Below are 57,671 nucleotides of genomic sequence, written 5' to 3' on the forward strand. Positions count from 1 at the left end.
ATTATTTTTGGAATTGTAATAATTGTTTCGATAATTTGTATTTATGCCTTTAATAAAAGGATTAATAAAATTGAAAATTAAAAAAAGCAGATCGACTGATCTGCTTTTTTGTCTGAATAATTAAAGTCCAAATGGAATCTTGTAAAGGAAAATTCCAATGATTGCACCTAAGATAGGGGCAACTACAGGAACCCAACCATAGCTCCAGTGAGCATCCTTTTTATTAGGAATTGGTAAGATTGAGTAAACAAGTCTTGGACCGAAGTCACGTGCTGGGTTAAGGGCTGGGCCAGTTGGACCACCAAGTGCCATAACCAAAGCAGTGATTAAGAATCCTACACCGATATTGGCAATGTCAACTGCTTGTTTGAAGAACATACCCTTGTATAAACCGATTGCAACAAACATCAAGACACCAGTACCGACAAGCTCAGAAATGAAACCATTCCATTTACTGTTAACACAGTCACTAGTAGCAAAACATGCAAAAACAATGTTAGAGTCGGTAGATTTTTTGATGTATGGCCAGTAAATAGTGATAATAAGAAGTTGACCACAAATTGCGCCAAGAACTTGTGAAATAATGTAAGGTGTTACTTGTGCCCAAGGGAAGACACCAGCAGTAGCTTGAGCAAGTGTAACGGCTGGATTAAGGTGATTACCAGAAATTGATCCAAAAAGCATTGCTGGAAGCATAACACCAAAACCAAAACTGAAGGCAATTAAAATCCAACCCCCATTGGCTTTGCCATCATGAGCATTACCAGTAGTTCCTTTTAAAAATGAGTTGGCAACGGCACCGTTACCAAACATAACCATGATTAGTGTACCGAAAAATTCGGCAAAATACTTGAGCATCCAACTATGTTCCATAAGATACTTTTTTCCTCTCTTGAAAAAATAAGTGAAAAATAAACACAGCTACTGATTATACCTAAGTTTACAAAAAAAGCATAGATATTTTTTAAAGAATCTTGCAATTTTAAGCAAAAAGTTTGCATAATAAGAAGATAAATGTCCAAGCTCTAATTACAAAATGTAATAAGGGCTCTTTTTGTTGTTGAGGGAAGTGCTTTAATGAATAAAAAACAGATTACGATGGTGACTGTAGCGTTGATGTTAGGGAACGTTATGGCAGGTTTAGATGGAACTATTACTAATACGGCTATTCCTGCCATCGTTTCAGCGCTACATGGGATCCAATTTATGGGATGGATTGTGGCGATCTATCTCTTAGGAATGTCTGTTTCAATACCAATTTGGACAAAAATTGGAGAAAAAATTACTAATAAATTAGCTTTTGAGATTGCACTAGTGCTGTTTGTTTTAGGTTCAACGCTTGAAGGACTAGCACCTAATATCTACTTTTTCTTAGTTGCCCGAATGATTATGGGAATTGGTGGTGGAGGAATGGGGTCCTTGCCTTATATTATTGCAGGATACGTCTTTCCAAATATTAAGAAAAGAACTCAAGTTTTAGGATATTTGACAGCTAGTTTCAATGGAGCAGCAATTTTAGGACCTTTAGTGGGAGGTTGGCTAATTGATGCTCTATCATGGCACTGGGTATTTTATATTAATATTCCAATTGGTTTAGTTGCTTTGTTAATTTCCTTGATCTACTACAAGCCAGTTACACCAAAAACTGCCCCAGTTTTTGATTTACAAGGGGCGTTTTTGTTAGTAAGTGGTTTAATTATGTTTTTAATGGGAATCCAACTCTTGGGATTAACAGCAACTTGGATTGTAGTAGGGTTGATCCTATTTAGCTTAGTTTTACTGATCTTTTTCTTTTTGCATGAAGCTAAAGCGGAGAATCCAATTATTCCTTTATCTATTTTTAGTAATCATGATCTAAATGGTGATTTGATTTTATTTGCGACTACGTGGGGAGCTTTTATTGCTGTAAATACATATTTGCCAATGTGGGCTCAAGCTCTTTTAGGAATGTCGGCTTTAATGGGTGGGATGACGTTAATTACTAACTCCATCGTTGAAATTATTGCTTCTCAAACAGTTGCCACAATTCAAGAGAAAATTAGAACTTTTACGCCAGTAATGATTGGAATTGTTACAATGATGATTTCATCTGGTGGTCTTTTCTTAGCTAATGATCAAACTCCTCTCTGGATATTAATTTTGATTGGGGCATTTTCCGGCATTGGAGTAGGATTTATTTTTGTTGCACTTCAAGTAAAAGTACAAATCGATGCTGGAATGGAAGATATGGCAACTGCGACCTCAACTTCTTATTTAATTAGAATTTTAGCTCAAACTGTTATGGCAGCCGTATACGGGGTCATCATGAATTTAGCGTTAGCGAGTGGCATTAATACCCATTCAAATATCACGATGCATATGATGAATGAACTAAGTGACGCAAAATCAGCTAAATTATTGCCACAATCCTTATTGCCAGAAATGCGGAAAATTTTTCACAGTGGTATTCATGAAATTATGGCAGTCTCTTTTATTTTGTTGATAATTGCTACTGTCTTTAATTTTTATTTCAATTTTAGGCAGCCAAATAAAAAACTTAATAGATCATCAAAATAAAGCTTGTGTTTAAGGAATTAAGCAAGTATATTTTAGATAAGATTATTATCCTTGATTATTGCAAAATAATTGGGGCTTTTTATTTCATAGAAAAGTAGGTGTACTGATGACAAAAAAGCAAGTAACGATGGTCACATTTGCTATGGTTTTGGCAAATGTAATGGCGGGATTAGATAGTACGATTATTAATACAGCGATTCCAGCTATTATTGCAGACTTACATGGAATTCAATTAATGGGATGGATAATTGCTATTATGCTCTTAGGAATGTCTGTTTCAACCCCAATTTGGACTAAAGTTGGGGAAAAGATTGGTAATAAGTCGGCTTTTGAATTATCGTTACTCTTTTTTGTATTAGGGTCACTTTTTCAGGGACTGGCAAATAATATGTATTTTTTCCTTTTAGCTCGAGCTTTAATGGGAGTAGGAGCTGGAGGAATGGGCTCGCTACCCTATATAATGGCTGGTTTTATCTTTGATAATATTAAAGCGAGAACAAAAATTTTAGGTTATTTAGGGGCTGCCTTTAGTGTGGCAGCTATTATCGGACCACTAGTTGGTGGTTATTTGGTTGATTCACTTTCTTGGCATTGGGTCTTTTATATCAATATTCCGATTGGACTTTTAGCAATTTTTCTTTCATTACTCTACTATCGTGAAGGTACAATTAAAGAGACTCCAAAGTTTGATGTATTGGGCTCTTTCCTAATTATTGTTGGTTTAACTTTACTTTTATTAGGAATCCAACTTCTTGGTTTAACTAGCAGCTGGATTGTGATCAGCTTAGTCGTTGCTGGCATAGTTTTACTAGTCTTATTTTTTATGCATGAAGAAAATCACCCCAATCCAGTTGTACCGATTAGCATGTTTAAAAATCGTGCTTTAGTTGGAGATTTTTTACTTTTTATTTTTAGCTGGGGAGCTTTTTTAGCTGTAAATACCTATTTGCCAATGTGGGCGCAAGGATTACTTGGAACCACTGCATTACTTGGCGGGATGACGCTAATTCCTAATTCTTTAGTTGATGTTGTAGGGACTTTAGTAGTTAACCCCTTAAAAGCACGCTTTAGTAATCGAACTCTGCTCTCAATGGGATTAATTTGTATTTTGATTTCGTCTTTAGGTTTAGCACTAGCGCCGCAAAGTACTAACATTTGGTGGTTAGCTGGTATCGGAACTTTTTCTGGCTTTGGTGTGGGTTTTATTTTTGTTTTACTTCAAATAAAAGTTCAGGTTGATGCTAGTGAAAAAAATATGGCCCCAGCAACTTCACTCTCGTATTTAATTCGTATTCTTGCTCAAACGATAATGGCAGCTGTTTATGGTGTAATTATGAATATGGAATTAGCGCGGGGTGTAAGAGAGAATCATGGAATAACAATGAGCATGCTTAATAAATTAAGTGATGCATCTTCCGCAAAAAGTTTGCCGCAGAATTTACTTCCAACAATGAGAAATATTTTTCATTTAGGACTTCAAGAAATTATGTGGTGTGCGACCGCCTTATTAGTAATTGCAATTGGTTTAAATTTAGTATTTAACAAAAAGAGTAAATAAAAAGGTTGATAGATAATCGTTAAAGAAAACGACTATCTATCAACCTTTTACTTTATTAATTATTATTTACTAATTACTCTTTTTAATTTTGCCGACAGCTATTGGTAAAGTAACATGTGGACCATAGTTTAAAACGCTGCCTTGAACCGTATCTGGAAGAGATAAGCTGTTAGGCACGCCGTGAATATAAACTACGCGTTTATCTAGAGCTAGATCAGTTGTATTAAAGATTTCTTTAAAATGCTTCTTTAATTCATTTAAAGGAACATCAGCTTCGTATAGATAGTGACCATATTCATCAGCATGTGGATAAGAATCAGTAGGAATATTAATAGTTTCTGGATCTGCATTGAATGGAACCATCGTTGTACCTGATACCGGTTCAGTTTCTGGTAAATCGACAAAACCATCTCCGTTTAAGTCATTGTCCATTGTTGCTACATGAGCATCTTTACCATCAGGGAAACCATGGAAGTGTTGCCAGTGTTCGATGTTTGCTGGAGTGTCAAACATTTCAATCATAATATGTAGCGTATCTTGTTTCTCATCTTCAGTAAAAGTAGCAGTTCCGTGAGGAGAGCAAGCTATTTTTTCGGCATTAAGTGGTCCAATTTTAGCAATATATTTCTTCATTTTAATTTCCTTCCTAAAAAATTAAACTTTCAACTGTATTATAGAAAGGAAATTAAAATGAAGAAAATATGATGCTTAGAAATTATTGTTAGATAATGATAGGAGAAGATTTAACTATTAATGACGATATGATTCTCAATTATTTGTAATGTAATTAAAGAGGAGGACAAATTATTAGACGACGAACTTTCACTTATCATTGATATGACAATTAAACCAATACCTTTTATTGAGACGGTGCCAGATGTAAAATTAAGTTTGTCAGCAGAACAAGTTAAGCAATTGTGGTAGTAACGGGAGTAGCAGCTATTCTTGTAGTATTTAGTATAGCTGGTTTTTCAATTGCATCTTTGGGAGGAATCATTTCAGGATTATTGGTTTGATAAATTAATGTAATGTTTGCTTTTTATTATTTGATTATTGTATAAATCATAGTGTGAAAGCAACTTCTGATTTTGTTTCTTAGATATTATGAACAGAACAAAATAATATTTAACTTTATAATTTTGTTTAATCTTTATTGGTCCTGATAAAATAAGAAATTTTTTCGTGCTAATAATAAAATTGTACTTTTATTTTTTTAGAGCAATTTTCCAGATTTTTATCTTCTTGAAGCTGTCATCTAAGTTGCTTCTGTTTTGTATAGGATAATTGAGAGGAATGGCAATATTAGATGGAAGAAGTTTTGCATATATTAAACCAAGGAATAAAGAAATTAAACATGGACTTAAAAGTATCAAAAGAATGTATAAATTAAATCTAAAAATAGGATAAAAAGTAAATATTAATAAACAGATTATATAACTTACCCAATACACTATATATGAAAAACAATGTATGAGACGCAATTTGTGAAAATTAGGAAAAAATAAGTTAAAAAAGGCTGCCAAACTGCTACACTTAAATACATCCCATTTAGTTAAATGGGAAACAAAAATAGGGTTATCTTGTGAATTCATGAAAAACACCTTTCGAAAGTTATAGATGTTATGTTTTTAAAAGATGAAAAGTTGAATGTCAAAATTAATTAGTTTAAAGAAAAGAGGAGAGGATTGAGTACAAAGGACTATATAGAATTAGTAGAGCTGACTTTATGGATTATTAGTATTATTAGTGTGACTGTATTAGGGTATGTTCATTTTAAGGAAAAACAACAAATATATTTTATCCAACTTGCTAGACAGCTAATGATTGATTATGTATATTTTTATGATAAAGAACTTATCTCAAATGAGAAAAAGTTAAATAATGTAGTAAGAGCAGTTGTGACCAGCTTAGAGAAAAAAGGATTCGTAGTTTCTGAAAATGATGTAAAAAATATCATTGCTGGTATTGAAAAGATAGTAACTGACTTACGATTGAAACAGATTAATAGTTAAAGCAATAGGGGCGAGCAGACAAGCTTGTCCCTATTTTATATAGCATTAGAAATTTGATTTTTAAAGAAAAGTATTTTTTAATTAAAGAAGTAAATTATAATTTAGAAAAGAGAAGGATTCTTATTTTAGACGAACAACCCGCCCGATGGGGCTCTAAGAATTATCATAAAGTTAAAGATTTATATTATAGTGCTTTTCCAGAATGGGAAAGGTTTTCTTGGTTCTCAATGGTATTAATGAGTTTTCGAAGAAAACTAAAGCTGAATGCTGTCTATGATGGAGAAACATTTTGTGGGATGATTTGTTACTACATTAGTGATTCTACTGTGTACTTAGCCTATTTGGCTGTCACTGCAGAATTGCGTGGCAATGGATATGGAAGCAAAATTTTACATATGCTTGAAGAAAAATATCCAGAGCAGCAAATTGTATTAGATATTGAACCACTTGATCCTGATGCAGAGAATTATCATCAACGTGTTAGCCGATTGCGGTTTTATCAAAAGAATGGTTGGCGTAGAACTCACCAGATGTTAATCGATGCAGATGGTGAATTTGAAGCATTAGTAGATCAAAACCATTTTGATAAAAAAGATTTTGCCAAAACATTGAAACAAATGAGTTTAGGTTTTTATCGTTTTAGAATTGAAAAATAATATCTTTAGTCACTCAATAGTTGAGTGACTATTTTTTTATGAAAAAGTATAAAATAGTATAAAAATAGATTTAAAGTATAAAATAGTATAAAATAGTATAAAAATAATAATAGGAGGTGAGATACATGAACCCATTTAATCCTACATTTGGTGATGTGCCTAAAATATTTTTGGATAGAACCAAGCAATTGGATACTGTGATCAAGGGGTTAGAACATGAAACAAGTCCGTATCATACTACTTTGGTTTACGGATTACGGGGATCGGGAAAGACAACTTTTCTAAGTGACATCAGCAATCAAATGTCTAAAAAAGATAATTGGATTGTAATTAACTTAGCTGTTGGAGAAGATTTATTAATTACATTAGTAAAATTAATCTATGAACGGATGAACAATAAATTTCATAAGATATTTGATCAGCTAGATTGGCATTTTGAACTTTGGGGTATTAGCTTTAATAAGGAATCACAGAAGCTGGAAAGTAACGATGCAAGAATAATCTTAGAAGGAATTCTTAAGCAACTAAAGGCTAAGGGAATAAAAGTTTTAGTAACTTTAGATGAAGCTCAGTCTACAGTAGAAGTAAAACAATTTGCAACAACTTATCAACTAATGAGACGGGAAAAGTATGATATTTTTTTGATTATGACTGGCTTACCCTCAGAAGTATCTGAATTACAAAATGATGATATACTAACATTTCTTCTAAGAAGTGGAAGAATAACTTTAACGCCGCTTGATGCTATAAGTATGAAATATAGCTATCTCTCTGCTTTTACAAAAGGTAGAAGAAAAATTGATGATGTCGTTTTAACTAAAATGGTTAGAATGACGGCTGGTTATGCATATGCATTTCAATTATTGGGATATCTGGTTTGGGATACGGAAGATAAATTAATTACTGATAACACTCTGCAAACTATATTGCCTGAATATAAGGAAATGCTTTTTAGAAATGTATATGTAAAAGTTTACAGCTCATTATCACCAAAGGATAAAGAATTTATACAAGCTATGATTGAGAGTGATGAAGATAAAGTTGCTATTAGTAAAATAATGGCGAAAATGGATAAGCCTAAAAATTATATTTCTATTTATCGCCGTAGATTAATTGATGACCAGGTAATCATTAGTAAAGAACGGGGAAGTGTTGAATTTACGTTGCCATATTTTGCTGATTTTGTTGAAGAATTTGGTGATATGTATTAAAAAGTAAAAAGGCATGAAACGGGGGATTGTTTCATGTCTTTTTACTAAAGAATATTATCTGTAATGTAAGTAAGGACACCTTGGTCATTATTTGATGTAGTTGTATGATTTGCAATCTGTAAAACGGCCGGATCTGCATTTGCCATAGCAACTCCATCTCCAACTTCCTTAATCATTTCTAGATCATTTCCACCATCACCAAAAGCAGTCATTTCAGATAAAGGAATATTAAGTAGCGTGCCGAGCTCCTGTAAGCCGTGAGCTTTATGGATTCCAGGCTGAATGATGTCGATATCACCATGACCGCTGCTTGTAACATCGCAATAATCAAATAGGTTTTCTTTTAAGAAATTTACATAATAATCAGTTTTATCATCGGGACAAGAAATAGCAAATTTAACAATGTGGTCCTTAATATCTGCTAGATCATTAATTTTTTTAAGATGATAATAGTAGTGAGTTGATACATCATAGTAGCGGACTGAATATCTAATTGGAAAATACGCACTTTCGACTCCAGAAACTAAAAATTCTAGTTCTGGTTGTTTTAATAAAAAGTTGTAGATTACTTTACTTGATTCATCTGAAAAATAACTTAGTTTTAAAATTTCTTTTTGATTTCTAACAATCGCACCATTTTCCGCAACATAGATTACATCAGGAAAATCTTTAAAGAAAGAAACAAGTTGGTAATATTGATTGCCACTAGCAACAGTAAATTTAATATTCTTTCTTTCTAATTCTTGATAAATTTTAGTGAATTTGTCTTTATCATAAGTTTTATTATCATTTAAGAAAGTACCGTCCATATCAACGGCAATTAGTTTTGTCATTTAATATTTCTCCTTTAATTAGGTGTTAGTAGGGTATAAGATCTCAAAATATGTATTGATAAATTGAACTCATTTTCTATAATTAGTTATTAAAGAGGGGAAAACTATGAATAAGAGCTCAAATGGTTGGTGCGTCTTTTTAAAGAGCGTCTGGTTTGGTATTATTGCGGGAATGATCTCTGGAATGGTTAAGATTGGTTGGGAGAAAATCTTACCACCGAGAACCTTAGCACGTGATGTTGTTAATCCACCACAACATATGTTACAACAAATGGGTGCATCTTATAAATTTACTCATGCTTACGTAATTTATAATACTGATCAAAAAGTTTTCTGGGTTGCCTTAATTTTACACTTTAGCTTCTCAATTTTCTTTGCATGGCTTTTGATTTATATGGTCCAATTCAAGAAAACTGCTTGGGCTGGCCTGTGGGAAGGTGCTTTGTATGGAATCATTATTTGGGTCGCATGGCATTTAATTATTATGCCAGTTCTTGGTACAACGCCAGCACCTTGGCAAATGCCATTTGCGGAACACTTCTCAGAATTCTTTGGCCATATTGTTTGGGGTTGGTCAATTGCCGCAGTAGGCTACTACTTAATTGCTAAACAAAAGGTTAAGACTTTAACAAATCAATATTGGTAAAAACATCAATCGATCTTTCATTAGGAAGGTCGATTTTTTGTTAAAAAACAAATTTATCTAATGCTTTAGCAATCCCATCATTATCATTTGACGAGGTAATGTAGTCCGCATGATCTTTTGCTTCTTGGCTTCCATTGCCCATAGCAACTGCAGTACCAACAATATCAAACATTGAAATATCGTTCTTTTCATCGCCAAAAGCAATCATTTCATCTGGAGTAATGCCTATCTTTTCACCCAACTCTTTTAAGCCATTTCCTTTATTAACATTGGGATGTAAACATTCTAGGAAATGATCATCAGCTCGAACAATATAAAGATTCTTGCTAAATTTTTCTCTTAGAGTAGGTTCAACTTGATCGAGGATTTCCTTTGAACCAACAAAACATCCCTTTGAAATTTCAAAATTGTCGGGCATTTCATCAGGGGTTCGAATGAACATAGGGGCTGTATTTTCCCAGGCCTGAAGCAATTCAAAATAGTCTACATCATGATCAGCAGTAATAATTCTTGAATCAGGATCGACAATATTGAAAGGGACTTTTTGTTCTTTGGCAAATTTAGTTAAAGCACGATAAAGCGCATTGTTAACTAAATCTTGAGTCATTATTTTGCCATCAGCAGTTCTGGTGATTGCACCATTTAAAGTAACTGCATATTGATCACTGCCTTCAATACCTAGTTCTTTTATGAAATGTGCTAAACCTGCAATTGGTCGACCCGAACAAAGTACAACTTTAATTCCTAGGTCTAAGGCTTTTTTTATAGCTCTCTTGGTTGAAGGTAAGATTTTATTTTTTGAGCTTAAGAGCGTACCGTCTGTGTCTAAGGCAATTAGTTTAATCAATTTAATTCCTCCTCGTGTTTTATATATGATTAAGATATCATTTATAAATAGAGACTAAGTGTCGTTTTTGTAACTAAGAAGTAATTATTTTGAAAGGGATTACAATGATTGAACATGAAGAGGTTCAAAATAATCAGCGACTACCATTTTATTTTTATTATGATAATAAAGTTATGCAGCCGGAACATTGGCATCAGGGAATTGAGCTGAACTATTTAATTAAGGGAAAAGATCTTCGTTTTGCTCTTGAAGGACAGACTTATCATTTCAATAGTGGAGATATTTGGTTAGTTAATCGGCGTCAAATTCATAGTGCATCAGGTGAAGCAGGCGAATGGGAATATGAGGGGTTAATTATTGATGATGATTTTTTATTAAGTCAGTATCCGTCAAGTATTAACTGGAATCTTAACTTATTAGGTCAGAAGAGTACAAAAAAGAATCGGGCATATAATGAATTGGTAAAAGAGGTAGCAGAACTTGGTCGGTTATGCCGAAAACCATTAACTGATGCTCGTCGTTTTATAGTATTAAGTCATCTGATGAAAATTATTGTTTTACTTGATCAAAACTTTAATAATAAAGAGCAAGTTGTTCAAAGTCCCAATCTAGCTTTAGGGGATGAGATAATTAAGTATATTAACGAACACTTTCAAGAGGATATTCAAGTTGGTGATATTGCAGAAAAGTTTAATATTTCTCATGTGACATTAAACCGTCAATTGAAGCAGACTAATAACTTAAGCATGGGAAAATATCTAAAATTGGTTCGTTTAATGCATGCTAGAGAACTACTTTTGAATACAAATAAATCAATTGAATTAGTCGCTTATGAAAGTGGCTTTTCTAACACTAGAGTTTTAAATAGAAATTTTAAGTCTTGGAAACATAAGACTCCTACAGAGTATCGTAATGAATTTAGCAAATATTTTAGCTAAGAGAACTTGAGTATTATTTGTCAACTACACAGCAATTAAACAATATTTTTAGTGAATTAAAAAACTAGAGCTACATTACTTGCAGCTCTAGTTTTTTGAAATATTCAATTAATTAAAATATTTTTGTTCAGATTTTTCTTTCTTTTCAGCTTCAAGTGCTTTTTCACTGGCTGCTTGTTTAGGTAAGATCCAGTTCATTAACATACCAAAGATGGTACATAAAGCAACTGAAGTTAATTGGAAGTTACCAAGTTGTAGGTAGGCCCCACCAATACCAATAACTAAGATGACAGAAGCGATTAACATATTACGTTTTTCGCCAAAGTCGATTCTATCATCAACTAAAATCTTTAGACCATTAGATGCAATGGTTCCAAATAGTAAGAATGAAATACCACCAATAACTGGCATTGGAATTGATTCGATGACTGCAGCAACTTTACCAACAAAACTAAAGATAATTGCAAATACTGCAGCTCCTGCTAATACCCAAACTGAATGAACTTTGGTCATAGCTAAAACACCGATATTTTCACCGTAAGAAGTAGTCGGAGGACCACCGATAAAACCAGCAATAATTGTTGAAAGACCGTCACCCATCATAGTACGGTGTAAACCTGGATTCTTAAAGAAGTTTCTCTTAGTTAGAGAGTTAAGAACCATAATGTGTCCCATGTGTTCAGTCATTGTAACAAAGGCGATTGGGGCCATTGTTAAGATGGCTGCTGGATACCATTTGAAGTGGTAGCTAATTCCAGGTACATCTAAATCGGGCATTGAGAACCAAGCAGCCTTTGCTACTCCTGAAAAATCAACTATTCCTAGAACGCAAGATAGGGCGTAACCACAAACGATTCCAAGCATAATTGAAACTAAACTAGTGAAGCCTTTAAAACACATTTGGAAAATTAAGGTCATCACTAAGGTAAAGATGGCAACACCGAAGTAAGTTAAGTTGTACTTGGTACCTTTCATCATGGCATCATTTGCAGCAGTAGTTGCAAGAGATAGTCCAATTACGATAATGATTGGTCCTACAACAATTGGTGGTAAGACTTTGTTTACCCAATTAGATCCAACCTTTGCGATAACTAAGGCAACGATAACATATACTAACCCAGCTGCAATTGCACCTTGAGCAATTGCTGGATAACCGTCTTGCTTCATTAAAGCTTGCATAGTTGCAACGAAAGCAAAACTTGATCCTAAGTATGCTGGAATCTTGAAACGGGTTAGTAGCATATGGACTAAAGTACCCACACCAGATGAAAGAAGAGCAATACTTGGATTAATTCCGACTAAGATTGGAACCAGAACCGTTGAACCAAACATGGCAAACAAGTGTTGCATGGAAAGTAGAATTCCTTGTCCTAATTCTGGCTTCTCATAAACGTCTAAGATCGCATCATCATTATGAAATGTGTCTTTAGGCATCTTTTTCATAATTTCCTCCTTGAAATTAAAATCTTGATGACCTAAAGAAAAAACGACTATCTAAAGAGGATTCCTTTAAGATAGTCGTTTCTGTTTAAAACTATGTCAAAAAATAGTTTACGCGCAGATTTCCTTGATAGCCTCACGGGACTATATTAAAGGTCATCACATTATTTCTTTCTTAATTTAACTAAGATATAAGAAAAAAGTCAAGCATAAAATTAGCTCTGTTCTAAGTTGTTGATTTTAAAGTTTGTAAACATAAAAAAATTTTTTGTGTAAGCGATATCCTTGCTATAATACGGCTAAGGAGGACTATTTGGCTTTTTAAACAAATAATGAACATAAATTAACTTTGACAAACATAAATGAACATATATAATAAAGATGTAATGAGTTAGTTAGCCAAATAGAATTAAGGTGAATAATGCTTAAAAGAGAACGATTAAGAAATATTTTAGAAATTGTAACTGATAGAAAGTTTGTAACCGTTGATGAATTGGCTAAAACATTGCAAGTTTCAGACATGACGATTAGACGGGACCTTAATGAATTAAATACTACTGGTAAAGTGATGAGAATTCATGGCGGGGCACAGGTAATTTCTCAACAAGATTCTGTTGAAAAAAATTATATCCAGAAACGAGAAATTAACATCTCTGAAAAACAAGCGGCAGCTGAAGTTGCAAGTAAAATTGTTCAAGATGATGAAACAATTTATGTTGGACCAGGAACAACTTTAGAATTTATGGTTGCAAAATTGAATCAAAAAAACTTGCGAATTGTTACTAATTCTTTACCTGTTTTTGAAGCTGCTAAAAAGAATGCGAATAATTATGAACTAATTTTAATTGGAGGTTCATATCGTAGAGTTAGTGGGGCTTTTATTGGAGCGTTAGCAAACAATCAGTTAAGAGGAATATCTTTTGATCGGGGCTTTGTTGGCGTAAACGGAATTAAAGACACCTCGATGATGACAGCTAATTTAGAAGAAGGACAGACGCAAGGACTAGGATTAAATCGCTCACGTAAAAAATATGTTGTAGCTGATTATCATAAAATTAACCGCAATGATTTTTATGAATTTTACCATTTGTATGATGTAGATGGGTTAATTACAAGTCCTGGGCTTGATCCTGATATCGTAAAACATTACAGCCAAATCACGACTTTATATCAGGGTAGTGAATAGTGAAAGGAGAACAACATGAAAGTTGTTATTGGTAGTGACAAGAATGGTTTTGAACTAAAAGAAAAAGTAAAAAAATACTTAGAAGATGGGGGCTACGAGGTGCTAGATGTAACGCCAGAACCTGCAGAAGATTTTGTGGAATCTAGCTTAAAAGTAACTCACGAAGTATTAGAGCACGGTATTAAAAAAGCTATTATGTTTGATGAATACGGTGTAGGGTCTGCTATGGCTTCAAATAAGGTTAAAGGTATGGTAACTGCAGACGTTAATGAAGAAAGAACCGGCCATATGACTGCTATGCATAACGGCGCAAAGGCATTAGCAATTGGTAGTGGTATTGTTGGTGAAAAGCTTGCTGAATCAATCATTGACTATTATCTACATACTGAGTATGCGGCTGGACGTCATCAAGTTCGTTTAGATATGCTTGAAAAAATGATTTAGAGGAGGTATTGGAATGTTTGATAATGATAGACCACAACCAGAATTTGTAGACCCAAAGATTGATAAACATACTGTTGTTGCTTTAGGAAATGACCATATTGTCACTCCAATTAAAATGGCACTATCTGATCACTTGAAAGAGGAAGGTTATCAAGTATTAGATTTCGGTACCTATGATAATACTAGAACACACTATCCAATGTATGGAAAACGTGTTGCCGAAGCTGTTGCCGATGGTAGAGCTGATGTTGGTATTGTAATGTGTGGTACTGGTATTGGTATTTCAACGGCGGCTGATAAGAATGAAGGAATTCGGGCAGCCATGGTTGGTGATGTTGTTCAAGCTAAATATGCTAAGCGTGAATTAAATGCTAACGTTTTAGGGATGGGTGGTATTGTCTTAGGAAGAGACTTTATTTTCTATATTGCGGATGCATTTTTGAATGAAAAGTATCAACCAACTGAAGAAAATAAGAAGCTAATTGAAAAAATTGATAATATTGCTAAACCAAATCCTGATCAAAAGGATAACGAACACTTCTTTGATGAAGAAAACAAGAAGTGGGCTGAAGGAGTATATCACGATTAGGTAGAATGATCATTATTTAGCTTAAGATATAGATTTATAAACCGCACGTAGAAAGGAGATTAATTAATGATTAGTCTCTTTTTATTTAAACTACCAATAATAAAATAGTTATAATAAAAACGTTTACATTAAAGAGATAACATGCTATTATACATACGTAAGCAAAAATAAATGTGGATTGTAACTAATACGATTAGGCAAAACCGCGAACTTTTGATACAGACAACTGCCTGTAAGTCTGTATTGAAATTTCGCGGTTTTTTATTTTCCTGGAGGAGTGAGACATGGAATATCGAATAGTCCAAATATTAAACAATAATGTTGCAATTGTTCATACCAGGGATAATAAACAAAATATTGTTATGGGAAGGGGTGTTGCTTTTCATAAGCAAAAAGGAGATTTAATTTAGGAAGAAAATGTTGATAAGGTATTCGAAATAAAAGATAAGAATACCGTTAATGATCTAACAACTTTATTAGCAAATGTGCCATTAGATTTTGTAACAACGAGCTATGATTTGATTGATCAAGTACAAGCTAAATATAAATTTGCTGTTGAGCCATATATTTATGTGACCTTAACGACGCACCTATTTGGAGCATATCAACGTTTGATTAAGAACGAAGAAGACGTCAATTATTTGCCAGATTTAAGTGATGCTTATCCTATTCCATATCAGATTGCAGATGATATTATTACTGGTTTTCGAAATAGCTTAGATATTTCTTTTCCGGAATCAGAACATAAGAGCATCGCTCTTCACTTCATTAATGCCCATACTAGTGACGGTATTAAAGATGATAAGAATCAAATAGAAAATGATGAGATTATCGAAGTTGTTCAAGATGAACTGAATAGAAATGGAATATACAGAAGGCAAACGAATGCTAATGATTATGACAGGCTATTAGTTCATCTAAAATATTTTATTAATCGACTTAATAATAATGAACCAGATAGCTTACCAATCTCAGAAGGAATGATTGGTGAAATAGAAACTAATTATTCACAAGCATGGCACATAGTTCAGCGCATTAAAGAATTAATGGAGGAAAAATTACAAATAAAGTTGTCACTAAGTGAACAAACGTATTTAACAATTCATATTCAAAGATTAATTTAAGGAGAATTAGAAATGGATGCAGAAAATCAAATTACTAAAGAAGAAATTTCAATGACAGGTTTTTCAATTGTTGCTTATTCAGGAGATGCAAGAACTTATTTAATGGAAGCCATGGATAAGGCTAGTGAAGGAAAGATCACAGAGGCAAAAGAACTTGTTAGGAAAGCCGAAGAATCTATTAACCTAGCTCATAATGAACAAACTAAGCTCTTAAGCAAGGAAGCTGGAGGAAATGACTTAGATGTAACCTTCATTATGGTTCATGGTCAAGATACCTTGATGACAACGATGCTTTTAAAGGACCAGATGAAGACAATTATTAACCTTTATGAACGAGTAAATAAACTCGAAGGAAAAAATATTGAATAAAGTAATACTGATATGAGTATTTAAAAATTTTGTGAAAGAGGAGGAAGAAAAATGAATGGTTTTACCAAAACAATGGATAAGATGAAACCAAAATTTGAAAAAATTGCTTCTAATCCATATGTTTCTGCGGTTCGTGACGGTTTTATTGCCGCGATGCCAATCATTTTGTTTTCGAGTTTGTTTACATTGATTGCCTATGTACCAAATGCGTGGGGATTTTATTGGCCAAAATCAGTCGAAAATGCACTGGTCTTACCTTACAACTATTCAATGGGACTACTTGCCTTATATGTAACTGCAACTTGTGCAAAGAATTTAACTGATTATAAGAACTTGAAGTTGCCTAAGACAAATCAAATCAATTCAATGAATGTTATCTTGGCTGCAGAAATCTCATTTATTATTATTGCGATTAAAGTTGGCAAAAATGGGTTAGACTTAACTTATTTAGGCACTCAAGGATTAATTGCATCATATATTGTTGGTTTAATTGTTCCAAATATTTATTACCAATGTGTTAAGCACAATGTAACTATTAAAATGCCAGATGTAGTACCACAAAATATTGCACAGACTTTTAAAGATATTTTTCCAATGACATTTTCAGTTACATTATTCTGGTTAGTACAAATTGTCTTGAATCAATTATTTGGGGCTAATTTATCTGAAGGTGTGGTAAAAGTTCTTTCTCCACTATTCCACGCAAGTGATACTTATGGTGGTTTAGCTTTAGTTGCTGGTGCGATGGCTTTCTTCTGGTTTGTTGGTGTACAAGGTCCTTCAATTGTTGCTCCAGCTGTAGCTGCAATTGAAACGACTAATGTAGGTTTGAACCAACAATTAGTTCATGCCGGAATACAAGCTAGTCATGCTTTAACTATTAACGCTCAAGATTACGTTATGAATATGGGTGGTACTGGGTCAACTTTTGTAGTTCCATTTATCTTCTTACTTTTGGCGAAATCAGCTCAAAACAAGGCAGCAGGTAAGGCAGCAGTTATTCCTGGATGTTTTGGAGTTAATGAGCCTATTTTGTTTGGTGCCCCAATCATCATGAACCCAGTCTTCTTCGTTCCATTCTTGATAACACCGATGTTCAATGTTTGTGCTTATAAATTCTTCGTTCAAGTTCTTCATATGAACGCCTTATACAACACTCTTCCTTGGACAGTACCTGCACCAATTGGTATTATCGTATCCTCTGGTTTTGCTGGCTTATCATTTGTTTATGTGATTTTGACCTTAGTTGTTGATACTTTAATTTGGCTTCCATTCTTTAAGTTTTATGACAACGATTTGTACAAGCAAGAGCAAGCTAAACTTGCTAAAGAAGAAGCTGCTGGTGTAACTACAGTTCCTACTACTGATTCAGAAGCAACTCTTGCAGCTACTGATAAAGAAGCTAAAGATGGCATAACTAAAGACACTAACGTTATGGTTATCTGTGCCGGCGGTGGTACTTCCGGAATTTTGGCTAAAGCATTAAACAAGATGGCAAAAGAACGTAATTTACCTCTTCATGCTGCAGCTCGTGCTTATGGACAGCATATGGATATTATTAATGACATGGACTTAATTATCTTAGCTCCACAAATGGATAGTATGAAAGGTAATTTGCAAGAAATTGCTGATCATGATGGCTCAAAATTAGTTACGACTACGGGACGTCAGTATATTGAATTAACTCAAAATTCTGATAAAGCATTTAAATTTGTAGTCGATAGCTTAGCTGGTAAAAATGATGAAAAGAAAGATGAAGATACGACAGGAAGTGTACCAAATGCAACAATTTAAATTTCCAAAAGATTTTTATTTCGGTGGAGCAACTGCTGCTTACCAATGTGAAGGCGCAACTAAAGAAGATGGTAAAGGTGAAGTGATTTGGGATAAGTACTTGCGTGAACAGGGGACCATTAATCCTGATCCGGCCTGTGATTTTTATCATCGTTACCCAGAAGATTTAGATCTATGTAAAAAATTCCATATTAATGCAATCAGAGTCTCAATTGACTGGGCAAGAATTTTCCCAGAAGGTGAAGGAAAAATGGAGCCAAGAGGCGTGGAATACTATCACAAGCTATTCAAAAAATGTCGTGAAGATGGTGTTGAACCTTTTGTAACCCTTCATCACTTTGATACTCCACAAGCTCTGCAAGATAAAGGTGGATGGTTATCACAAGAAATGCTGGATGCATTTGTTGAATATGCTAAGTTTTGCTTTAAAGAATATGCCGATGAGGTTAGATACTGGATTACAATTAATGAACCAACTTCAATGGCTGGTCAGCAATATGTTAGTGGAACTTTTCCTCCAGCATATAAAGATCAGTTTGATAAATGTTTTGAAGCAGAATATAACCAGAACTTAGTCCATGCACGAATCGTTAATGCCTATAAAGAAGCTGGATATACAGGCCAAATTGGTATTGTTCATGCTCTTCAAACTGTCTACCCAGCAACTGATAGTGAAGGTGACAAGCATGCTGCCGAATTAAAAGATGTGTTGGAAAATAAGTTTTACCTCGATGGAACTTTAGCCGGTAAATATTCTAAAGAAACTCTAGCTTTAGTTAGAGAAATAATTGAAGCTAATGATCAGAAGATGATTGATATTAAGCCAGAAGATGAAAAAGTTCTCTTAAAGGCCGCTAAGCAGTTAGACTTTGTGGGAGTTAACTATTACTTCTCGAAATTTATGAAGGAATATCATGGCGCCACAGAAATTGTTCATAATGGTACTGGTAAAAAAGGAACAGATGTCAATCGAATGAAGGGTGTTGGTGAGGAGATTCATCCAAAGGACTTGCCAGCAACTGACTGGGACTGGATTATTTATCCACAAGGGATGTATGATCAATTAAAACGTATTTATGATGATTATCCTTTAGTTCATTCAATGTATATTACTGAAAATGGTATGGGCTATAAGGATAAGTTTGAAGGTGAAGACAAGATAGTTGATGATACACCTAGAATTAAATATTTAAGAGATCATATGGAACAAGTAGCTAAGGCAATTGAAGCTGGTATTCCAGTTGATGGTTACTTTGTCTGGTCATTACAAGATATGTTCTCTTGGACTAATGGTTATTCAAAACGATATGGCTTATTCTATGTCGATTTTAAGACCCAGAAACGTTATGCAAAAAAGAGTGCATATTGGTATAAAGAACTAGCAGAAACTAGAGAGATTCCTCCGATTGATTAAGGCAAGTTAATGAAAAGTTACGTATTAAGTAGGTACGTAACTTTTTTAGTAATAATAAATGCAAATATTTCACCTAATCAATTGAATCGACTATGCTTAAAGTGAGAGTGTATTTTCATAGAAAAGAGATAGCTATGATTCAATTAGAAAAATTAGTTAAGAAGAATTTGCCTAAAGAAAAAGAAGGAAAAGTTGCTAGCTATATTCCAGCTTTAGCTGAAGTTAATCCTAAGCAACTCGGAATTGCCTTATACGATTTAGAAGATGGTGAAGTAGGTGAAGCAGGCCAAAGTGAAGTACGTTTTGCAATTGAAAGTATTTCTAAGGTAATTACCTTAATGCTTGCTATTAAAAAGATGGGCATACAAGAAGTATTTAAACATGTAGGCTCCCGTCAAACGGGCTTTGCCTTCAATTCAATTCTAAATATGGAAATTGAAAGAGCTAAGTATCCGTTGAATCCTTTTATTAACGCTGGAGCAATTGCTACAACTTCGATGGTAGTAAGTAAGACTGGTGACGATGCATTTGAAGAAATCTTAGATTTTGCTCGTGATATTTGTAATGACCCAGATCTTTACTTAGATCAAATAATTTATCATTCTGAAAGACGAACGGGTAATCTAGATCGGTCGTTAGCATATTATATGGAATCTAAAAACATGATGCTGGGGGATGTAGTGACTAGTCTTGATACTTACTTTAAGCAGTGTTCAATGATGGTGACTGCACGTTCTTTAGCAAATTTAGGGGCTGTTTTAGCTAATGGCGGTGTAAAACCATGGGACAACAAACGCATTATCCCTGATGAAGAAGCTCGTTGTATCAAGTCATTAATGATGACAACTGGCCTATATAATCAATCAGGCACCTATTCACGACTAATTGGTGTACCAACGAAGAGTGGTGTTGGTGGTGGTCTTATGTCCGCTGCACCTCACAAATATGGAATTGGGATCTTTAGTCCGGCCTTAGATAAAGATGGGAACAGTATCGCAGGTTTAGATTTGTTGAGAGATATTGTTGATGGATTAGAGCTAGATATATTTGATTAAGTAAGAATTGAAAAATTAATATTTTAGAAGCTAAGCATGCGGTAAGTGCTTAGCTTTTTTGTTAAATTATAACGGATTGTGTTGAGCTCTTTAGATAAGTGGTAAAATAAGAAAAAACATTATTGAAAACAGGAGTAAAAATGAAAAGATATTCAAAAGCGATATATTGGGGCTTACCCATTAGTTTGATTCTCGCCATTTCGATTATTTTACACTTAGGTTGGATTAATGCCTTTGATAATTTCTTTGAAGGATTAGTTCACATTGTTCCTAATTTAAAGGGATTGATGCTAAAGATTACATTTTTAGCAGATACCAAGGTTGACTTGATCTGGATGGTATTAATTGCAGTAATCTTATGGTTTAGAAAACAACGTCCTCTTGCGACTAACTTAGTTTTAACAATGATTACAGGGGATGCAGTTGGTTGGGTAATTAAGCATTTGATTCAAAGAGCTCGTCCTGTACAGCACTTAGCAGTTGATGATGGATTTAGTTTTCCTAGTGGTCATACTTTAGGTATGGGGATGATTGTTATTTGGATCATTATGGTGCTTTTACCAGTGGTATTGAAAGATAGAACTAAACGTTTTTGGATTGATTTTCTATTGATCGTTTGGCTAGTTATTGTAATGATTTCTAGAGTATATGTTTATGCTCACTATCCATCTGATGTTTGCGGTTCAGTTGCTATCGCTTTAACTTGGGTTGGAGTAATGCAATTTGTCTTTGAAAAGATTAAGCAAGTAGTAAATAAATAGTTAACAAAATAGGGTTAAGCATTATGCTTAACCCTATTTGTGTGAGTAGTTTTTATGATTTTGTTTTTGATTAAGTTAATTGAACTGATTTAGTCAAACAGTGTCCAAGGTTGACTTGGTCTATCATACAGATAACCTTTTTGCCAGTTCCATTCAGGATGTTGCTTCATAAAGTCTTTGGCGTCAAATGGTTCACCATCAGCTCTGCCAAAAATGCCCCACATATTCAAGTTTTCAATATCAGTGGCATCAGCACATTTACCATCACATGAACCACCTGGGAAGAAAGGTACATTCCAAACGCCATGTGGATCGTCAGCATAGTATTGTGGATCAACATCATAGTGAGCACAAATATCACGTGAAGAAGCACATTGATAGCCCAAATATGGATCATACTTATCTGCTAAGATTCTCTTAGCAACGCCATCATCAATTGTCCCAGATACCTCTGGTAATAATTCTTCAAAGCGTGCTCTACGGGCACCAGTTTGTTGACGAGTATCATTATAGCCGTTGTCAACACACTCAAGGTTACGAATCCGTGGATTGTGACAAGCATTACAGCCATAGTAGAAACCATCAGTTGATTCTAGCAATTCTTGGTGCTTTAATCCTTGTTCAAAGCGTGCGATTTCACCAGTATTAATGTTGCAAAGAAGCCAAATGTTAGCATAACCACCGTTGTTGCCTTCATTAACCAATTTTACCCATTGATCAATATTGTTTGCATATTGAGTAGCTTTCCGAGCACGAATAAATTCAGGCATTCCATGTACATCATAGCCAACAAAGCCAGCAATTGTTGTTTCAGTAATACCAAGACCAGCATCAGTAACGTAGAAGTCAGTCATTGAATCAATGTAACCAGGAACGGTTTGCATCTTAAATGCGTGACCATTAGTTGGATGAACTTCTTCACAAACATTAAAGTATTGACCACTCCAGAAGTCATCGAAACTTTCATGGGCAATAACTGGTTTACCGTCTCTTGTGGCAGATCCTGTAGCAACAAATCCGGAACAGTGAGAACCACGTGGGCCTTGAGGAGGATTGTTAGAATAATTAGCAGCTACTTGTGGCCACCAATAGCCAGTTAGTTCCATCCAATCATTCCAGCCGATAACGTCGTCAACGCTGGTTTCAAATCCATTAGCAGTAAAGCCATCAGCCATACCTTGCATTTCTTCCAAATATTCTTCTGGAATCTTGTCTTTGTGCATTTTAACTGCTTGATTGACAAAGAATGAATAGTCCATTCCATATAGTTCAAGTGTCATATGAGTGTAAACACGCACTGCATCCCTAAATTCATCAGTTAAAAGATAACCATGTTGGAAACCAATTTCATAAGGATCACCTTGAACTGTTAAATAATGCCAACCATTAACATCTTTTTTAGTAGCTTTTGCAACAATTTTACTTTGCGTATCTGTCAATGTCATAACATTCACCTTCATTTTTAAATCAATTAAAGACTAATCAGATAACATTGCAGTCCAATATGGAAGATTGATCTCAGCTTTTTCGTAAGCTGCACGTTCGGTATCAGTCAAATACTTCTTGTTAACTACAGTGTTATAAGTGTATTGATCCATCCATGAATTGTCCATGATAAAGTAGCCTTTGTGACCAGGCTTATCACCCCATGAATTTTGGACCTTCCATTTAGTTGGTTCATTGTCATGTAAATCAACACCACAAATTAACATAGCGTGAGTTGGCATACTTTCACGGTATTGTACACGAGTAGCCTTGTCTTTGCCTAAGCTAATACCAAATGAACGCTTCCAATCATAAACCTTTAAAGAAAGTAAGCCAGCAGGATTATTCCATTCTTGTAAGACATCACAAGCAAACCATACAGGTTCATCATCTTTTAATTGATCTATGACCATACGTCTCATATCATGCATTGGAACATTTAAGTAGCGAATATTTTTACCACCGACTACGTTATTGCATAGTTCAATACCATATGTTTGGTTGTACTTATAGCCACCACCAGGTAAGTTCATTAGTTCAACATAGTCATCTAAGTTAATATCTGCAAACTTCTTGTAAAATTCTAATGGTGTAACTTCACCAGTAGTATGATACTTCTTATTCTTATCACGATATTCATAAGTGAATTTTTCTGGAGGAGTACCAAAGCAGATACTTAAGACACGATAGTTTTCTTGGTTTAGTTGACGAATAACGCTTTTAATCTTTGTATCGGAAGCATTGTTGTTAACTAAATCACGTAATTTCATAGCATCTTTGTCTAATTTTCTGTTGTACATCCGATTAATTTCGGTAGTATTCCAGGCTGGCTTTGTTTCAGGCATTAATTCGTTTGGAACTAGACCATATTTTTCAATTAAGTTGGTCAATAGTGGCCAATCACCACCATCTTCTTGAGGAGTGGCGAGAAGGAACATAACTTCACGGTCGGATAGGGGCTTAGCAGCAGTTTTTACAATATTGTTGTAGAAGTAATTACCACGTTCCAACTTATCGTAGAAGAATAGGTAGTCTGGAGATAGTTCCATATCTTTTAAATTATGTTTCTTTTCAATTAAGAAACGAACAAAGTTTAAACCACTAAACATCCAGCAACGGCCAGAATGTTTTTGATTCATTACTTTATTTGAATCAACATCAATTGAAAAGTTAAAACTACTATTTTCAATTGCGCGTTCGTTAGTAATGGCTTTTTTAATACCATTTTTCATAACCGCATTTTGAGTAATACGTAATCTTTGAGTATCAAGAAAGTCTGATCTGATTGTTTTCAAATCAGTAGGGTTAATTTCAGACATAATACAATCTCTTTTCTAATATAAAACTAATTGTCGGCATCCGGTGGGGTAAGCTTATTGTCTTCAGCAGCCTTAAAGACGGAACTTGAAACTTGTTCATCTGGGCTGTAGTGACGCTTAATTGGCATACCCATTGGGTTTTGATCCTTAGACATAATTTCAGTAGGGACATTTGAAGAAACTTTTCCTGGTTTATTTAATCCCTCAATTTCCCAAGTAAATGGAGCGAATTTGTTGCGTGGATCAACCCATTCAGGGTGCTTCTTTGACATGATAAAGCAGATAGCCAAGATTACTGCAACGAGGATACAGATAATTACCACATAAGTTACAGGTGAACCAACTTCTGACTTAACTTGTGCTGGTGGGTAAATGGCTAATACAATGCCGAATACACTGGAAATTAAGCCGATACCAGCTACAATCCAAGCACCAACTTTACCACCAGGCACTTTAAATGGACGTGGACGGTTAGGTTGGTCGTATCTTAATCTCAAGAATGTGATGAACATTAAGATGTAGTAGAACATGTAAAGAATGGTAATAGTCTGAGTTAAAAGAATAACAAAGCCTTCGACGTTTGGAATTAATTTAACTAGATAGGCAATAATTGTCATACCTGCAATTTGTGTGTACATTAAGTGAGCAGGCATGTGGTGCTTGTTCTTTTCCTGGAACCATTTTGGTAAGAAGCCACTACCACCAGCTTGTCCAAGCATGAATGATGGACCAGCCATATTGGTAATAACATTAGCCAAAACGTTACATAATCCAGCCCAAACAAGAACCATATATAACCAAGGCATTCCGATCGTAGCACCTAATTCTCTGAAGACAGTGTTCAAAGAATAGATAACATTTAATTGGTTTTCTGGTACGACCATCGCAATAATCACAGTACCAACAACGAATATCAAGAAAACTAAAATAATAGTAATAAAAGTAGCTTTGGTGAAGTCTTTTTCAGGGTGCTTCAACTGCTTAATGTGAGCGGCATTAGTATCAATACCGGTATATGAGAAGAAGACCCCAGCAGCTAACGCTAAGGTACTCATTCCGTTCCACTTAGGAATTAAGCCTTTAGGAGTCATTGGAATAGCAGGAGTGTGGCCCTGACATAACCAAACGATAGCCAAAATAATCATGATAGCTAAGGGAATAAAAGTACCAATTAAAACACCATATTTTGCGACATTACTAAAAGCTTTAACACCTTTAGTAGCAATAAATGTTAGGATCCAATATAAAATTATGAATCCAGTCATGATTAACACTTCGTGTTGTGGGTGTTGTGCAAATTGAACAGCCTTATCATACATTGGTGTATAGAACATGATCGTAGCAGCATAGCTTGGCTTCCCCATACCAAAACTAATCATGGTTTGAAACCAAAGTATCAATAGACAAGTTAAAGCCCAGCCTTTACCAAGGCCTTCACCAACCCATCGAAAGATACCACCACGGTTGCTCCAACCAGATGCTAATTCAGCAGCTACTAAAGCCGTAGGAATGAAGAAGCAAATGGCACCAATGGCAAAATAAGTAACAGCAGACAAGCCGTAGAAGGCTTGCTGAACGTCATTACCAATACCAGCGATAATGGAGACGTTCATAAGTGTTAATGCAAGGATAGAAATATAAATCTGTTTGACAGATTTTTTTTCTTTTTCCTTTGCATCTTCCATCATTGTTATCATCTCCTAAATAACATACGTTAAAGAAAAAGCCAGGTGAGAATCACCTAGCTTTTCTTTGATTAACTTTGTAAACGATCAGTATTAATGGAGAAACTTAAACGAGATAAAGTTAATTCACGCTTTACTAAGTTGCCAACAGTTTTATGAGTAAGGTCAAGAACCTTTTGTGCATTAGCTGCATTAGCCTTAGTTAAATATTGAATTAGCTTTTGTCCACTTAATTTTTCAGCTTCTAAATCAGTTTGATGAATTAAGTGATTGGTAAGCTGATCAGCAGTAGGCAAAAATCCATCTAATCCACTTAATAGAGATTTCATTTCGTTATAACTTGGTTGAATTAAAGCAGCAACAGTTCTTGAGAGCCAATATGCTTCATTTGGATCATATGCATCAGTAGTGTTCTCATATTCGGGAGCAGTGCCATTGGCATTAGCATAAAATGGAACATAAGGGTTAAAGGCCGTTGGAGCAAAATTAAGCCATGCAATACCAGCAATGCCTGCTGGAACTTTATTTCTGATTTCGAGAATGTGTGATTCAGCACATCTTGCCATAGAAATTGGACGGAATTTAGTTCTATCATCTTTTGGTGTGTTATCAGCTAATGGATCATAGATCGTCTCATTATAGTGAGAGCTAAGAACATAACCAACATCTTCACGTTTTAACTTACGATTTGGCTTGAAACTAAAATCTAGGTCGTTGCTGGTAGGTGAGAAAGCAATATGTCCTAAATAGCGTTGACCAAACCAAACACGTGGTGTGTTATAGCAACGATCACGTGAATTAGATGTACCAAAAATATGGCGGAAGTTAAATTCATCAGGATCAGGGTTAAGATTATTTTCCTCTACAAATTCTCTAATGCCAGGAGCCCACATAAAGCGACTACTGTCATCAAAGTCGATATCTTGTAAGGAAACTTGGTTGGCTATTACAGCAGCTTTGTCATCATCAAGTTTTTCTGCAACCCAATAGTGACCTGTTGGAATTTCCATATACCAAATTTCATCTTTGTCACTAAAAGCAATTCCATTTCCTTCATGAGAACCATATTTTTCAATTAATTTTCCTAGGTATTGAACACCATCGCGAGCAGAATGAATAAATGGCAATACTATACTTAATAGAGCATCTTCACCAATTCCATTACTTACTAGTGGATCTAATCCCAATACTTGAGGATTCCCATATAAGCTTTCAGTAGCACTCATAGCAACGTTTTCACTGTTGATTCCACATTCACCGAATTGACCGTGAATTTTATAATCAACAAAAGGAGCCATTTGGTAACGAAGTGCATTTTCAGGTAGAGGAATATCTAATCCTGTTACATATGAATGAAAAGTTTGCTTTTCTGATTTAGCAGGAACAACTACAAACTTTACTGGCACGTTACATACTTCAGCGTCACAATCTCGTGCAATAATTGTCGAACCAGCAATATTGGCTTTTTTACCAACTAGAACAGTGGTACATGCCATATATAATCGTCCTTTCTAAAGATATTTTTCTCTTTAAATTGGGTTCATTGCGTTCCAGTATGGAAGCATTACTGGTTCTTTTTCATAAGCAGCAAGTTGTTCGTCAGTTAAGTACTTCTTATTGACAACAGTTTCGTAGGTGTATTGTTCCATCCAGTCATTGCCCATAATGAAGTAACCTTTGTGACCAACTTTTGGACCCCAAGAGTTTTGAATCTTCCATCTAATTGGCTTGTCATCACGCATGTCAACACCAGAGATAAGCATTGCATGTGTTGGTAAACTTTCACGGTATTCAAATCTCTTAGTCTTGTCAGTACCTAACTTAATACCAAATGAACGATCCCAGTCAAAGACTTTTTCAGTTAAAAGACCAGCTTGTGGTGCCCATTCTTGAAGAACGTCACAACCAAACCATACAGGTTCATCATCTTTCAATTGTTCAATAGCAGTCTTTTCCATATCCTTCATTGAAACGTTGAAGTAACGACTTGGTTGTCCACCAACCATATTGCCAGAAATTTCAACTCCGAATGGGGTGTTGTATGGATACTTTTCACCTGGTAAGTTCATTAACTCAACATAGTCACCTAAGTTAATGTCAACGAACTTCTTGAAGAACTCTAATGGAGTAATTTGACCAGTGGTGTGGTATTCATTGTTTTCGTCACGGTATTCATAAGTGAATTTCTCTGGAGGAGTACCTAAAGCAATAGCTAATACACGGTAGTTTTCTGCGTTCATTTGACGAAGTACACTCTTCATCTTTTCATCAGATGCATCACTGTTAGCTAAATCACGTAACTTCAAAGCGTCCTTTTGTAACTTTCTGTCATACATACGGTTTAATTCTTGAGAGTTAGCACTAACTGCATCTTCTGGCATTTCTTCGATTGGAACAATACCGTACTTTTCGATTAAGTCGACTAGTAATTGCCAATCACCACCATCTTGTTGTGGAGTAGTAAGTAACCAGTTAACTAGACGGTCAGACAATGGACGATCAGCTGTGTTAATAATGTTTTGGTAGAAGTAGTTACCCTTTTCTAGCTTGTCGTAGAAGTAAACGTAGCTAGGTGACAATTCCATGTCCTTAATGTGGTGCTCTTTTTCAATGTGGTAACGAATGAAGTTTAAACCTGAGAAGTCCCAGCAACGACCAGATTGTTTTTGGTTTAAAACTTTATTTGAATCAACATCAATTGAGAATACAAATGGGTGAGAATTAATTTCACTTTGATTTGTAATTGATTTCTTGATACCGTTCTTCATTACGGCATTTTGAGTGTTACGATACTTTGGTGTATCTAAAAATTCTGATCTAACTTGTTTTAAATCTTCATTATCAATTTGTACCATAATAATCTCTTTTCTTTAAAATCGATAATCTATTTAACTTTCATCAGTTGAAATCTCGTTGTTTTCATCAGCTTTAACAATGTCGTCGGATACTTGTTCGTTTGGCTTATAAGGACGCTTGATTGGCATACCCATTGGGTTTTGATCTTTAGACATAACAGTTGTTGGGACGTTTGATAAAGCCTTTCCAGGTTTCTTAAGTCCTTCAATTTCCCAAGTAAATGGGGCAAACTTGTTATTTGGATTTACCCAATCAGTGTGTTTCTTTGAAAGTTGATATAAAACAAAACAAACTATCAAAACAACAGCAACTAAGGCTAAAATAACAGAAACATAAACTATTGGTGAACCAACTTCTGCTTTAACTTGTGCTGGTGGATAGATAGCAAGAACAATTCCGAAAACCGATGAAATTATACCTACTCCTCCAACAAGCCAAGCCCCAAACTTACCACCTGGTACTTTAAATGAACGAGGGCGGTTAGGTTGGTCATAACGTAAACGTAGGAAAGCAGTAAACATTAAAATGTAGTAAAACATATATAAAACAGTGATTGTTTGAGTTAATAAGATAACAAATCCTTCAACATTTGGAATCAGTTTTACTAAGTAAGCAACAACTGTCATTCCTGCAATTTGCGTATACATTAAGTGTGCCGGCATATTGTGTTTATTGTTCTTTTGGAACCAATGTGGCAAGAAACCACTTCCTCCGACTTGACCTAACATAAATGATGGACCTGCCATATTAGTTACAACCATAGCAATTGTGTTGAAAAGTAGAGCCCAAACAAGAACCATGTACAACCAAGGCATCCCAATTGTTGATCCTAAAATCCTGAATACAGAGTAGAGAGTGTATAAAACATTAATTTGTTTTTCAGGAATAATCATAGCAATGATTACAGTACCAACAACAAAGATTAAGAAAGCAAGAATAATTGAAATAAACATTGCTTTTGTGAAATCTTTTTCAGGATGTTTTAGTTGTTTAATATGAGCTGCATTAGTATCAATACCTGTGTATGAGAAGAATACACCAGCAGCTAGAGCTAACGTACTCATACCATTCCACTTAGGAATCAATCCTTTAGGTGTCATCGGAATAACAGGTTGATGCCCTTGGGCTACCCACACAATAGCTAAAATAACCATAACCGCTAAAGGAATTAGACTTCCGATAATAACACCGTATTTAGCGATGTTGGAGAAAGCCTTAACACCTTTAGTAGCTAAATAAGTAAGGACCCAGTATAAAATGATCCAACCTGTCATAATCAACAATTCATGTTGTGGTGCTTGAGCAAACTTAACAGCTGCATCATAGTTAGGTGTATAGAACATGATTGTTGCTGTAAAACTTGGCATCCCCATCCCAAAGTTCAAAATCAATTGAAACCATAGGATAAGTAAACAGGTTAGTCCCCAGCCTTTACCTAAACCTTCACCAACCCAGCGGAAAATTCCTCCGCGGTTACTCCAACCAGAAGCTAATTCAGCTGCAACTAAAGCAGTTGGGATAAAGAAACAAATAGCTCCGATAGCAAAGTACGTTACTGATGCAAGTCCATAGAATGATTGCTGAACATCATTTGCTATTCCAGCAACTATGGAAACATTCATCATCGTTAGGGCAAGGACAGATATATAGGTCTTTTTCTGTTGAGTTTTATTGTCTTCCATGAAAATACCCACTCCTTCTAAAAGGCAAAAGAAACTAACTAAAAAGATGGTTGGCTTGTGAATCTGTTTTATTAGCAACATCTGTTATTGATAATAAAGAGCGCTAGTAAAAGTTAGTAGTTCACATGAGTTTTCATCAAAATAGAAAGTTAGTAAAAATAAATAGATATTTATATAACGACTTGCAAGTTTGAATAATAATTATCTATTCGCCTATTAGGGTAGATGTTGTAAAGTAAAAAATCAAATAATAAGACTCGGTATGTTATTTAAAGGAAAATAAGTAATCTGAGTGCAATAAAGATTAGTATAGAGAGCATTTAACAAGTCTATAATATTAAAAAACAGAAATTATATAATTATATACTGGCAATAGAAATAACAGCATTACGTGCTAATAAACTATGAGTTAAAAGTATACGAAAAGAGCATGTCTAGGAATGAAGTTTAGACATGCTCTTTAGAAAATTATTTATCTTCGTATTGTGTTTGTAAAATAGTATTAAAAAATATAATTAATGTTTAGAAAAATTATTTTTTAAATTATACTTAGTCATTAAATTCTTAACTTCTGTTGTCCATGAATCTTTTCTAATTTTAACGAACCAGAATGGTAAAAGTGTCAATACAATACTAATGATGGCTACAACAATGAAGTTGCTTAAAGTACCAACTGCAAAAGTAGCAATTAAAGCAATGATAATTGTGGCAATTAGTACAATAGAAACAATCCATGCAATAAATGTATTTCCGACTTTAAATGGACGTTTTAGGTTAGGTTTTTGCAATCTCAATTTAATAAATCCAATTGCCATAAATACATATACTACACAGTATAGAACTGTCGTAGCATTTACTAATTCTAGAAAGGCAGCGTTGATACCAGGAATTAATAGATATACTAAAGCAAAGAGGGAAATAATCGTAGCTTGAGTAAGGAGAACGGTATGTGAATCACCAAATTTGTCTGTCTTCCAGAATTTGAATTTTGGTGGATATAATCCCTTTTGTGCACTTGAAATAATAGTTTTTCCGGGTCCGGATGCCCATGCAGACAATTGAACACTTACCCCAATGAAGACTAGAATACTAAAGATATTAGCAATCCAAGATGGTAAGCCCAAAATTTTATCAAAAACAATAACTGGTTGAACGATATTGTTTAAGTCAATTTGTGAAGATGGAACTACCGCACTTTCTAGAAATCCATTTACGGTATTTAATAAGAACATGAATACTAAAGTTATTAAAACACCAATTGGATAGTAAGATACTTTTTTAATTCTAGTAATGTAAACCGATGACATCTCAATTCCCGTAAAAATAAAGATGATAGGAGAAAAATACTGAAGAGATTTCATATCGGTTGGATCCGGAATTAATTTAGTGGCATTAAAATGACCTAAAATAGAAGCAGGGTGAATACCGCTTTTGATTACTGCGCAAATACCCAGAATAGTCATTACAGCTAATGGAATATAAATTCCTAACCAAGCACCTATTTGGCCCGTAATCTTAGCCATATCGAATTTCATATTCAAAAATGTAATAATCCAATACACTACTAAAATAACGATGAGAGTAAATATGTTATTAGTACCTAGTTTATCTTGATTAATAGCTGTTGCCAAGAGTGGCGGTAGAGCAGAAGCAACCATAACCATTCCAGGAAACATTTGTACCCAAAGAAGCCAAGAAGTTGCAAACCCGAAGCTGGGACCTAATGAATTATTAACCCAAAGCTCAGGACCACCTTTTTCAGGAAAGGTACTACCAAATTCACCAGATATTAAACATATCGGTAAAGCAAATAGAAATGCAGCTATTCCCATGTAGAAGAACATTGTCCAACCACTACCGGCAACATCAGGAATATTACGAATACTTGCTGCTAGGGCCACCGTCATCCCAATAAAGGTCATTAGACCTACTTTTGAAGTTTGAGTTTTCATAACCTATACTTCCTTTAGATTAAAGAATTTCGTTTAATTTCTTCTCCATAGATTTAGCTATTCCCTTTGAATAGAAGTCAAATAGCTTATTGTCATTTAGATAAGGAGTCATAATAGCGGCACGTAACAAGGTTACAGAACCAACTTTGTTCCATTCATCTTTGGTAAAGCCCATCTTCTCGATAAATGGAACTGGTGAATCGCCATATGTATCTTTTCTAAAGATAGTGTGGGAGGTAAGGAATCTATTTGAGTAAACGTGACTATCGTACATTGATGAGAAGTCAAACATTTTTTCGTTTAATTCGTTTGTCTTTTCTAGACTAGTTTCACCATTAATCTTTAATACCCAATCAACCATGTTAAAGTCAGGGTTATCTAGTGGATAAACATCAACTTCTTTGCCTTTTACATTAAACTTCAATTTCTTTAAGAAGTTTCTGAATCTTTGAGCAGCTTCAATAGATGATCCAACTAAACGTCCATATCCTGTTACATTCAATGGAAGAGTACGATGTGCAGCCCAAACGGCAGCTGCAGTAGCACCAGCTTTCGATCCACCAATAATGTATGAACCTAACATGTCAGGTGCAGAAGCTGTCTTCTTTTCAAATACATATGGAGCAAAGTAAGAAATAACGTTACGCATAGCTTGATACTTAATGGCGATACCACCTGCTGAATATGGAACATAACCCATCTTGTGTGGATCAACTGTTACTGATTCAGCCTCTTCAATAGCCTTAAAACCACGGTAAACATGTTCAGAAATTCTAACTGGGTAATTGAATACATGGTGTTTCTTTAAGAGATCAGCTAATTGATCGTATTCTACAAAGTTTCCATTTTCATCCTTGAATAATGCACGACCATAACCACCGTAAGCAGCATCAACGTGAAGATAGAAGTAAACGCCTTGTTTTTCCATTTCTTTACGGAACTTAACGATACGATCTACTTCATCAACTTGTCCTTCTTCAGTAGTACCGACAACAGCTACAACGCCTAAGATTGGAATCTTCTTTGCAGCAAGATCCTTAATAGTGCTTTCTAACTTGTCAATATCCATTCTGAAGTCGCTCCTTACAGGAATTTGAATCATTTGATCCAAGCCAACTCCAGAAATATCTAAGGCCTTCAACCAAGAATAGTGCTTAGTGTAAGGAACAATGAACTTACCTAATTTTTGAATGTTTTTACCACTACGTGAAGAGTGGGCTTTAACTTCATCAATTTGTTCAGGTGTAAGAGTAGCAAGGATTTTTAGGACATCTTCGACAGACATGTTGAGCAATTCCCATTCGCTCTTACCCTTCACTTTATCTGGAACAACTTCCTTGAAAGCTAAAGGCATAGATTTAAATTGACGAGCGTACCATAAACCTTCAAGGTTAGCCATTGAACCATCATGAGTAATGTGACCCCAGCCATGCTTATAATCAAAAAGCTTAGCGAAGTCTTCACCAACTTCTGCTTCCATCTTTGAGGTTGCCATTGAAGATTCCAAAGCAACGTTATTACTATTCCATAGCATTGCGTAGCAGTATGCTAACATTGAGGGCATCAAGGTATCTGAATTCATTTGTCCCCAATAACGACCAGCTGACATCCATGGAATAGTGCCTGGCCGTAATCTTTGGTCCAATTCACTTAATACTTCATGTTGACGACGTAAAGAATCTTGATATTCTTTCTTTGTTTCCTCATTATCTGTAATGGCAGGAATATCGGAAGGAATATAATTCTTTCTCCATCCTAAATGGTTTTGGACCAATCTAGTTAATTCATTGAGATAGGTCGAACCATTTTCCGACTTATCACCAATAAACAATGATTTATAGTTTACATCTTCGCTCATTTTAATAATCCTCCTTTTAAAATAAGCAGCGCTTATTAAATAACGCTTCTTCACTTTCAGCATTCAGTATAATTTAAAAAAAAAAAAAAGCAATAATTTACCCTCGAGAGATGAAAAAGCAATAAATATATAACTATTTATTCTTGAAGTTAGAGCTAGGAAAAACATAAAAAGGACACCTAACAATTACACTAATTTTTTAGGTGTCTTTTAAGCACAATATATACAATATATTGGATACGAAAAATTTGTTTTTTTAATTTTCTACTGCTATGGTAAGCATGAGAGTAAATATGTAGCTAATATAAATGAACAGTTTCAAAGGTGGTAAGTACTATGGTTAAAAAAACTGTTCCTAAAAAGTTAACTTTTATGTCAATTTACTTTTTAGGAATTAATGGAATTATAGGATCAGGAGCATTTTTACTTCCGCAATCTATTTATAAAGATATGGATCTATTGAGTGTAGTTGTCTTACTTTCTGCTGCATTAACGGTAGGGTTAATCGCATTATGTTATGCGGATTTGGCTAGTCGTTTTACCGGTTCCGGAGCTGCATGGCTATATTCGTACAATGCATTTGGTAGATTTGCAGGCTATGAGCTTGGTGTATTTACATGGTTTTTGGGCTGTTGTACTTATGCTGCTGAAGTAGTAGCATTTTTAACAACGCTTAAAAGTTTTGTACCTGCATTCAATCAAAGCTCAGTCTATTTTGCTGTCGGGATAGGATTAGTTTTATTGTTCTCAATTATTAATTTCTTTGGTCGTGCCTTAGTTAAAATAATTGATAACACTTCCTCCATTGCTAAGCTATCAACTATTATTTTGTTTATTATTGTTGGTATGTTCTTCATGCATATTGCAAACTTCCATCCCGTTTTACCAGCCGCAGCTGCAAAGGGTGTAGGACCATTTTTCCATCACTTTGGTGCAGCCTTTAGTGTTGTGTTTTATTTGTTTAGTGGTTTCTCATTTATTCCAATTGCTGCCTCTCAGATGAAAGATCCAGCTAAAAATATTCCACGGGCTTTAGTTGCTGTTATGGTTACGGTAACTATTCTTTATACTTTGATGGTATTAATTGCTATTGGTATTTTGGGTCACAAGATGTCATGGTACACCATTCCTATTGCTAATGCCTTTAAGTCTGCTGTAGGAGAATGGGGCTATGTGATTATTATCATTGGAGTTTTGTTAAGTATTTTCGGTGTGGCATTTACGTGCTCGTTTAATACACCAGCTTTGATTGCTTCCTTAGCTCTAGAACACCAATTATTACCAAATTGGGTAGGAAAAAAGAATAAATTTGATGCTCCATGGGTAGGTATTATTTTAACTGCCGCTGTAACCTTACTTTTAATTACTCAATCATACTTATTCTTAGTTGGATGTATTGTTTTAGCTTCATTTGTTCAATATGTACCATCTATTTTTGCGGTTATTAAATTTAAGCATACTGGCCAATATCCAAACCATGGCTTTAAGCTTCCAGGTGGCTACACAATTCCGATTTTAGCTTTATTAGTAGCTTGCTATTTAATCTTTAACTTTACTTGGGAAACTATTTTACTCTCAATAGTTGTAGCTGCTGTAACAGCTGTTTTATACCTATTCTTAGGAAAGAAGAGATTGGCTAAGATGGGTGGAATTCCAACTGCAGTTAGAGAGAAAAAGAATCATTCTAATACTGTTGAAAAGAAAAATTAATTGACTTAATTACAGTTTATTTAGAATAAGTTAATTTGTATTAAATAAAAACAGCATTTCTCGTACGTACGAGAAATGCTGTTTTTATGTTATTTAGCAAGATTTTTAACAACATTAAAATTAAATAGAATCAAGTTTAAGACAACAATGCCTGCTGTCACAATAAAGACCATACTATAACTTGAAATTCCGGCAATGAAAGAGCCGAGGAATGGGCCCACGATATTTCCAATATACATTGCACTCTGATTCCATGAAAAGACGCGACCAGTTACAGCAGCGGGTGAATTTTTGGTTAATAAAGTTTGCACTTGCGGGAAGAGGCATGCGTCGGTAAAGCCAACTAAAAATCGTAAAATACCTAATTGCACTGTATTGTGAACAAAGGCAGTCAAAAAGAATAAAATCGTTGCACCAATAAAACCACCGATAATAATTTTGTGAGTTCCGATTTTATCTCCTAATGCGCCAAAACGTGAAGCAGCTAAAAACGTTGCAATTCCAGGTAAAGCGGCAATAACTCCAGAAACAAAGACAACATTTCCGTCCCCATTCATTAATTGTTTAACATATAAAGAAACAATGGGATTGATTGAATTGTTAGCTGCTTGAATAATTAAAGTAGTTAGTAGTAAACCAAATATCAAGGTTGGAGAGTGAAGAGTAGCAATGACACCACTTGCTTTATCTAATTTCTTTTCTGTAACAGGTTTAAATCCTTCCTCATGAACAAAGAATAGTGAGAGAAGGAAGGAGATTAATAATAATCCTCCTGTAATAAAGAAAGTAACGCGGTAACTAAATGCAGAAGCAAGTGCTCCGCCTAAGAACGGCCCAAGTAAGTTTCCGGCCGTAAAAGAAGAGGCCATTGTTCCTAACGCCTGACCAGATTTTTCTTTAGGTGTTTCTGTAGCGATTAAAGCATTTGAATTTGAAACAAATCCTGCAAAAACACCCTGCAACATTCTTAAGAAAAATAGTTGCCAGACATTAGTAACTAACCCCATACTTCCAAGGACAAGGGCCATCCCAAGGGAAGCCCTGAGAATCATTAGTTTTCTACCTTTTTTATCAGCTAATTTACCCCACCATGGTGAAATAATAGCTGAGACGAAGTACACTCCGGAAAAAATAAATCCCGACCAAAAGTTTAACTGTTGGTGAGTAAAATGTCCTAAGGTATCGATATATAGAGGTAGGAAGGGCATAATCTCTGAAAATGCGATTCCTGCGATAAATACGGCGATAGAGAGAACATAAAGATTCTTTTTCCAAATTGGCTTATCTAATTTTTGTGTCATTTTTCCCCTCCAATTTCTCAAAATCTACCGTTTTATTTTTAAGGGATATTTTTCCTACTTTAAAACCATAGTTTAATAATTCTTTTTTATAATTTAAGAAAGAATGATCAATTGGTAGGCCGACAATCTTTTGAATTTGGTTAAAAGATAATTGAAAGTCTTGGTCATGATTATCTTTAATATATTGCCACAATGGTAAAAATTTGCTCATTAGTTTTTCTTTCTTTAAATCTGCTTTTCTAAATTGATTGAAATCTTTTCAAGTTTAGCTAAAGTATCAGGATCTACTGTTCCAACTAGTTGATTTACTTCTTCAAAGGCGTCGTTCACTTGTCTAAGAGCCTCAACTCCAGCTGGAAGTAAGAATAATTGTTTTTTTAGGCCATTGTTTGGATCTGCTCGCCGTTCAATCATTTTTCTTTTTTCTAATAACTTAACTACATTAGTAAAACTGGCAGGTTGGTAAAAAAGATAGTCTGCAACTTCCTTTTGAATGCAACCGGGGTGCTTTTGAATATATCTTAAAACATGGGCATGGGTCATTCTTAGATTAATAGAGGCCAATCGTTGATTGATCAGGAGGTTTTCTAATTTACCAATATGGTAGAGTAAGTTGGCTAGTGGTCTTTTTCGCATAATTCTGCCTTTCTAAGTTGTAATTACAACTAATACTTTAAACAAGTATAACGCAACTAATTGTAATTACAATTAGTTTTTAGTTTAAAGGATTAGTAATTTTAGAGAAATCATATTTACGATATTTTAATGCTGCTTTTTTGTCCTTAAACATAGCACTATGAATATCACCGGAAGAATAAGCTAAATAAAGGCACTGATTTCCTTTAAAAGTACCTGTGATATAGATGATATCAACAGTATCTAAAAATCCCCGTGCTCGGAGCCACTGCGAACCATTCTTATCTTCCAAAGAGATCATTGTTGCGTCTCCAGCATACACTTTATTATTCTTTTCTGAGCGATGATTTAGGTTTAGGGTTGGATCTGTTTTTTGATAGACTACAGAATCCATGATCGTATGTTTAGTTATAATGAATTTTCTCGCTGTTTTACTGTAGCGATCAGTTTGATACCACGTTCCTTGAAATACAGTAGGAATCGTAGCTAACTTAAAACCGGGGTATTTTTTATTTAAATTGGGTTTAGAGGAAGTTTTAACAGTATTTTTTGAAGTAGTAATTGAAGATTTTGAACTAGAAGATTTAGGTTGATTATTCTGTGTGTTGCTGCAGGCAGTGAGTAATAAGGTGGAGAATAGAATTAGAGCTACTTTTTTCATGATTTTGAATCCTTGTAATATAAATTTTACTCAGTATAGCATAAGTAAATTTAGTTATAGAAAAAATTTTTACAAAACAAAAAGCAGACGTTCTGGGGGATTAGAAGTCTGCTTTTAATTGTCGTATGTTATTTTGGGAGAATAAGTAAGGTGTAGAAGTTCCCTTACTTGTTAAATAGAATACCCTTCCTTTTTTAAATAAGATTTGGTATTAGATTTAAAATTTGCAAAGAATTTCTTTAAAAAGTTTAAAGACACAAATATAATTAAAATAAAAGCGTTTGCGAGAGAAAAAATCATGAAAAAAGAACAAGAAATTCAAATGTTAAGAGAATTTTCAGATGCAAATTCTACATCTGGCTTCGAAGAAGAATTTGTAAAATTATTTTCTACTTATGCTAAAAATACTGCTGATATTACGGTAGATGGGATGCTCAATGTATACGCAGCTAAGAAGGAAAACAAAGGTAATCGACCTGTTATTCAAATGGATGCTCACTCTGATGCAGTTGGTTTTATTACACAAGCCGTTCGTCCCAATGGATTAATTAAATTTGTTCCACTTGGGGGTTGGGTAAAGTATAATATTCCGGCTTTAAGAGTGAAAATTCGTAATCGTGATGGTGAATATATTCCTGGTGTAGTGGCTACAAAGCCTCCGCACTTTATGACTGCTGCTGAAAGAAATTCAATTCCGGAAGTTGCAGATATGTCTATTGATGTAGGTTCATCAAGCCGGGAAGAAACTATTAAAGATTATAAAGTTGACACTGGTTGTCCAATTTTTGTTGATGTAAAATGCGAATACCATGAAAAATCCGGTTTATTCTTTGGTAAAGACTTTGATGATCGCTTTGGTGCAGGAGCCATGGTAGACATCTTAGATAATTTGAAGGGTGAAGAGACTAATTTTGATGTAGTAGCTGCCTTATCTAGTCAAGAAGAAGTAGGACTTCGCGGTGCATATGTCACTGGACGAAAAATTAAGCCTGATTTATGTATTGTTTTAGAAAGTTGTCCAGCTGACGATACTTTTGAGCCTGAATGGTTATCTCAAACAGGCTTAAAACGCGGCCCAATGCTCAGAGATATGGATACTACATTTTTACCAAATCCTAAGTTTCAACAGTATGCGTGTGATATAGCTGATAAAAATAATATTCCATATACTCGCTCTGTTAAAACTGGTGGCGGCCAAGATGGGGCAGCAATTTATTATGAATATGGAGCTCCAACAATTGTTATTGGAATTCCAGTTCGTTATGAGCACTCCCCATATTGTTTCTCAGCATATAAAGACTTTAAGGCTTCAGTTGATTTAGCAACTGCAATTATTCGCGATATGACACAAGAAAAGCTAGATAGTTTTAAGGTGATCTAATGGATTGGAAAGTATTTTTCAAAAAAATGGCAATTTTTAGCTGGTGCATGGCTATTATTAGTATTTTGATTTATATTGTTCGTTATACCGCAAGTGAAATTGGCAATCTTTTTATGTGGGATCAGCCATTTATTTGGGAGTTGATTTTAGGACTTATTTTTTGTCTCTTAGCAGTTTTTTGGCCTAAGAAAAGTAAATAGAATATAAATCATAGATATGAACCCCGGAAGTCAGATAAGAATTTCGGGGTTCATATCGTTTATAATAAAAATAAGCATTTATATAGAAGGTTAGTTATGCATGTTTTAGAAATTAAAAATTTAAATTATTCTGTTGATGGAAATGCTATTCTAAAAAATATTAATCTAAGCGTAAATTCAGGAGACTTTTTAACGATTGTAGGGCCCTCAGGTGCAGGGAAAAGTACACTTTTAAAAATTATTGCCAGCTTACTTACACCTACATCTGGTTCAATTGAATATGAGGGAAAAGATATTGGTCAATATTCTCCGCTTGAATATCGTCGGCAAGTTTCCTATTGCTTCCAGCAACCATCTCTTTTTGGAAAAACGGTAAGAGATAATCTGATTTTTCCTTACCAAATTCGAAGGGAAGAAGTCAATGAAGAGCATCTAACTGAATTATTAGATAAAGTAAGTCTAAATCAGACTTTTTTAAAGAAAAATATTAATTCTTTATCTGGTGGAGAAAAGCAACGAGTTGCCTTAATTCGAAATTTAGTCTTTTTACCACAAATTTTATTATTGGATGAAGTAACTACAGGACTTGATGAGAATAGTAAAGAAATTGTTCATCATTTATTTGATGATGTGCGCAAGAAGCATGTTACTATCTTACAAGTAACTCATGATAAAAGTGAAATTGAAAAAGCTAATAAAATTTTTGAAGTGAAGAAGGCATTCCTCAATGAAAAACGTAGTTGTCAGTAACTGGTCCCTAGTCTTTGCATTCTTATTAGTCTTAGTATCAATTGGAATTTCCGTTAAAGAAAAGCTTGGCCTTACTAAAGATATTTTGATTAGTGTTGTGCGAGCCATTATTCAGCTAGTCATTATTGGCTATATTTTAAAAGTAATTTTCAATGTAAATACTTTTTGGCTAACCTTTGTTTCTACACTTGTCATTATTTTTAATGCTTCATGGAATGCGAATGGTAGAGATCCAAATACTAATCGAAAATTATGGAATTCAATTATAGCTGAGGCCGTAGGAACCTACATTACATTAGCTGTATTACTTCTTTCTGGCGTCATTAAACCAATACCCATGCAAGTAATTCCAATTACAGGGATGATTGCAGGTAATGAAATGGTTGCAATAGGTCTTTGCTATAAATCTTTAAACGAAAGTTTTCATGATTTAAGACAGCCCGTTTTAGAAAAGTTAGCTTTAGGTAGTGATATTAAAACAGCATCGATGCCAATTATTCGGCGTAGTATTAAGACTGCTATGCAGCCAACGATTGATTCAGCTAAAACAGTAGGTTTAGTTAATTTGCCAGGGATGATGTCAGGATTGATCTTTGCCGGAGTAAACCCAATTTATGCAATTAAGTATCAGATTATGGTAACCTTTATGCTTCTATCTGCTACAAGTTTAGGAGCGATTATTTCTGTTTATCTTGCGTATAAGAATTATTTTAATGATCAAATGCAATTAATGCTCTAACAAAAAGCCTGTTCCGATATTATTTCAGAACAGGCTTTTTGAATTATATGGGCTGTATAATTTTTCCTGTTGATGAATATCTATGATATTCTATCGACAGGATTTTTTTACGTAAAAAAAGAGGCCATAGTCCTCTCTTACTTAAAATCCTTCTTCGACCAATTCAATTAAGTGTATGGAGATTTAAACTATGTCCTCTTTAAATGATTATATTAAATTTACTCTTGATATTGAAGATAAAAACATTATTTTTTCTGATTATTCAAATGAAAATATTAACAGTAAGATTTACAAAATATATTTAGCTGAGCTGATCCAGCCTACTTGTCCTTATTGTCGTTCTACTAATCTTAAGCATAACGGTCATTACGTCTCTAACGTTCGTTTCATTACTGCTGATGCTAGTAAGCCCGTTACTATCAGATTAAGAAAACAACGTGTTCTCTGCAATTACTGTTTAAAAAGATCTATGGCTCAATCTAATCTGGTTAATAAAGGCTGCTATATCTCTAACACTTCTAAGCGAAAAATACTTTCTGCTCTTACTGAAGATCGTTCAATGACCAGCATTGCTAGAGAACATAATGTATCTGTCAACACGGTTCAAAGAGTATTAGAAGTCTGCTCTTCTAAGTTCTATGATGCCTTTGATCATCTCCCTGAACACTTAGCTTTTGATGAATTTAAGGGCGTAGGCAAAAAGCTTCACTTTATTTGTCTAGATGGTGATACTCACAAAGTTGTTCAAATTCTTAGAACTCGTTTCAAACCTGATATTCTACGCTATTTTTACAAGTTCACTCCTAAAGCTCGTGCAATGGTTAAAACAGTAACTATGGATCTTAATTGTTATTATCCTTTAGTTGCTAGAGAATTATTTCCAAATGCTCAGATAGTTATTGACCGTTTTCATATGGTTCAAATGCTTACTAGATCGTTTAATATTTTCAGAGTTCAAATCATGAAGCAATTTAATAAAAGAAGCCGTGAATATAAGCTTTTAAAGTCCCCTTGGAAGCTTTATCTCATGAAATATGACAAACTTAATAAGACTACTCCTTATTACGACTGGCATTTTAAGGACTGTCTAACACAGGAACATGTTGTCTTAGATGGTTTAGATTGTGACCAAACCTTAGAAAATACTTATTGGGTTATGCAGGACTTTATGACTGCTATTCAGGATAACGATGAAAAGAAAGTTATCCATCTACTTCATTCAAAACAAAATGTTGGTAAACAAATGCATCAAACTCTATTAACTTTTAAACGTAATTATTCTGGTGTCCTAAACGGTATTACCTCAACTTATTCTAATGGTTGTCTTGAAGGAGTTAACCGTAAGATTAAACAAATTGAACGTACTGCTTATGGCTATAGAAATTTCAAACATTTATTAATTAGAATTAGACTCGAAGAAAATATTATAAAAGAAAAGGAATCAAACAGCTATTTCTTAGCTGCTTAATTCCTTCTTAAAATTATCCATCAACAGGATTTGCAAAAGAGCCATTATATGAAACTAAAATTTAATGTATTTTATTCAACTCTAGCGATTTCTGCTTTAACTTTAATATTATTTCCTGCAATACTTGGTTTTTGACCATGTAGATTAAATTCAAGTTTAGTTTCAGGTCTAAAAAGCAAGACGTGAGTTGAGCCACCAAAGTGAAACATGCCTAATTGGTCTCCTTTATTAACATGTTGACCTACCCGAACGGTAATCTCATCACTAGATACTTCGGACATTCCGACTGCAATAAAGGCCATTAAACCAATTTTAGGATTATCAGCTTGAATAAAAATGACAGCTCGTGTTGCTGTTGAAGTAAGAAAGGCTTGCGAATCGTTAGCAGCTGCCGGGTCGGCACCTCTAGGATTTTCGAATCCTTGATATAAACTCTCTGCATAATAAGTGCCTGGTAAATTATATGCTTTGACAATTTTTCCGGAGACAGGACTGTTCCATCTATGATAACTTAGAGCACTTAAAAATGCTTGATATAATGTACCTCCTTCAAATTTGGAAGCCCATGGATCTCCATCAAGTAGATCAACTAGAGAGTAAGGTTGACCTTTAATCCAAAATTTAGCTTTTAGGGGAAGATTGTGAGCGATGCGAAATGGGGCAGATTCACAAGCATTAGCAATAGAATCAGCATCATCAGCATTTTGAACAGGACGTACTCCAGGATTAAAAGTTCGGGTAAAAAATTTATCCCATGAAGTAAATCCTAAATGTTTAGTTTTATCATGATTAGGACAATTAAAGATGTTAAAGAAGTCGTCTCCGTAGGCAACTTTTGACATTTCATTTAGTGCATAGTCACTTAGCCATCCAGTTTCAGAAGTGTTAAGAACATATGTAGAATCTGCCGTTTGAAGGAACTTTCCCCAATAGTCTAGAATGTTTTTCAAACAAGCATTAACTTTTGGATTATTGAAAAAGACATAGCCTGCTTTCGTAGCCATAGGGTAATCAAAGATAGCATTAATTGGTGTTCCTACTAATCCAGTTTTATTAAATTCTGGTGCTCTTTGGATAATGCGATTAAGCATTAAAAGCATTTGCTGATAGGTCCGGACTTGCGGAGTACCAGTCGGAGTATCGACATCATTTACTGGAATTTCTGCGAACATTAATTGAGTAATATTGTAAATATATCTATCAGATTCTATTAAATGTTTAAGGGCTTGAACTGGTGGTAAGAGATATTGATTTTCTTCACTTTCTGCTTCTTTTAAAACTTTTCCAAGCCATTGATTAAAAAATTTTTGATCAGTTGGTAACCATTTACCAACATTATATGGGATTGTTTTTGACATAATCTAGCACCTCTATAAAAATACTCTTTCAAATTAAAACTAGTGCTACTTTAGTTTGAAGTCAAAGAAAGTGCATTAAAAAAACAGCTGACTTTTACATCAGCTGTTTTTGTATACATTTAATTTGAATTTAAATATAAAAAATGGACGAATTGGAGTTTAAAAAAGCGATATGATTATTTTAAATGAGTAAGTCCTACTTAGAAAAAATAAATAACTATGTTAAGAATGGTGGTAAGATAGTCGGCATTATATTAGCGGAGTTGTTGATGAAAATGATCTTGCCTATATGAATGAATGGCCAAAAGAACTACAAAAAATTTACGGACTTGAGCCTCTTGAAACTGATGTTTTATATCCTGGGCAATCGAATTTAATTAATTTTGAAGGAAAAGAATATCCGGTGTATGATTATTGCGAAACGCTAATTAACTGTACGGGAAAAGTTCTGGCTACATACAGTATAGATTTTTATCGAAATACACCTGCTATTGTTGAGCATTCCTACGGAGCTGGCAAAGGCTATTACCTTGCTTGTCGTACTGCTTATTCTTTCTTAGGAAAGTTTTATGAAAAAATAGCTAGTGAATTCGTTCCTGAAATTCCAATTACAAAATTTAACAGTAGAGTGTCAATTCAAATACGTGAAAATAAATCAGAAAAATATTGGTTGGTTCAGAATTTTTCTGATAAAGAAGAAAAAATTGAATTGAGTTGTGAATTAGTTAATTTACTTGAAGATGTGAAAGATAAGGGAATAGTTGGCTTAAAGCCATTTGAGAGTAAAGTTTATAAATTATGTAGATAAATATTAAAGTAAGCATTCAGAATCAAAACGAATGCTTATTTTTACGTAAAGAACTATACCAATTTGACTACTTATTATAAATAGGTATAAAATAAACCTTTCTGTGTATATAAAACACATAATACAGAAAGGATAGTTTTTAATGAATAATTCAACAACAGAGAAGACTTTCTTTGGACAACCTCGTGGCTTGTCCACCTTGTTCTTCACTGAAATGTGGGAGAGATTTAGTTACTATGGTATGCGTGCTATTTTACTCTTCTACATGTATTATGCCGTAGAACGTGGCGGATTAGGGATGAATGAAACCACTGCTGCTTCAATTATGTCTATCTACGGTTCACTTGTTTATCTTTCTACGGTAGCTGGTGGATGGCTAGCAGACAGAATTTGGGGAGCACGTAGTACTGTCTTCTTTGGTGGTGTCCTTATTATGATTGGACACATTATCTTAGCCCTACCAATGGCAGAGGTAGGTTTATATATTTCGATCGCATTCATTGTGGTAGGTACAGGTTTACTTAAGCCTAATGTTTCTGATATGGTTGGTGGCCTATACTCATTAGATGATCGAAGACGTGATGCTGGTTTCAGTATCTTTGTTTTTGGTATTAACTTAGGATCAGCACTTGCTCCATGGTTAGTTCCTTGGGCAAGTGAAGGTTTTGGCCTTAATTTATTTGGAAATCATTTTAACTTCCATGCTGGTTTCTCTTTGGCAGCAGTTGGAATGTTCTTTGGTTTAGTACAGTATGTTTGGGGTGGTAGAAAGTATCTCTCTGAGGATGGGATGCACCCAACAGATCCAATCGATCCAGAAACTCGTAACAAAGTCTTAAAGAGAATCGGTTTAGGAGTTTTAGCTTTAGCAGTAGTATTAGGTTTAATGGCTGCTTTTGGTCAATTAAATATTGATAATATTATTACTTTAATTACTATTGTTGCTATTGCCTTACCAATTTATTACTTTGTTTTAATGCTTAGAAGCCCTAAAGTTACAAAAGAGGAACGCTCAAAAGTTTGGGCTTACATTCCATTATTTATTGCAGCTTCTATTTTCTGGGGAATTGAAGAATCTGGTTCTGTAGTTTTAGCTCTATTTGCTGCCCAAAGAACAGTACTTCACATCGGAGGATGGCACTTTACCGCTGCTAACTTCCAAACTTTGAACCCAGTATTTATCATGATTTTGACTCCGTTCTTTGTATGGTTATGGGATAACTGGAAGAAACAACCAAGTGCTGCTGGTAAATTTGCTGCTGGTTTGGTCTTTGCTGGTCTTTCATATATGTGGATGGCCCTTCCAGGAATGCTTTATGGAACAAACGGACGAGTTAGTCCATTTTGGTTAGTTGGCTCTTGGTTTATTGTTGAAATTGCCGAAATGCTTATTTCTCCAATTGGCTTATCTGTAACTACACGTTTAGCACCAAAAGCTTTCCGTTCACAAATGATGAGTCTTTGGTTCTTAGCAGATGCCACTGGACAAGCTATCAACTCTCAAATTGTTAAATACTACTCAAGTAAAACTGAAGTGGCATACTTCTTAGCAGTGGGAATTGTTAGTGTCTTGTTTGGTGTAGTAATGTTTTTCTTCACTAAGAAAATTCATAATTTAATGGCAGATGCTGAATAAAACAAACATAATTTAATATTTAATAAGGAAAGATTTGATGGATAATTCGAATCTTTCCTTATTTTTTATAAAATCATTAGCTCACGCTTTTGAGAATGCGTTTTAGTAAAATTTTTGCGCCTAAGGTAATACAATAAAAAATGAATAAGAAAGGTTATTTAAATGAAAGTGTGATATATAATGATTGAAAGTAATCACAGTGCATGTACATCAATTTTAATTGGAAAAAATGCTACAACAGATGGCAGCATTATCATTGGACGTAATGAAGATGATAAGCCAAACTGTGCTAAGCATTTAGCTTTTCATGAAGAAAAGGATATTCCTAATAATCACTTTAAGTCTAACTTGAATAAGTTTGAAATGGATTTACCAACCCATAGATATGCTTATTCTTCAACTCCAAATTGGAGTGACAAGAAGGGTGTTTATGAAGAATCTGGGATTAACCAGTTTGGTGTAGCAATGAGTGCTACTGAAACTACTTATGCTAATGACCAAGTTCAATCTTTTGATCCATTTAAGAAGACCGGTATCATTGAAGAAGCAATGGTAACTTGTATTTTGCCTTATGTAAAGACAGCCCGCGAAGCTATTGCCCGCTTTGCTAAGATTATTAAAGATCATACTGCAGGTGAATCAGATGGTATTTTGTTTGCCGATCCTAAAGAAGCTTGGTACTTCGAAATTGGTACTGCTCACTACTGGGTAGCACAACGTATTCCAGATGATTGCTATGCTGTAGCTGCTAATGAATTAGCCATTCAAGAAATTGACTTTAATGACTCTGATAACTTCATTACTGCTCCTGGTTTACAAAAATTTGTTGAAGAGCATAATTTATGGCCAAATAATAAGCCATTTAATTGGCGCCGTATTTTTGGTACACATAATCTGTTAGATTTAACTTATAACACTGCTCGTGTTTGGACTGGTCAAAGAATTTTAAGTCCTTCTATTAAGCAAGAGCCAAGCAGCTTTGATATTCCATTTATTCAAAAAGCAGACCATCCAATTTCAATTACTGATGCCCAAAGAGTATTAAGAGACCACTATGATGGAACTAAATATGATGTAGCAAATCCGGTTAATAAAGATACAGCCGTATATCGTCCAATTAGTGTTGACTTTACTGAAGAATCACACTTATTGCAACTTAAGGGTAAGGACTGGATTCACTGGTTATCGTTAGGCATTACTTGTCAAAATGTATATGTTCCTTTCTACCCACAAGGTAGCGTAGTACCAAGCTTCTATAGACACGGAAAAGATAAGTATGCTTCAAACTCAGCATATTGGATCTACAAGGAAGCACAAGTTTTAGCTGATCGTTCATGGAAAGACTATGGTTTGCAATTGTATCAAGCTAGAAATGCTACACAACAAAAATTAAGTCAAATGCGGGCAGAATATGATGTCAAAGTTGATAAAGAAAAAGATCCTGCAAAGAAGTTAGACTTAATTAATAAAGCAAACAAAGACTTAGCTCATACAGCAGTTAAAGACTACCAAGAATTAATTGGTAAGTTAATCACAAAGCAAATAAAGAAATCACCATTGCACTTTAGAAGAGACCCAGACTTATAATCTAGGATTGTAAATCATAAAAAAACGAGTAGAATAAGTTCTGAAGAAATAATTGAATGACAGAGAGCATTCATTTTGGAGGAATTTAATATGGATACAATGGTTAAGCACAGACATACTCTAAGCAAAAATCAGAAGTGGGTTATTGCATCTACTTCATCAGGTTTTGCGCTTGAGAATATGGATGTGCTTTTTTTATCGTTTGCAATGAGTTCGATGATTGCTGATCTTCACTTGTCAGGTGGGGAGGCTGGTTTTATTTCAACGATTACTAATTTAGGAATGTTAGTTGGTGGAATCGCCTTTGGAATTTTAGGTGATAAGATTGGTCGAGTTAAAACTTTTAGCCATACAGTAATTATTTTTGCAATTGCGACAGCTTTGATGGCATTTGCCAATAATATTTATCTTATCTATGCCCTTCGGTTTTTAGCAGGAATTGGAGCAGGTGGAGAATATGGTGTTGGAATTGCTTTAATTGCTGAGAACTTTCATAAAGAACAAATTGGTAAAATGACCTCAGTAGCAGCGATTGGTGGCCAAATTGGAGCAATTTTAGCGGCTTTAATTGCAGCTTGGATTATTCCAGCAGCAGGTTGGCATATGCTATTTTTAGTAGGGATTCTTCCAGTAATTTTAACCATCTTCATTAGAAAACACGTCCATGAAAGTGAACAATTTATTAGGGTTCAAGCTAGTGAAAGTAATTCTTTATTATCGGATGTCGCTAAAAAAATGTTTTCAACACTACATCTTGCTTGGCAAACCGTGGGTCTAATGATTATGATGACAGTTCAAATTGCTGGATACTTTGGTTTAATGAACTGGCTTCCCACAATTGTGCAAAAGCAATTGAATTTAAATGTTTCAAATTCTAGTCTTTGGATGATTTCTACGATTATTGGAATGAGCATTGGTATGATGACATTTGGCTCAATTTTTGACTACTTTGGCCCGAGAAGAGCCTTTGCAATTTTCTTAATTGGTTCAGCTTTAATGGTTTATACATTAAGTTTGGCCCAAAATATGACCATGCTCTTGATTATTGGAGCTGTAGTTGGCTTTTTCTCAAATGGGATGTTTGGTGGCTATGGCGCTGTAATCAGTAGATTATATCCAACAGAAATTCGGTCGAGTGCCAATAATATTATTGTTAATGTCGGCAGAGCAATCGGTGGATTTTCATCAGTAGTAATAGGTATTTTAATGGATAAATATAACTTAGGCGTAGTAATGGGCTTTTTATCAGCTTTATACTTACTTAGCTTTGTTGTGATGATTACTTTACCAGGCTTAAAAACTTTAACAAAAGAAGCTAAAAGAAACTAAATATAGCTTTTAACGATGGGAAACTAGTAAGAATAAATATTTTTCAATTGATAATTGTCCTTGTATACTGGAGAAAAGTAAGTGTGAGAGGAAATAATTATGAAGAAGAAAAAGATTTATCTTGCTAGTTTTTTTATTGCATTATTTTTATTTGTGTTAGCGGGATGTGGTCAAAAAGCTCAAAATATTCCTGCTAAAAGGGTTACTGTATCTTTAACCAATACTAAAACAATTCCCACATTTTTCTTTCATGGTTGGGGGTCAAGTGCAAATGCGGAGACCCAAATGGCGAATGCCGCAAAAAAGGCTGGTGTAAGTAATACAATTATTCAAGCAGATGTAAGTAAAAATGGCACTGTTAAACTTAAAGGCACGATCCCAAAAAATGCAAAAAATCCAATTATCAAAGTTAATCTAGAAGATAATCAGAGTGGAAAAACATCATATGTAAAAGATGTAATAACTGCAATCTCTAATAAATATCATTATGCAAAGATTAATTTAGTTGGTCATTCAATGGGAAATCTACAAATTGCTAACTACATTAATGAAAACTATGACAATAAAAAATTGCCTAAGATTAATAAAGTAGTTTCAATTGCAGGGCATTACGATGGCTATCTTGGTGAAGAAGCTGGCCAAAAGGCTAAGATCAAAAATAAGAAAACAGGTGAACCGGATATTTATAATGATGGTTTTAAGCAATTATTACCTTTACGGAAACACTATCCGAGACAAATTGAGGTCTTAAATATCTATGGTAATAAAGAGGACGGTTCAAATTCTGACGGATCAGTTTCTGTAGCCTCAGCACAAAGTTATAAATATTTAATTAATGGCCGTGCCAAATCATACCGTGAAGTAGAAATTAAGGGTAAGAATGCACAACATAGCAAATTACACGAAAATAAAGAAGTTGATAAACTTTTAATTAATTTTTTATGGAAAGAATAATAAAAAGTTATTGACAATAGTCTCTGTGGATACTAATATAGTTAATTAATTAGTATCTACAGAGACTATTTTTGTGAGGTGAAGTATGGAATTAACTGCTACCGAAAAGTTGAATTTTGCAATTATCCGAGGTGGAAAAGCTTATGCAGAGTGGGATAGACAACATGGCATGCCAAGTTATCTAACCATTATTTTGTATGAACTATTAATGCGCCAAAGATTAACGCAAAAAGATCTGGTCAACTTAAGTGACTTACCAAAGCAATCTATTAATAAAGGAATTCACCGCTTACTAGAACAAGATTATCTAGAACTGACAATTGATCCAGAAGATAATCGGGTTAAGTATTGCCAGCTAACTGCTTCAGGGAAAAAATACGCTAAAAAGAAAATGACTCCTTTATTTGAAATTGAAAAGCAAATTGCACAAAAAATGGGCGCACAAAAGATGGAACAGTTAGTGGCTCTAAATGAAGAGTGGAGTGATACCTTTTGGGAGCTTTTAAGAAAGAAGGGAGAATAATAGATGCAAATTTTGAAGCCACACTTCAAAAATTATCGTAAAGAAATAATTTTAGCGATTATTACAATTCTAATTTCTGCTTTTGCAACCTTATGGCAGCCAAGATTATTAGAAAATATCCAAAAAGCAATTTTGGCGGATAACCAGAGTGTTGTCTTAAGAGATGGAATTGGATTAGTTGTACTCGGTTTATTAGCAATTATTGCTGGTATTTTTAACGTATATTATGCTGCAAAAATTGCCCAGGGAATAACCTCAGATTTACGTGAAGAAACTTATGCTAAGATTCAAAGTTTTTCTTTTGGAAATATTGAAAAATTCTCTAGTGGTTCATTAGTTGTTCGTTTAATTAATGATATGAACCAAGTTATGAATATGATGATGATCTTATTCATGCAATTACTCAGAATGCCAATTATTTTAATTGGATCATTTGTACTGAGTATTATTACAATTCCTCAGTATTGGTGGGCTCCAGTGTTGATGCTATCTTTAATGATGGGAGTTGGATACATTGTTATTCAAAATATGAATAAACTTTTTGCTAAATTCCAACATTATATGGATAAAATTTCTACTCGGGTTAAAGAAAATTTACAGGGTGTACGTGTAGTTAAGTCATTTAATCAAGGCGAAAATGAGATTAAGAGATTTAACAAAACTTCCGATGATTTAAACGAATTAAATATTAAAATTGGCTACTGGATTTCTACTATTATGCCCGCGTTTATGTTAATTGCTTATTTAGTAATTGCTTTAGTTGTCTTTTTAGTAGGTCGGAGTGCCAATTTAACTCCAACTGATGTTGCAGTCATATCACCATATGTTTCTTATATTTTAACTTTGCTTTTTGCAATTTTAATTGGTGGCTTTGTAATTATGAACTTTACTCGTGGTATGGTTTCTCTACGAAGAATTAAAGAAGTTCTTGATACTGAACCAGATGTTAAGTTTGATCCTAATGCACCGACTGCACCAGAAAAGGGTAGTATTGAATTTGAAAATGTTTCTTTCACTTATCCTGATGGAGATAAGCCAACCTTGAAGAATATTTCATTTAAGGTAAAACCAGGTGAAATGGTTGGTATTGTTGGAGCAACCGGATCTGGTAAAAGTACGCTTGCACAACTTATTCCACGTCTCTATGATCCGACTAAAGGAACAATAAAAATTGGTGGCAAAGACTTAAAGACAATTGGTGAAAAATCACTACGTAATACTGTTTCAATGGTTTTACAAAAAGCAATTTTATTCTCTGGAACAATTGCTTCTAACTTGCGTCAAGGAAAAGAAGATGCGACCGATTATGAATTAAAACGTGCTTCAGAAATTGCCCAAGCACAGGAATTTGTTGGTCAATATCCGGATCAATTTGACCATGAAGTAGAAGAAAGATCAGCTAACTTCTCTGGTGGTCAAAAGCAACGTTTATCAATTGCTCGTGGTGTTATTGGTCAGCCACCGATTTTAATTTTAGATGACTCCACTTCAGCCTTAGATGCTAAGTCTGAAAAATTAGTTCAAGAAGCTTTAGAGCATGACTTAAAAGATACAACAACAGTAATTATTGCTGAAAAGATAGTATCAGTGATGAATGCAGACAAAATTTTAGTTTTAGATGATGGTAAATTGGTTGCTGAAGGAACTCATGAAGAATTACTAAAGACTTCGCCAATTTATCAAGATATTTATCGTACACAGAAAGCTAAAGAAAAGAGAGGTGAAATTGATGAGTAATACTAAAAAAGCATTAAAATACTTTGCCAAGTATTTAAAGAATTATTGGAAAGGCGTTACAATTGTTATCGTCTTATCCTTGATTTCGACTTTGAGTCAAGTACTTGGTCCTCTTTTCCTAGGAAATGCTGTTCAAGAATTAACTAAGGCAGTTAACAAAGTAGCTAGCCGTACTCATGATTTAAGTAGCTTTTATCAGGCTTTAGGATCAATGGTGGGTGTATATGCAGCTGGAATTATCGCATCATTTATTGCATGGATGGTAATGTCAAAATTCACTGCAAATGCTACTAATGATATGAGAGAAAACTTATTTGCTAAGTTTCAAAGAATGTTAATTCGCTACTTTGATACTCATCAAGATGGAAAACTATTATCTCTATTTAATTCAGACTTAGATAATATTTTTAATGCCTTGAATAATGCAATTTTTGAAATTATTTCTCAAGGCGCATTATTAATCGGAACTATCATTATGATGTTTATCGTAAACCCAACTATGGCCCTATTTACGGTAGCAACAACGCCATTTATTTTGATTATTAGTTTAGTCATTATGAAGAAGGCGAGAATTTACTTAGATAAGCAACAGGATAAAATTAGTGATCTTAATGGTTATGTAAATGAACAGATCAATGGTGAAAAAGTAATTATTACTAACGGCTTACAAGAAGAATCTGTTCAAAACTTTAAAAAGTACAATAACGATGTTCGTAGCGCTATGTTCAAAGGTCAATTTTATTCTGGGATGCTCTTCCCCTTGCTACAAGGAATCTCTTTACTGAATTTAGCCATTGTAATTGGTGGAGGGGCATGGCTGATTGTTAGTGGCCAAGTCAGTCAAGCAATTGGTTTGGGATTAATTGTTGCCTTTGTTGAATATTCACAAACATATTTCCAACCACTAACCCAACTCACTTCAATTTATTCAATGACACAGCTTGCTTTAACTGGTGCTAGAAGATTGGCAACTGTTGAAGAACAAGATGAGGAGAATACGGTACCTGATGGAAAAGTTCTTAAAGGAATCAAAAAGGGCGTTAAATTAGAAAACGTTCATTTTGGCTATAACGCTGATAAAGAAATCTTGCACGGTGTTTCAATTGATGTCGATAAAGGTAAGTCAGTTGCTGTAGTTGGACCAACGGGTTCAGGTAAAACTACAATCATGAACCTAATTAATCGCTTCTACGATGTAAATAGTGGGAAAGTAACTTTTGATGGCGTTGATGTGCGTGATATTACTCTTGAATCTTTAAGAAATAATGTTGGTATTGTTTTACAGGATTCGGTTCTATTTACTGGAACCGTTGAAGATAATATTAAATATGGTAAACCAGATGCGAGCCGAGATGAGGTGATTGCGGCCGCAAAAGAAGCTAATATTCATGACTTCATTACGACCCTACCTGATGGTTATGATACGCAAGTTTCAGAAGAGAATTCCGTCTTTTCTACTGGTCAAAAGCAATTAATTTCAATTGCTCGAACAATCTTAACTGACCCAGAATTTTTGATTTTGGATGAGGCTACTTCTAATGTAGACACTGTTACTGAGGCTAAGATTCAAAAAGCTATGGACGCGGTTATTGCAGGTAGAACTAGTTTTGTTATTGCTCACCGTTTGAAGACTATCTTAAATTCAGATAAAATAGTAGTGTTGAAAGATGGAAATGTCATTGAAGAAGGAAATCACGATGAATTAATTAAGAAGCGTGGTTTTTACTATGGCTTGTATACTAATCAAATGGCATTTGAATAATAAATTAGAGGGATGCTTTCCCTCTAATTTTAGTTAGGGGGAAAGTTTAAAAAGTGAAGAGAAAGCTACGATTCTTTTCTTTATTTGTTGTCTTATTTAGCGTTTTTTTACTTTCGGCATGTCAAAAAAATACTCGTAACGTCTACCAAGAAGTTAAAAAAAGTGATGAAATTACTTGGGGTGTTAAGGCGGATACCCGTTTATTTGGTTTAATGAGTATTAAAACCGGAAAAATTGAAGGTTTTGAAGTTGATTTAGCAAATGCTTTAACTAAGGAAATACTAGGAAAAAATGCTAAGGCAAACTTTGTACAAACTACTGCAAAAACAAAAATTCCACTTTTGAAAAATGGAAATATTGATGCAGTTTTAGCGGCAATGACGATTACGCCAGAACGCAAAAAGCAAATTGATTTTAGCGATCCATATTTTTATGCTGGACAATCACTTCTTGTAAAAGATGATTCAACAATCAAGAGCATTAAAGATATGAATGGTAAAACTGCATTAGCTGTAAAAGGTACAACAGCAGTTGCCAATGTTAAAAAATTTGCACCTAAGGCTAAAGTATTAGAATTTGATGATTATGGTCAAGCATTTACTGCGCTTAAAGCCGGTCAAGGTCAAGCCATGACTACTGATAATGGTTTGCTTGCCGGAATTGCAACAGAAAACAAGGGCTATAAACTTGTAGGGGGCACCTATACTAAGGAACCCTATGGAATTGCTGTCAATAAAGGACAGACACAAATGAAAAATGCAATTAATCGTGCACTAGTAAAATTAAAAAAAGATGGGACGTATGATGCCTTGGTAAAGAAGTGGTTTAGCGGTATTCCGGGCTTTAATATTAAAGAGGCCGAAGGTGAAAAATAAAATTTTTACTTGCCTTTTTTGAAAAAATATTATTAAATGTAATCAACATTTAAATTTAAAAAGCGATAAAAAGAAAAGTAGGTAATCTATTTCTTTTAGTGAGTTAACGGTAGTGGAAAAGTTAGCAGACCCTGGATTATTGAAAGACACTTTTATAATGCTGCTGGCCGAAATCTTTTAAGAGAGTAAGTTTAGCCGTAAGCGGTACGTTATCTAGCCGCTGGAGCATGGTTGTGCTCTAGTCAAGTTGGTCTTTAATTAGACAATTTAGGTGGTACCGCGGAAAAAAGCCTTTCGTCCTGAGTAATTTAGGAGCGAAGGGCTTTTTTTCTTTGCTCCAATCAGGAAATAAAGGGGTATGCAACAGATATAACTACAGAAGTTAATTTTAAGAAGTTTTAGAGTAGAATGGAAAAGTGAGTAAAAAAGAGAGGGGAAGCACAATGGCTGCAATTATTGATTTTAAGCATGTAAATAAGTACTATGGTAAGTTCCATGCTTTAAAGGATATTAATTTGAGTATTGAAGAGGGTCAAGTTGTTTCAATTATCGGCCCGTCTGGTTCTGGTAAGAGTACTTTGATTCGTACAATGAATGGATTAGAGCGAATTAATTCTGGTACTTTGATGGTTACTGGCTATGATTTGGCAGATAAGCATACGGATTTAAATAAAATTCGTAAGAATGTGGGAATGGTTTTCCAACATTTTAACTTATACGACAACCACACTGTGCTTGAAAATATAACTTTAGCTCCTAAGATTGTTTTGCATAGACCAGATAAGGAAAATAATGATATTGCCATGGATCTTCTAAAAAAAGTTGGTCTTGAAGAAAAGGCAAATATGTATCCAAGACAATTGTCTGGTGGACAAAAGCAACGTGTTGCAATTGCTCGTTCATTAGCTATGAGACCAAAGGCAATTTTGTTTGATGAACCAACTAGTGCTCTTGATCCAGAAATGATTCAAGATGTGTTAGATGTTATGAAATACGTAGCAGATCAAGGAATTACAATGGTTGTTGTAACTCACGAAATGGGATTTGCTCGTGAAGTTGGGGACAGATTAATTTTCTTTGATCAAGGTAGAATTTTAGAGGATGAAAAACCAGAAGAATTCTTTGCACATCCTAAGACTGAACGTGCACGTCAATTTTTAAGTAAGGTTATTACTGAAAAGCTAGGTGGCTAAAATGAAAAAATCAACTAAGATTTTTATTTTGCCTCTGGTACTAGCTTTATTAGTTACTTTGACCGGCTGTGCCAAGAAGCAGAAATCAAGTAATGTTTATGATCAGGTTAAAGAGAGTAAGACAATTACTTGGGGAGTTAAGGCTGATACTCGTTTATTTGGTTTAATGAGTATTAAAACTGGAAAAATCGAAGGCTTTGAAGTTGATTTAGCAAAGGCCTTAACTAAGCAAATGTTGGGCAAAGACGCAAAAGCTGAATTTGTACAAACAACTCCCAAAACAAGAATACCGTTATTAAAAAATGGAAATATTGATGCAATTTTAGCAACAATGACTATTACGCCTGATCGAAAAAAACAAGTAACTTTTAGTGAACCATATTTTACTGCTGGACAATCACTACTTGTAAAAGATGATTCTTCAATCAAAAATGTTAGAGACTTGAATGGTAAAACTGCCTTAGCTGTTAAAGGAACAACAGCAGTTGATAATGTTAAGAAGTTTGCGCCTAAAGCAAAAGTTTTGGAATATGATGATTATGGTCAAGCATTTACTGCATTAAAAGCTGGTCAAGGACAAGCAATGACTACCGATAACGGATTACTTGCCGGTATTGCTAGTGAAAATAAAGGTTATAAATTAGTAGGGGGAACTTACACAAGTGAACCTTACGGTATTGCGGTAGAAAAAGGTCAAACTGATTTTGCTGATCATATTAATAAGGCACTAAATGAATTAAAGAAAAATGGAACGTATCATCGTCTATTAGTTAAATGGTTTGACGGTATTCCA

Annotated in this window: 53 protein-coding genes and 1 other annotated feature (2 of these 54 only partly in view); of the genes, 35 read left to right on the forward strand and 18 right to left on the reverse strand. The window is 34.4% G+C overall.

Going from position 1 to position 57,671, the window contains the following annotated elements:
• Positions 1-81, forward strand: partial view of a CPBP family intramembrane glutamic endopeptidase gene (locus H0I41_RS02655; protein WP_135014445.1) — the final stretch only. Its footprint begins 705 nt before the window's first position; 81 of the gene's 786 nt are visible here — the last part of the coding sequence; the start codon falls outside the window, past its left edge; it ends in the stop codon at positions 79-81.
• Positions 82-120: 39 nt separating this feature from the next.
• Here the strand turns inward: H0I41_RS02655 and H0I41_RS02660 are convergent, their stop codons facing one another.
• Positions 121-873: an MIP/aquaporin family protein gene (locus tag H0I41_RS02660; RefSeq protein ID WP_004896866.1), complete on the reverse strand. Its 753-nt coding sequence runs from the start codon at positions 871-873 to the stop codon at positions 121-123.
• A gap of 204 nt (positions 874-1,077) precedes the next feature.
• On the opposite strand from H0I41_RS02660, the gene H0I41_RS02665 reads away from it, so the two are divergent.
• Both H0I41_RS02665 and H0I41_RS02670 read left to right on the forward strand, forming a co-directional pair.
• Positions 1,078-2,556: an MFS transporter gene (locus tag H0I41_RS02665; RefSeq protein WP_135014444.1), complete on the forward strand. Its 1,479-nt coding sequence runs from the start codon at positions 1,078-1,080 to the stop codon at positions 2,554-2,556.
• Positions 2,557-2,662: 106 nt separating this feature from the next.
• A complete protein-coding gene (locus H0I41_RS02670) occupies positions 2,663-4,114 on the forward strand; it encodes an MFS transporter (protein WP_135014443.1) in 1,452 nt (483 codons plus the stop codon).
• Positions 4,115-4,183: 69 nt separating this feature from the next.
• Here the strand turns inward: H0I41_RS02670 and H0I41_RS02675 are convergent, their stop codons facing one another.
• Positions 4,184-4,747, reverse strand: a complete 564-nt coding sequence (locus tag H0I41_RS02675) for a CHRD domain-containing protein (RefSeq protein WP_135014442.1) — start codon at positions 4,745-4,747, stop codon at positions 4,184-4,186.
• Between the two features lie 1,052 nt (positions 4,748-5,799).
• Between H0I41_RS02675 and H0I41_RS02680 the strand changes: the two genes are divergently transcribed.
• The 3 genes from H0I41_RS02680 to H0I41_RS02690 all read left to right on the forward strand — a co-directional run bounded on the left by H0I41_RS02680 (position 5,800) and on the right by H0I41_RS02690 (position 7,993).
• The gene (locus H0I41_RS02680; RefSeq protein WP_135014441.1) at positions 5,800-6,126 is read left to right on the forward strand and encodes a helveticin; all 327 of its coding nucleotides are present in this window, start codon (positions 5,800-5,802) and stop codon (positions 6,124-6,126) included.
• A gap of 227 nt (positions 6,127-6,353) precedes the next feature.
• Positions 6,354-6,782: a GNAT family N-acetyltransferase gene (locus H0I41_RS02685; protein WP_011161649.1), complete on the forward strand. Its 429-nt coding sequence runs from the start codon at positions 6,354-6,356 to the stop codon at positions 6,780-6,782.
• A gap of 125 nt (positions 6,783-6,907) precedes the next feature.
• The gene (locus H0I41_RS02690; RefSeq protein WP_135014440.1) at positions 6,908-7,993 is read left to right on the forward strand and encodes an ATP-binding protein; all 1,086 of its coding nucleotides are present in this window, start codon (positions 6,908-6,910) and stop codon (positions 7,991-7,993) included.
• Positions 7,994-8,037: 44 nt separating this feature from the next.
• Here the strand turns inward: H0I41_RS02690 and H0I41_RS02695 are convergent, their stop codons facing one another.
• Positions 8,038-8,826, reverse strand: coding sequence for a Cof-type HAD-IIB family hydrolase (locus tag H0I41_RS02695; protein WP_135014439.1), 789 nt, complete (start codon positions 8,824-8,826; stop codon positions 8,038-8,040).
• Between the two features lie 106 nt (positions 8,827-8,932).
• Here H0I41_RS02695 and H0I41_RS02700 point away from each other — a divergent pair, with 106 nt between their 5' ends.
• Positions 8,933-9,472 (forward strand): YagU family protein, encoded by a 540-nt coding sequence (locus H0I41_RS02700; RefSeq protein WP_135014438.1) that lies wholly within the window; start codon positions 8,933-8,935, stop codon positions 9,470-9,472.
• Between the two features lie 40 nt (positions 9,473-9,512).
• On the opposite strand, the gene H0I41_RS02705 is transcribed toward H0I41_RS02700, so the two are convergent.
• A complete protein-coding gene (locus tag H0I41_RS02705) occupies positions 9,513-10,319 on the reverse strand; it encodes a Cof-type HAD-IIB family hydrolase (RefSeq protein ID WP_135014437.1) in 807 nt (268 codons plus the stop codon).
• A gap of 104 nt (positions 10,320-10,423) precedes the next feature.
• Here H0I41_RS02705 and H0I41_RS02710 point away from each other — a divergent pair, with 104 nt between their 5' ends.
• Complete coding sequence (locus tag H0I41_RS02710) at positions 10,424-11,257, forward strand: AraC family transcriptional regulator (RefSeq protein WP_135014436.1); 834 nt, start codon at positions 10,424-10,426, stop codon at positions 11,255-11,257.
• 108 nt (positions 11,258-11,365) lie between these two features.
• Here H0I41_RS02710 and H0I41_RS02715 read toward each other — a convergent pair whose 3' ends face one another.
• Complete coding sequence (locus tag H0I41_RS02715; RefSeq protein WP_135014435.1) at positions 11,366-12,700, reverse strand: solute carrier family 23 protein; 1,335 nt, start codon at positions 12,698-12,700, stop codon at positions 11,366-11,368.
• 418 nt (positions 12,701-13,118) lie between these two features.
• On the opposite strand from H0I41_RS02715, the gene H0I41_RS02720 reads away from it, so the two are divergent.
• From H0I41_RS02720 to H0I41_RS02760, 10 genes are all read left to right on the forward strand, one after another.
• Complete coding sequence (locus H0I41_RS02720; RefSeq protein WP_004896873.1) at positions 13,119-13,883, forward strand: DeoR/GlpR family DNA-binding transcription regulator; 765 nt, start codon at positions 13,119-13,121, stop codon at positions 13,881-13,883.
• A gap of 15 nt (positions 13,884-13,898) precedes the next feature.
• Positions 13,899-14,327, forward strand: coding sequence for a galactose-6-phosphate isomerase subunit LacA (gene lacA, locus H0I41_RS02725; protein WP_004895552.1), 429 nt, complete (start codon positions 13,899-13,901; stop codon positions 14,325-14,327).
• Positions 14,328-14,340: 13 nt separating this feature from the next.
• Complete coding sequence (lacB, locus tag H0I41_RS02730; RefSeq protein ID WP_004895550.1) at positions 14,341-14,916, forward strand: galactose-6-phosphate isomerase subunit LacB; 576 nt, start codon at positions 14,341-14,343, stop codon at positions 14,914-14,916.
• A 284-nt stretch (positions 14,917-15,200) separates the two neighbouring features.
• Entirely contained in the window at positions 15,201-15,326 is a 126-nt protein-coding gene (locus H0I41_RS09365; protein ID WP_228099745.1) for a CAT RNA binding domain-containing protein, read from the forward strand.
• Positions 15,327-15,434: 108 nt separating this feature from the next.
• Entirely contained in the window at positions 15,435-16,040 is a 606-nt protein-coding gene (locus tag H0I41_RS02735) for a PRD domain-containing protein (RefSeq protein ID WP_228099744.1), read from the forward strand.
• Positions 16,041-16,052: 12 nt separating this feature from the next.
• Positions 16,053-16,409, forward strand: coding sequence for a PTS lactose/cellobiose transporter subunit IIA (locus tag H0I41_RS02740; RefSeq protein ID WP_086874706.1), 357 nt, complete (start codon positions 16,053-16,055; stop codon positions 16,407-16,409).
• 51 nt (positions 16,410-16,460) lie between these two features.
• Positions 16,461-18,203 (forward strand): PTS lactose transporter subunit IIBC, encoded by a 1,743-nt coding sequence (locus H0I41_RS02745; protein ID WP_086874707.1) that lies wholly within the window; start codon positions 16,461-16,463, stop codon positions 18,201-18,203.
• Entirely contained in the window at positions 18,190-19,617 is a 1,428-nt protein-coding gene (lacG, locus tag H0I41_RS02750) for a 6-phospho-beta-galactosidase (RefSeq protein WP_004896878.1), read from the forward strand. The genes H0I41_RS02745 and lacG overlap by 14 nt, the downstream gene beginning before the upstream one ends.
• Positions 19,618-19,751: 134 nt before the next feature.
• Positions 19,752-20,672 carry a glutaminase A gene (gene glsA / locus H0I41_RS02755; RefSeq protein WP_004896879.1) on the forward strand — a complete coding sequence of 307 codons (921 nt, stop codon included), beginning with the start codon at positions 19,752-19,754 and terminating at the stop codon, positions 20,670-20,672.
• Positions 20,673-20,812: 140 nt separating this feature from the next.
• Positions 20,813-21,433: a phosphatase PAP2 family protein gene (locus H0I41_RS02760; protein ID WP_069168975.1), complete on the forward strand. Its 621-nt coding sequence runs from the start codon at positions 20,813-20,815 to the stop codon at positions 21,431-21,433.
• 89 nt (positions 21,434-21,522) lie between these two features.
• On the opposite strand, the gene H0I41_RS02765 is transcribed toward H0I41_RS02760, so the two are convergent.
• From H0I41_RS02765 to tdc, 8 genes are all read right to left on the reverse strand, one after another.
• The gene (locus tag H0I41_RS02765; protein WP_004896881.1) at positions 21,523-22,878 is read right to left on the reverse strand and encodes a C45 family autoproteolytic acyltransferase/hydrolase; all 1,356 of its coding nucleotides are present in this window, start codon (positions 22,876-22,878) and stop codon (positions 21,523-21,525) included.
• Between the two features lie 33 nt (positions 22,879-22,911).
• Positions 22,912-24,237, reverse strand: coding sequence for a C1 family peptidase (locus H0I41_RS02770; RefSeq protein ID WP_135014434.1), 1,326 nt, complete (start codon positions 24,235-24,237; stop codon positions 22,912-22,914).
• A gap of 26 nt (positions 24,238-24,263) precedes the next feature.
• The gene (locus H0I41_RS02775; protein WP_428844861.1) at positions 24,264-25,925 is read right to left on the reverse strand and encodes an APC family permease; all 1,662 of its coding nucleotides are present in this window, start codon (positions 25,923-25,925) and stop codon (positions 24,264-24,266) included.
• Positions 25,926-25,993: 68 nt separating this feature from the next.
• Positions 25,994-27,418 (reverse strand): C69 family dipeptidase, encoded by a 1,425-nt coding sequence (locus H0I41_RS02780; RefSeq protein WP_061400261.1) that lies wholly within the window; start codon positions 27,416-27,418, stop codon positions 25,994-25,996.
• Positions 27,419-27,451: 33 nt separating this feature from the next.
• The gene (locus tag H0I41_RS02785) at positions 27,452-28,777 is read right to left on the reverse strand and encodes a C1 family peptidase (RefSeq protein WP_011161664.1); all 1,326 of its coding nucleotides are present in this window, start codon (positions 28,775-28,777) and stop codon (positions 27,452-27,454) included.
• Between the two features lie 33 nt (positions 28,778-28,810).
• The gene (locus tag H0I41_RS02790; RefSeq protein WP_011161665.1) at positions 28,811-30,460 is read right to left on the reverse strand and encodes an APC family permease; all 1,650 of its coding nucleotides are present in this window, start codon (positions 30,458-30,460) and stop codon (positions 28,811-28,813) included.
• Positions 30,461-30,975: 515 nt separating this feature from the next.
• A complete protein-coding gene (locus tag H0I41_RS02795; RefSeq protein WP_228099743.1) occupies positions 30,976-32,412 on the reverse strand; it encodes an amino acid permease in 1,437 nt (478 codons plus the stop codon).
• A 19-nt stretch (positions 32,413-32,431) separates the two neighbouring features.
• Complete coding sequence (tdc, locus tag H0I41_RS02800; protein WP_135014433.1) at positions 32,432-34,270, reverse strand: tyrosine decarboxylase; 1,839 nt, start codon at positions 34,268-34,270, stop codon at positions 32,432-32,434.
• A 336-nt stretch (positions 34,271-34,606) separates the two neighbouring features.
• Here tdc and H0I41_RS02805 point away from each other — a divergent pair, with 336 nt between their 5' ends.
• On the forward strand, positions 34,607-35,980 hold the full coding sequence (locus H0I41_RS02805) for an APC family permease (RefSeq protein WP_135014432.1): 1,374 nt from the start codon (positions 34,607-34,609) through the stop codon (positions 35,978-35,980).
• Positions 35,981-36,069: 89 nt separating this feature from the next.
• Here H0I41_RS02805 and H0I41_RS02810 read toward each other — a convergent pair whose 3' ends face one another.
• The 4 genes from H0I41_RS02810 to H0I41_RS02825 form a co-directional block, all read right to left on the reverse strand.
• The gene (locus H0I41_RS02810; RefSeq protein WP_182094582.1) at positions 36,070-37,281 is read right to left on the reverse strand and encodes an MFS transporter; all 1,212 of its coding nucleotides are present in this window, start codon (positions 37,279-37,281) and stop codon (positions 36,070-36,072) included.
• The gene (locus H0I41_RS02815; protein ID WP_069168981.1) at positions 37,262-37,492 is read right to left on the reverse strand and encodes a hypothetical protein; all 231 of its coding nucleotides are present in this window, start codon (positions 37,490-37,492) and stop codon (positions 37,262-37,264) included. Before H0I41_RS02815 ends, H0I41_RS02810 begins: the two co-directional genes overlap by 20 nt.
• Positions 37,493-37,506: 14 nt before the next feature.
• Positions 37,507-37,917, reverse strand: coding sequence for a MarR family winged helix-turn-helix transcriptional regulator (locus tag H0I41_RS02820; protein ID WP_069168982.1), 411 nt, complete (start codon positions 37,915-37,917; stop codon positions 37,507-37,509).
• Between the two features lie 79 nt (positions 37,918-37,996).
• Positions 37,997-38,578, reverse strand: coding sequence for a hypothetical protein (locus tag H0I41_RS02825; RefSeq protein WP_053107430.1), 582 nt, complete (start codon positions 38,576-38,578; stop codon positions 37,997-37,999).
• Between the two features lie 298 nt (positions 38,579-38,876).
• Between H0I41_RS02825 and H0I41_RS02830 the strand changes: the two genes are divergently transcribed.
• From H0I41_RS02830 to H0I41_RS02850, 5 genes are all read left to right on the forward strand, one after another.
• Complete coding sequence (locus H0I41_RS02830) at positions 38,877-39,959, forward strand: M42 family metallopeptidase (protein ID WP_135014430.1); 1,083 nt, start codon at positions 38,877-38,879, stop codon at positions 39,957-39,959.
• Positions 39,959-40,159, forward strand: coding sequence for a hypothetical protein (locus H0I41_RS02835; protein ID WP_004896890.1), 201 nt, complete (start codon positions 39,959-39,961; stop codon positions 40,157-40,159). Before H0I41_RS02830 ends, H0I41_RS02835 begins: the two co-directional genes overlap by 1 nt.
• Before the next feature lie 96 nt (positions 40,160-40,255).
• Positions 40,256-40,909: an ABC transporter ATP-binding protein gene (locus H0I41_RS02840; RefSeq protein ID WP_135014429.1), complete on the forward strand. Its 654-nt coding sequence runs from the start codon at positions 40,256-40,258 to the stop codon at positions 40,907-40,909.
• Positions 40,887-41,648 carry an ABC transporter permease gene (locus H0I41_RS02845; RefSeq protein WP_135014428.1) on the forward strand — a complete coding sequence of 254 codons (762 nt, stop codon included), beginning with the start codon at positions 40,887-40,889 and terminating at the stop codon, positions 41,646-41,648. Before H0I41_RS02840 ends, H0I41_RS02845 begins: the two co-directional genes overlap by 23 nt.
• Before the next feature lie 190 nt (positions 41,649-41,838).
• Positions 41,839-43,116, forward strand: coding sequence for an ISL3-like element ISLjo2 family transposase (locus H0I41_RS02850; RefSeq protein ID WP_182094509.1), 1,278 nt, complete (start codon positions 41,839-41,841; stop codon positions 43,114-43,116).
• Positions 43,117-43,187: 71 nt separating this feature from the next.
• On the opposite strand, the gene H0I41_RS02855 is transcribed toward H0I41_RS02850, so the two are convergent.
• Entirely contained in the window at positions 43,188-44,474 is a 1,287-nt protein-coding gene (locus H0I41_RS02855; RefSeq protein WP_135014724.1) for a phosphatidylserine decarboxylase family protein, read from the reverse strand.
• A gap of 289 nt (positions 44,475-44,763) precedes the next feature.
• Between H0I41_RS02855 and H0I41_RS02860 the strand changes: the two genes are divergently transcribed.
• The 11 genes from H0I41_RS02860 to H0I41_RS02910 all read left to right on the forward strand — a co-directional run.
• Complete coding sequence (locus H0I41_RS02860; protein WP_228099766.1) at positions 44,764-45,282, forward strand: beta-galactosidase trimerization domain-containing protein; 519 nt, start codon at positions 44,764-44,766, stop codon at positions 45,280-45,282.
• A 142-nt stretch (positions 45,283-45,424) separates the two neighbouring features.
• Positions 45,425-46,918, forward strand: a complete 1,494-nt coding sequence (locus H0I41_RS02865; protein WP_135014725.1) for a peptide MFS transporter — start codon at positions 45,425-45,427, stop codon at positions 46,916-46,918.
• A 180-nt stretch (positions 46,919-47,098) separates the two neighbouring features.
• Positions 47,099-48,505 carry a C69 family dipeptidase gene (locus tag H0I41_RS02870; RefSeq protein ID WP_014567231.1) on the forward strand — a complete coding sequence of 469 codons (1,407 nt, stop codon included), beginning with the start codon at positions 47,099-47,101 and terminating at the stop codon, positions 48,503-48,505.
• 90 nt (positions 48,506-48,595) lie between these two features.
• Positions 48,596-49,834, forward strand: a complete 1,239-nt coding sequence (locus H0I41_RS02875) for an MFS transporter (RefSeq protein WP_135014726.1) — start codon at positions 48,596-48,598, stop codon at positions 49,832-49,834.
• Positions 49,835-49,933: 99 nt separating this feature from the next.
• A complete protein-coding gene (locus tag H0I41_RS02880; protein ID WP_135014727.1) occupies positions 49,934-50,788 on the forward strand; it encodes an alpha/beta hydrolase in 855 nt (284 codons plus the stop codon).
• A gap of 85 nt (positions 50,789-50,873) precedes the next feature.
• Positions 50,874-51,311 (forward strand): MarR family winged helix-turn-helix transcriptional regulator, encoded by a 438-nt coding sequence (locus tag H0I41_RS02885; protein WP_014567232.1) that lies wholly within the window; start codon positions 50,874-50,876, stop codon positions 51,309-51,311.
• A 3-nt stretch (positions 51,312-51,314) separates the two neighbouring features.
• Entirely contained in the window at positions 51,315-53,048 is a 1,734-nt protein-coding gene (locus tag H0I41_RS02890) for an ABC transporter ATP-binding protein (RefSeq protein WP_135014729.1), read from the forward strand.
• Positions 53,041-54,810 carry an ABC transporter ATP-binding protein gene (locus H0I41_RS02895; RefSeq protein ID WP_135014731.1) on the forward strand — a complete coding sequence of 590 codons (1,770 nt, stop codon included), beginning with the start codon at positions 53,041-53,043 and terminating at the stop codon, positions 54,808-54,810. Before H0I41_RS02890 ends, H0I41_RS02895 begins: the two co-directional genes overlap by 8 nt.
• Before the next feature lie 53 nt (positions 54,811-54,863).
• Positions 54,864-55,685: a transporter substrate-binding domain-containing protein gene (locus H0I41_RS02900; protein ID WP_135014733.1), complete on the forward strand. Its 822-nt coding sequence runs from the start codon at positions 54,864-54,866 to the stop codon at positions 55,683-55,685.
• Between the two features lie 56 nt (positions 55,686-55,741).
• Positions 55,742-55,990: a binding site (T-box leader), on the forward strand.
• A 138-nt stretch (positions 55,991-56,128) separates the two neighbouring features.
• The gene (locus tag H0I41_RS02905) at positions 56,129-56,878 is read left to right on the forward strand and encodes an amino acid ABC transporter ATP-binding protein (protein ID WP_004896903.1); all 750 of its coding nucleotides are present in this window, start codon (positions 56,129-56,131) and stop codon (positions 56,876-56,878) included.
• A 1-nt stretch (position 56,879) separates the two neighbouring features.
• On the forward strand, positions 56,880-57,671 hold the 5' portion of the coding sequence (locus tag H0I41_RS02910; protein ID WP_004896904.1) for a transporter substrate-binding domain-containing protein. 33 nt of this gene lie beyond the right edge of the window; the window shows 792 of its 825 coding nt (coding positions 1-792); the start codon lies at positions 56,880-56,882; its stop codon lies off the right edge, out of view.

This window comes from Lactobacillus johnsonii (assembly GCF_014058685.1).
Lineage (GTDB): Bacteria > Bacillota > Bacilli > Lactobacillales > Lactobacillaceae > Lactobacillus.

Excerpts from the sequence above, each read along its gene's own strand:
- H0I41_RS02660 (WP_004896866.1), bottom strand. The coding sequence starts at position 873 with ATGGAACATAGTTGGATGCTCAAGTATTTTGCCGAATTTTTCGGTACA.
- H0I41_RS02665 (WP_135014444.1), top strand. The coding sequence starts at position 1,078 with ATGAATAAAAAACAGATTACGATGGTGACTGTAGCGTTGATGTTAGGG.
- H0I41_RS02670 (WP_135014443.1), top strand. The coding sequence starts at position 2,663 with ATGACAAAAAAGCAAGTAACGATGGTCACATTTGCTATGGTTTTGGCA.
- H0I41_RS02675 (WP_135014442.1), bottom strand. The coding sequence starts at position 4,747 with ATGAAGAAATATATTGCTAAAATTGGACCACTTAATGCCGAAAAAATA.
- H0I41_RS02685 (WP_011161649.1), top strand. The coding sequence starts at position 6,354 with ATGGTATTAATGAGTTTTCGAAGAAAACTAAAGCTGAATGCTGTCTAT.
- H0I41_RS02690 (WP_135014440.1), top strand. The coding sequence starts at position 6,908 with ATGAACCCATTTAATCCTACATTTGGTGATGTGCCTAAAATATTTTTG.
- H0I41_RS02695 (WP_135014439.1), bottom strand. The coding sequence starts at position 8,826 with ATGACAAAACTAATTGCCGTTGATATGGACGGTACTTTCTTAAATGAT.
- H0I41_RS02700 (WP_135014438.1), top strand. The coding sequence starts at position 8,933 with ATGAATAAGAGCTCAAATGGTTGGTGCGTCTTTTTAAAGAGCGTCTGG.
- H0I41_RS02710 (WP_135014436.1), top strand. The coding sequence starts at position 10,424 with ATGATTGAACATGAAGAGGTTCAAAATAATCAGCGACTACCATTTTAT.
- H0I41_RS02715 (WP_135014435.1), bottom strand. The coding sequence starts at position 12,700 with ATGAAAAAGATGCCTAAAGACACATTTCATAATGATGATGCGATCTTA.
- H0I41_RS02720 (WP_004896873.1), top strand. The coding sequence starts at position 13,119 with ATGCTTAAAAGAGAACGATTAAGAAATATTTTAGAAATTGTAACTGAT.
- lacA (WP_004895552.1), top strand. The coding sequence starts at position 13,899 with ATGAAAGTTGTTATTGGTAGTGACAAGAATGGTTTTGAACTAAAAGAA.
- lacB (WP_004895550.1), top strand. The coding sequence starts at position 14,341 with ATGTTTGATAATGATAGACCACAACCAGAATTTGTAGACCCAAAGATT.
- H0I41_RS09365 (WP_228099745.1), top strand. The coding sequence starts at position 15,201 with ATGGAATATCGAATAGTCCAAATATTAAACAATAATGTTGCAATTGTT.
- H0I41_RS02740 (WP_086874706.1), top strand. The coding sequence starts at position 16,053 with ATGGATGCAGAAAATCAAATTACTAAAGAAGAAATTTCAATGACAGGT.
- H0I41_RS02745 (WP_086874707.1), top strand. The coding sequence starts at position 16,461 with ATGAATGGTTTTACCAAAACAATGGATAAGATGAAACCAAAATTTGAA.
- lacG (WP_004896878.1), top strand. The coding sequence starts at position 18,190 with ATGCAACAATTTAAATTTCCAAAAGATTTTTATTTCGGTGGAGCAACT.
- glsA (WP_004896879.1), top strand. The coding sequence starts at position 19,752 with ATGATTCAATTAGAAAAATTAGTTAAGAAGAATTTGCCTAAAGAAAAA.
- H0I41_RS02760 (WP_069168975.1), top strand. The coding sequence starts at position 20,813 with ATGAAAAGATATTCAAAAGCGATATATTGGGGCTTACCCATTAGTTTG.
- H0I41_RS02765 (WP_004896881.1), bottom strand. The coding sequence starts at position 22,878 with ATGACATTGACAGATACGCAAAGTAAAATTGTTGCAAAAGCTACTAAA.
- H0I41_RS02770 (WP_135014434.1), bottom strand. The coding sequence starts at position 24,237 with ATGTCTGAAATTAACCCTACTGATTTGAAAACAATCAGATCAGACTTT.
- H0I41_RS02775 (WP_428844861.1), bottom strand. The coding sequence starts at position 25,925 with ATGATGGAAGATGCAAAGGAAAAAGAAAAAAAATCTGTCAAACAGATT.
- H0I41_RS02780 (WP_061400261.1), bottom strand. The coding sequence starts at position 27,418 with ATGGCATGTACCACTGTTCTAGTTGGTAAAAAAGCCAATATTGCTGGT.
- H0I41_RS02785 (WP_011161664.1), bottom strand. The coding sequence starts at position 28,777 with ATGGTACAAATTGATAATGAAGATTTAAAACAAGTTAGATCAGAATTT.
- H0I41_RS02790 (WP_011161665.1), bottom strand. The coding sequence starts at position 30,460 with ATGGAAGACAATAAAACTCAACAGAAAAAGACCTATATATCTGTCCTT.
- H0I41_RS02795 (WP_228099743.1), bottom strand. The coding sequence starts at position 32,412 with ATGAAAACTCAAACTTCAAAAGTAGGTCTAATGACCTTTATTGGGATG.
- tdc (WP_135014433.1), bottom strand. The coding sequence starts at position 34,270 with ATGAGCGAAGATGTAAACTATAAATCATTGTTTATTGGTGATAAGTCG.
- H0I41_RS02805 (WP_135014432.1), top strand. The coding sequence starts at position 34,607 with ATGGTTAAAAAAACTGTTCCTAAAAAGTTAACTTTTATGTCAATTTAC.
- H0I41_RS02810 (WP_182094582.1), bottom strand. The coding sequence starts at position 37,281 with ATGACACAAAAATTAGATAAGCCAATTTGGAAAAAGAATCTTTATGTT.
- H0I41_RS02815 (WP_069168981.1), bottom strand. The coding sequence starts at position 37,492 with ATGAGCAAATTTTTACCATTGTGGCAATATATTAAAGATAATCATGAC.
- H0I41_RS02820 (WP_069168982.1), bottom strand. The coding sequence starts at position 37,917 with ATGCGAAAAAGACCACTAGCCAACTTACTCTACCATATTGGTAAATTA.
- H0I41_RS02825 (WP_053107430.1), bottom strand. The coding sequence starts at position 38,578 with ATGAAAAAAGTAGCTCTAATTCTATTCTCCACCTTATTACTCACTGCC.
- H0I41_RS02830 (WP_135014430.1), top strand. The coding sequence starts at position 38,877 with ATGAAAAAAGAACAAGAAATTCAAATGTTAAGAGAATTTTCAGATGCA.
- H0I41_RS02835 (WP_004896890.1), top strand. The coding sequence starts at position 39,959 with ATGGATTGGAAAGTATTTTTCAAAAAAATGGCAATTTTTAGCTGGTGC.
- H0I41_RS02840 (WP_135014429.1), top strand. The coding sequence starts at position 40,256 with ATGCATGTTTTAGAAATTAAAAATTTAAATTATTCTGTTGATGGAAAT.
- H0I41_RS02845 (WP_135014428.1), top strand. The coding sequence starts at position 40,887 with ATGAAAAACGTAGTTGTCAGTAACTGGTCCCTAGTCTTTGCATTCTTA.
- H0I41_RS02850 (WP_182094509.1), top strand. The coding sequence starts at position 41,839 with ATGTCCTCTTTAAATGATTATATTAAATTTACTCTTGATATTGAAGAT.
- H0I41_RS02855 (WP_135014724.1), bottom strand. The coding sequence starts at position 44,474 with ATGTCAAAAACAATCCCATATAATGTTGGTAAATGGTTACCAACTGAT.
- H0I41_RS02860 (WP_228099766.1), top strand. The coding sequence starts at position 44,764 with ATGAATGAATGGCCAAAAGAACTACAAAAAATTTACGGACTTGAGCCT.
- H0I41_RS02865 (WP_135014725.1), top strand. The coding sequence starts at position 45,425 with ATGAATAATTCAACAACAGAGAAGACTTTCTTTGGACAACCTCGTGGC.
- H0I41_RS02870 (WP_014567231.1), top strand. The coding sequence starts at position 47,099 with ATGATTGAAAGTAATCACAGTGCATGTACATCAATTTTAATTGGAAAA.
- H0I41_RS02875 (WP_135014726.1), top strand. The coding sequence starts at position 48,596 with ATGGATACAATGGTTAAGCACAGACATACTCTAAGCAAAAATCAGAAG.
- H0I41_RS02880 (WP_135014727.1), top strand. The coding sequence starts at position 49,934 with ATGAAGAAGAAAAAGATTTATCTTGCTAGTTTTTTTATTGCATTATTT.
- H0I41_RS02885 (WP_014567232.1), top strand. The coding sequence starts at position 50,874 with ATGGAATTAACTGCTACCGAAAAGTTGAATTTTGCAATTATCCGAGGT.
- H0I41_RS02890 (WP_135014729.1), top strand. The coding sequence starts at position 51,315 with ATGCAAATTTTGAAGCCACACTTCAAAAATTATCGTAAAGAAATAATT.
- H0I41_RS02895 (WP_135014731.1), top strand. The coding sequence starts at position 53,041 with ATGAGTAATACTAAAAAAGCATTAAAATACTTTGCCAAGTATTTAAAG.
- H0I41_RS02905 (WP_004896903.1), top strand. The coding sequence starts at position 56,129 with ATGGCTGCAATTATTGATTTTAAGCATGTAAATAAGTACTATGGTAAG.